A 57,671-nucleotide genomic window follows, 5' to 3' on the forward strand; every position below is an offset into this window, starting at 1 on the left:
ACGATATTAGTATCGTTAAGCTTTAAGTTATAAATTTAATCCTTTAATAATCTGTATCGGTTATTTAGGACTAGACAGATGAAACAATCTACATCTCATTATAAATTAAATAAGGAAACAGTATGAGTTGCTACAATCCCGGCAGTTTCTGTGCGAAGTCTGCTTTCACCTAATGAAACGGGTTTGTAATTATTATGTAAAGCAAGTTCAATTTCTGAAATAGAAAAATCACCTTCAGGTCCAATTAAAATTGTTGCATTGTGCTTTGGTGTTAATACATCTTTTAGATGCTTTTTATCAGTCTCTTCACAATGTGCTATAAATAATTGGTCACTATTGTTTTTCTTAATAAATTCAGAAAAAGAAGTGAGTTCATTTAATTGAGGTAATTGATATTTAAGAGATTGTTTCATTGCAGATTCTAAAATGCGATTTAATCTGTCCATTTTAATAATTTTCCGCTCAGAATGGTCGCAACGTAAAGGGGTAATTTGATCAATTCCTATTTCTGTGGCTTTTTCTAAAAACCATTCAAATCGATCAATATTTTTTGTAGGAGCCATAGCGACATGCAGATTGTAATTCCATGGCTTCTGTTTAGTTTCAATATTTAATATTTTTACCGTACAATTTTTGTCACTACTTATTATAATTTCAGAGGTAATCAGTTCTCCTTTACCATTCGTGATAAAAAGTTGATCACCGGTATTTTTACGCAAGACTTTAACAATATGTCTACTTTCTGTTTTATCAAAAGTAAAGGTCTCCGAGTCATTGGATATGTTAGCGGTGTAAAAAAGCTGCATGTTAATTATTCAAAGTTTATACTTCTAATTGCTAATATCTTTTCTATATGTTCTTCTTCTTTTGTTAATGGTGGGATCAAAATTTTTCCATAATTGGTGGATAGCTTGATTCTCTTCTAATTCTGATGATCTAATACAATCTTCGATACCTTTTTCTTTAAAAGTTCTATAGTATTCATCAAAAATAATTGCAGTTACCCCTTTGTTTTGGTAATCTGGTCTAATTCCAATTAAATAAAATAAAACTTCTTTACTGTTTTTTCTAGCATTTAAAAGATGGAATAATCCAAAGGGGAAAAGTTTACCATTTGCTTTTTGCAAGGCCTTTGCAAAACTTGGCATTACAATTGAAAAAGCGATAATTTTATCGTCTTTATCACTTACAAACTTAATGTATTCGGGATTAATAAAACTAATATACTTTTTCTTGAAATAGGCTTTTTGCTTTTCGGATATAGGAACAAAAGTAGATAACTTAGCGTAGGTGTCATTAAATAAATCAAACATCTCATCTACATAAGGCATAATTTCTTTTGTCTTGGTAAACGTAATTGATTTTAGACCATACCTTCTTTTGATCAATGCTTGGGCTTTCTGAAAAACTTCAGGATTTCTCACATTATTAAATGAAAAGATACTTTCTATAAATTCCTTCTCTTTAACATACCCTAATTGCTCAAAGTGCGATTTATAATAAGGATGACTGTACCAAGTAATCATGTTTCCTATTTGGTCAAAACCTTCACTTAGTACACCAACTTTATCGAGGTTTGAAAAACCTAATGGCCCTTCAATATATTCTAAGTTATTCTGTTTTCCAATTTCGTTAACTTTATCTAATAAAGCTTTTGTAACTTCTAAATCATCGATAACATCAAACCAACCGAACCTCATTTTTTTTAATCCTTGTTGTTTAATTTCAACGAAATTTAAAACAGCAGCAACTCTACCAACGATTTTATTATTTTTATATGCTAACAGGAAATGAACTTTGGCATTGTCTAACGCCGGATTTTTAGTTTTATCAAAGCCTTCTAATTCATCCTTAATAATAGGAGGAATCCAATAGGGATTGTTTTTGAAAATTGAAAAAGGAAACTTTACGAATTTTTTTAAATCACTTTTTGAAGTAATTTCTTTAATTGTAATCATCTATAAATAATTAAGGGCTTTTTAATTATTTCAAATCTACAAAAAAGAAATAGATAATTAATTTATAATAGCGAATACAAACTGTGAATTAAATTTTTAGAAAATAGATTTACTATTTAGATGAGCAATAACAGTTAATTAATTGCTGTTAGGGTCATAATTTTTATCGTAATTCTTGGTGTCTTTTTTCTTTTGTTTCTGATCCGCTTTTTGTTGTTTTTTGTCATCCTTCGCTTTTTTCTTCGCTTCTTTTTCTAATCGTTTTTGAGCTTTGGTTTGCTTAGGTTTTAAGGTTTTAATTTTTTTCTTACCCGCTTTTACACTTTTAACTTTTCTTTGTTTTTTGTCTTTTTTAGAAAAAATTCTGGAAAAGAAGCCACCTCCATTATTGTCTTTTGTTGCTTTCCCTTCAGAATCTAATGTGCTAAAACCATCAATATGTCTGTCTAACCTCCACGCAATACCGGCTCCAAAAAAGAAACTATCATCTCCGCGTTCATCCTTTATATAACGAAAAGCAGCGTCTACTTGCATATTCTTATTTAACAAATAAGCACTCCCTACTCCGTATTGAAAATCGTTTGGTACATTTTTTCTTAAAAAACCTTGATTCTCAGCGAATACAGAAACTTTTGGTGTTAGTGAATAAGTAGCAGTGATAATGTATGAATTTTCAGAATCATCCGTAAAGGTCTTATCCATTATAAAATTTGTAATTAAAACAAATTTATTTGTAAGATCGTTTTGTGTGAAAAGTGCAAACCTCGGACTTAAACCTCCTGGGTTTTTATGTAATTTACTAAGCAAGTTCGTGTTAAGTCCTGCATAAACACCTACCGCGGGAATAAGTCTTTTCCAATCGTAACTGTTTCTTTTTTTCCAACTTCGTATTTCCTTTGATTTGTCTGTGTATGTTGGTGAGTAGACAAGATACTTTGCTCCAACGGTAAATTTACTCAATCCTAAAGCAGATTCACTATAAATAGTAGGTTGTGTGTAGTTTCTGTCTTCTTGACCAAATGATAAGTCTAAGTTTAATTCTAATTTTTCAAAAAATTGACTCGTTCTAAAAATAAGGTCTGTACCGTATGACTTACTATTGTAGTTAATTGTTTCTGCTGTAACTTGGTCGTAGTATAAGTAATTACCTATATTTTTATAGAAGAACCCTGCTTCCACCTGGTAAACATTTTTACCAACGCTATAAGGGCTGTCTGAGAAACCTGGTCGTTTAGAATTTATGACTTCTGTATACTGTGCAGCACTTATTAGATAGCAAAAACTAAAAATAAAAACCAAGACGAATTTTCTCATGCGGGAGTGTTAAGACTAAAAATTATCAATTTATGTATTACTTAACGTATTTGTTGCTTTCAAATTGTTATTTTTGGGAACTAATTTGAAAAATCTTTTATTTAGGTTTTATTTTATGCAAGAAGCTGGTATTATGAATTTTATAAGAACACTACTCATTATTTTAGCTATTTATTATGCTCTTAAAATTATAGGAAGATATTTATTTCCTATTTTTATGAAGAAAATGATGCAAAATGTTGAGAAAAAATTTAATGAACAACAAGGAAGGACAACAACTCAAAAGCAACATGTAAAAGAGGGGGAAACAATCATTGATAAAGCCCCTAGTACAAATGCGAAAAGTAATAATGATGTTGGGGAGTATGTTGATTATGAAGATGTTGAATGATTTTTGTCTGGTGGTTAACAAAAATAATTATACAAAAATTATAAAAAGAGATAATGAATAATAAATACCTACGTTTTTTAATTGCCATTTTAGTATTTGTTATTGTATCAGTGGCTTATTTTTCTCCTATTTTAGAAGGTAAAAAAATATTTCAAAGTGACATCGCTCAGTTTAAGGGTATGTCTAAGGAAATAGTTGAGTATAGAAAAGAAAAAGATGCTGAACCTTACTGGACAAATAAGGCTTTTGGTGGCATGCCAGCATATAATGTTAGTGCATATTATCCAAACAATTATATAAAAAAAGCAGATTTATTACTACGCTTTTTACCTAGACCAGCAGACTACTTATTTTTGTATTTTTTAGGTTTTTTTGTTCTACTATATGTGCTTAAGGTCGATTGGAGGCTAGCTATTATAGGAGCTTTGGCTTTTGGCTTTTCAACTTATTTTATAAGCCTTTTTGGAGCAGGACATAATGCGAAATCACATGCCATTGCTTATATGCCAATGGTTTTAGCGGGGATTTTGTTGGTTTTTCAACGAAAGTATTTGTCTGGTTTTACACTAACGGCTCTGGCCTTAGCTTTTGAAGTAAATGCAAGTCATCCACAGATGACTTATTATTTACTCTTTATGATATTAATTTTAGGTATTGTGTATTTAGTAGATGCCATTAAGCAAAAAACAATCCCAAATTTTATTAAAAGTACTCTTATTTTGGCAGGGGCAGCAGTATTGGCTATTGGCGTTAATTCAACAAGTTTATTGGCTACGAAAGAATATGCTTCACACAGTACACGTAGTAAAAGTGAATTAACCATTACCTCAGAAGGTACCCCAAAAGAACATATATCTTCAGGATTAGATAGAGAGTATATTACGGAGTATAGCTATGGAATAGCAGAGAGCTTTAGTCTTTTAATACCAAGATTTTATGGAGGTGGAAATAGAGAGAATTTAGGTAAAGACACGGAGACCTATGCTTTTTTAAAGAATAAGTTTGGAAGGGCAGAAGCTAAGAATTTTTCAGAAAACTTCCCTGGTTATTGGGGAGAACAAACAATAATTGAAGCTCCGTTTTATATAGGAGCCGTGTTGATATTTCTTTTTGTGCTAGGGTTGTTTCTAGTAAAAGGAAATTTGAAAAAATGGTTGCTAGCGGCTACTATTTTTTCTCTTTTATTAAGTTGGGGGAAACACTTTCCTGCATTAACCAACTTTTTTATTGATTATGTACCCATGTATAATAAGTTTAGAGCGGTATCTTCTATTCAAGTAATAGCTGAGTTGGCAGTACCTTTATTAGCAATAATTACATTGAATCAGTTTTTAAAAGATGAAAATAATAAAACTAACAAATTAAAGTATCTAAAGTATGCACTTTATGGAGTTGGAGGCTTGATATTATTTTTTACGTTATTTGGTACCAGTCTTTTTAATTTTGAGAGTTTTAGAGATCCAGGTATGGCGGGAATTGAGAAGCAATTTCCTGGCTTTATGGATACTATTATTTCTGAAAGAAAATCACTTTTCTTTAATGATAGTTTACGTTCTTTAATTTTAATTTTAATATCTGGAGGACTATTATGGGCATTTTTAAAAGAGAAAATTAATAAAAATGTAGTAATTATTTCCTTTGCAGTTTTAATTTTATTCGATTTGGTCGGAGTAGATAGACGCTATGTAAATGATGATGATTTTGTTTCTAAAAAACAAGAAGAGATTCCATTTGCAGCGAATCAATTTGATAAAGAAATACTTAAAGATAAATCGTATTACAGAGTAGCCAATTTTGCAGTTAATCCGATGAATGATGGTAGTACGTCGTATTTTCATAATTCGATTGGTGGATACCATGCGGCAAAACCGCGGAGATATCAAGAGTTGTTTGAATATCAAATTGCGAAAAATAATATGCAGGTATTAAATATGTTAAATACCAAATACATTCTTTTTCAAGATCAAGACCGGGTAACAAGAATGCAAAAGAATGACGATGCTAATGGTAACGCTTGGTTTGTAGATGAGGTAGAAGTTGTTAATTCTACCAATGAAGAAATTATAGCCTTGGATAGCTTGAATACTAAAAGAAAAGCAGTTGTTAATTCTGAATTTAAGAGCATGTTGAGTCAAACTTCTTTTACAAAAGATAGCTTGGCATCAATAATATTAACTTCTTACCAGCCTAATGAATTAAAATACGATTCAAATAGCAGTAATGAGCAATTGGCCATTTTTTCAGACATGTATTATAAAGAGGGGTGGAATGCATATATTGATGGTAAATTAGCACCTTACTTTAGGGCAAATTATGTGTTAAGAGCGATGGTAATACCATCAGGTAAACATGAAATTGTTTTTAAATTTGAACCAACCGTAATCAAAACAGGAAATACCATTACTATGATTTCATATGCTCTGTTATTATTGATTCCTATTGGATGGTTTTTTATTGATAAAAAGAAAAATGTACAATCAACTACCGAGTAAAAGATACGATCATACTATTAAATTTTTACTAAAAGTATTGCCTAGTCCTGCTACAATTTTAGATCTAGGTATTAGAAATCCGTTTAGTGAAATTATGGAAGAACACGGCTATACCGTCATTAATACAAATGGTGAAGATTTAGACTTGTTACCTGAAATTGTAAAAGAGCACAACGTAGATGCAGTCACAGCATTTGAAATATTTGAACATCTCTTAGCTCCATTTAATGTGTTAAGTGCAATTGAATCTACTAAATTAATTGCTACAATACCCCTTAATCTTTGGTTTGCAAAGGCTTATCGGTCTAAAACAGATAAATGGGATCGGCATTATCATGAATTTGAAGATTGGCAATTTGATTGGTTGTTAGAAAAATCAAATTGGACTATAAAAGAAACAGAAAAATGGACGAGTCCAATTAATCAAATTGGATTTAGACCCATTTTAAGAAAGTATACACCTCGCTATTATGCAGTTTATGCCGAAAAAAATGTCAGATAATAAATTTATTTGCATGATTGTTGACGGTTCTTATCCACAAGATATTAGGGTAAGAAAAGAGGCAGAAGCATTGATTGACTTTGGTAAAAAAATAATTGTAGTTTGTCCTAGAAAAAATAAACAAGCTAAACAGGAAATTGTAAATGGTGTGCAGGTTTATAGGATAGGTTCTAACTATACTACCGTTAAAAAGGGAATTAATGATATTATTGAAAGTGTATTTAATATCAATCCTTTTTTCTTTTTTAATTTAAAGAAAATTTTCAGAAAGTATTCCATTGAATTTTTACATGTACATGATTTACCATTGGCAGGTACGGCATATGCATTTAGGAAAAAAGTTGAAAAAGGTTTGGTTTTAGATTTACACGAAAACTATCCTGAAGCCTTAAAAACTTGGTTTTCATGGAAAAAAAGTAGACTGATTAGAATAAAGAATATGTTGTTTTTTAACCCTAAGCATTGGTCTAAAAAAGAAGAAAAATACTGTAGAAAGTTTGATAAAATTGTTTGTGTAGTTGATGAAATGAAGGAGAAGTTGATAAATAATTTTCATATTGAAGAAGAAAAATTTACAGTGATATCTAATTATGAAAAGAAAAATTTTGCAGAAAATTTCAATACAGAAGTTGCACAAAATATAATTGATAAAGATTTCTTTTCTATAACATATGTTGGCGGATTTGGCCCGCATCGTGGTTTAGATACTGCGATTAGAGGAATGCAAAAGGTGCTTCATCATGTTCCAACAGCAAAGTTGTATTTAATAGGGAAAGGAAGTATAGATGTAGAAAACAAATTAAAAGAAATCGTTAAGCAACTGAAATTAGAAAATGCTGTTGAGTTTGTTGGATATAGGCCTTTTGATGAAGTGGCAACTATAATGAAAAAGTCCAACTTAAATATAATACCACATAAGGCCAACGACCATACAGATAATACGATACCTCATAAGCTATTTCAAATTATGATGAGTAAAAGCTTATTATTGGTTAGTTCATGTAAACCATTAAAACGAATCGTTGAGAAATATGATGCAGGCTTGGTTTTTGAAGCTGGAAATGCGGAAGATTTTGCATTAAAAGTTACTAATGCCGTTACAAATTATGATGCATTAAAATATAAAACTGAAAATGCGTATACTGCAGTTATGGACAAGGGTGAAAATTGGGATGAGGAAAGTTTGAAGTTACTCAAATTGTATGATAAATTAGAAATTTGAAAGTTCTTATAATAACATATTATTGGCCTCCTTCAGGTGGTTCTGGCGTACAACGTTGGTTAAAATTTGTGAAATATTTGACGCAATTTGATATCGAACCTGTGGTTTATACTGTTGATGAGCCTAACTATGCCATAGAGGATAAAACATTAGAAAATGAGGTGCCAAAGTCTGTAAAAGTTATCAAGCAACCCATAAAAGAACCCAATGATATTTTAAAACTTTTTGGTACTAAAAATAAAAAAACAAGTGCAGGGTTTTTAAGTGAAAACCCCTCGTTTTTTGGTAAAATAATGCAATATATAAGAGCTAATTATTTTATACCAGATGCTAGAAAATTTTGGGTTAAACCATCTGTTACATATTTAACTGAATATTTAATAAATAATCCAGTTGATGTTATTATTACTACAGGTCCACCACATAGTTTACATTTAATTGGCTTACAATTAAAAAATAAATTAGGATTAAAATGGATTGCTGATTTTAGAGATCCTTGGACGGATATTGATTACTTTCAAAAATTACCATTAACAATAAAAAGTAAAAAAAAGCACCATCAATTAGAAAATGAAGTGGTGAGCAAAGCAGATTGCGTGTTAGTGGTCGGTAATACGATGAAAGAGAATTTTCTTAAATTTAATAAGAATGTTCAAGTAATAACGAATGGCTACGATGGAGATCGGAATTCATCTAAAAATGAATTGGATAAAAAGTTCACTTTAGTTCATGTCGGTTTAGTAAATGCAGATAGAAATCCGAAAGTGTTATTTGAGGTTTTGTCAGAATTGATAGCTGAAAATACAAGCTTCGCAAAAGATTGTAAGTTGGTTTTTGTAGGGAAATTGGCAAATGAAGTTATAGAAAATTTGGACCAAAATAATTTAAAATCACATACAGAGATTATCGATTATTTACCGCATAAAGAAGTGATTGGTTTTCAAAGAAAAGCTCAAATTTTATTATTGCTTGTAAACGATGTGCCTAGTTCAAAAGGAATAATTACAGGTAAAATATTTGAATATTTACAATCTGAACGCCCAATTTTGGCAATTGGACCTGAAGATGGTGATTTAGCAGATATATTGAGTGAAACAAGTTCTGGTGAGGTAATTGACTTTAATGATGCATGTAAAATGAAGAGATCTATTGAAAAATTATATTCAGACTACCAGCAAAATGAATTGATTTCAGGAACTAAAAACATTGATAAGTACCATCGTAAAGCATTGACTGAACAGCTATCAATTATTATAAAACAATTGGCATCATGAAAAAGATTGTAACTATTTTAGGAGCAAGGCCACAATTTGTAAAGGCAGCGGTGTTAAGCAGAATTATTCGTGAACACGGAGAGTTCGAAGAGATAATTGTACATACTGGTCAACATTTTGATCAAAATATGAGCGATATCTTCTTTGAAGAGATGGAAATACCTAAGCCCAAATACAATTTGCATATAAATGGACTTAGTCATGCTGCAATGACAGGACAAATGTTAATTGGGGTTGAAAAAATACTGTTAGATGAAAAGCCATTGGCTGTTGTTGTTTATGGGGATACCAATTCGACATTAGCAGGTGCGTTAGCTGCTAAAAAAATGGGCATTAGCGTAATTCATGTTGAAGCTGGTTTACGATCTTTTAATATGAACATGCCTGAAGAAATTAATAGAATAGCTACAGATACTATTTCTGATTTATTACTTTGTCCAACTGATGTTGGTGTACAAAATTTAAAGAAAGAAGGTATACTTGGTTCTGAGAAAGTGGTGAAGTCAGGTGATATTATGAAAGATGCGGTAACGTATTATTCAAAAAAGGCTAATGAAAAATCGAGCATTTGTAATAAATTAATGCTCGAGGAAAATAACTTTGTATTAGCCACCATCCATAGACAAGATAATACAGTACATGTTGAAAAGCTAAAGGCTATTTTTACTGGTTTAGATGAAATTAATGTTCAATGTAAAGTGGTAATGCCATTGCATCCAAGAACAAAAAAAATAATTGAAGAAAATAATATTGAAACAAGTATTACAATTATAGAACCTGTTGGATATTTTGATATGCTCTCCTTATTAAAACACTGTAAAATGGTTGTTACTGATAGTGGTGGATTACAAAAAGAAGCTTACTTTAACAAAAAACATTGTATTATTGCTCGAGAAGAAACAGAATGGGTTGAGTTGGTACAAAATGGATTTGCAAAAACGGTTGGCAGTAATCAGTTAAAGATGATAGAAGCTTTTGATTATTTTAAATCAAAAAAATCTGACTTTTCTAAAAATCTATATGGGAAAGATGTAGGCCTGAAAATATATAACGAAATAATGAATTTAATAAAATAAGATATGCAATTACCTAAATTTTTACTCGGAGACAATACTGATTTTCCTGATGATATTTTTATCATACATACAGATTATCCTCAATTTATTATTAATTTAGTGAATGATGAAATTGAATGGCTGGAAGATGTTACTGGAGAGAATGAAGATGAGCTCACTAATGAAATAAATGATTTGATAGAACAAGCATCCTCTTTTTATGATAGAGAGATGGAAAGGTATAAAGAATAAAAAAAAAAGCTCCAATTTTAATTGGAGCTTTTATTATTAAAAAAAGGAAATTATAATCCTCCTTTCAATTCATCTTGCCACTTTGCTAATTCAGTCCATTTACCTTCCGCAGCCATTTTAGCCTGAGCTGACCATGTTTTAGGTTTATGAACTCTATAACGAGGACCTGCATTGTCTAATATCTTTTGTAATCTACTTAGCTCGGATTCTGAAAGTTGTTTAAAACTCCAAATTCCATCATCGTTTAGTAAACCTTTAATTTTTGGACCAATACCTTCTACTTTCGTTAAGTCATCTTTTATAGAATCGTCAGCTTTAGCTGGAATAATCGCTTTTGCTGGAATCACCGCTGCCGCTAGAGATGCAGTAGTAGCAGCGGCAGTTGCAGCTAGTACTCCTTTTTCTTTACGACAAGCTGCTAAATCAGCTTCTAAGCTTTTTATTTTAGAAGAATAATCAGTGGTATCATTTGTACCACCAAAGATTTTTGATAATAACCATCCTAAAATAATTCCTAATATAAACGCTGCTAATAACCATAAAAACCATGGCCAAAACATATCGGAACCATCGCATGCTGTTGTATTTATTTGTAATGCTAACATAATTTTATTTTTTAGTTGATTAATTAATTTCTAATTCCACTCTTCTGTTTTTCTCCATCCCTTCCTCTGTATCATTTGACGCAATTGGATTATTCTCACCTTCAGTACCCACAGAAATTCTTTCTACTGCGATACCCAATTTGATTAATATATTTCTAATAGTTTTAGCTCTATCTAAACCTAGTTTCATGTTATAACCAGGGTTACCTTTATTATCTGTATGACCTGTAACCGAAATTGTTTTTTCGTTGTTTTTTAATTGCTCAACGATGTTTTTTAGATAGTCGTTAATGTTTTCATTTTCCAATTTTTTGGTTGAGTTGTATGGAAAATAAATTAGGGTTTTGTTATCAACTTCTTGAATGTTTTCATTTCTAACTTTCCACTCTAAAATTGTACCCCCAAACGATGCTGTTTTTGCATCTTCTGAATCTAAAATTAATTTGCTATCAATCTCCATTCTATTCATTGCTACAGAATCAGATAGCATTAGTCTTACGGCATCAGCTCTTGCTAATCCAAGGTTTTCAAAAGAAGTAGTGTTGGTTTCATCCTTATAATAAGGACCAAGAATTCTTAAAATTTTACCTTCACCATCTGCAGATTGAATTTCCTTTTTTTTATTAAACCAAAGGTCATTTGTAACGGGTTTGTGTGAATTCCAATTGTAAACGAGTGGTCCATACTTGACTGGTTTTGTCAATGGTGGTACATTTTCTTTTGTTTCAGTTTGCACGGTGTTATCGCAGCAGAGCATGGTGTTTTTATACCATTCCCAGCCAAACCATGCCAAAATAATAAACAAAAGAATTAGCACGAATGCTAAAAATTTCTTCATTTTTTGTGGTTTTAGTTAATATTTAGTTTTGTTAAAATTAAGCAAAATAAATATAACCATATAATTTTGAATGGGATAGCTTTATTTTTTTGCTGATTCAACCAGCTCTAATTGATTGATATTTATTTTTGTAGTAAACATTCCGTAATTAAGAGTGGCAATATTTTTTTCAATTTTATCAATGGTTCCAACAGATTTACCATCTGGTAAACGTACTCTGTCATTAACCTTAAAATTATAATCAGCTTTTACTTTTTCAATTTGTTTTTTTAGCGTGTTTTTTTTCTGTCTAATTTTTTTAACCTCAACCAAGACTTCTTTTTTAACCTCCTCTAATTCCTTTTCTATTGTTTTTTTTGTTTCCGTTTCCTCCTTCTTTTGGACTTTTGTTTTTTTAATAGGTTTATGGAGCGTTACGTATTTGTTCTTCTCCATTAATATCCATTTCATAAAATCGGCTAATAATTTCTTTTTATTATTAGATTGGAAATATGTATTTGACATTTCATTTACCTTTCTGCCTATAGAAAGCATTTTCTGATTATTGTCGTATAATTCCTGAAAACTCTCAAGTTTATCTTGAATTTTCGATTCCTTTTCAGAAAGATTATCAGAATGCATTTTAGCCTTATCTTGCTCTTTTTCTAAATTTTCTGAAGTTCTTTGAAGTTTGTTGCGTTCTTTTTGAAGTTTAGAAATTGTTTTATCTAATCTAATTTTACCGCGTTCAACTTTCTTTTTTGCTCTATTTATTAAGCTGAAAGGAATGCCATTTTTTTGAGCAACTTCAAATGTAAATGAACTTCCGGCCTGACCGATAAAAAGTTTAAATAAAGGTTCCAATGTTCTTTCGTCAAATTGCATATTGGCGTTGGTTACATTTTCAAGCTCATTGGCTAAAACTTTTAAATTAGAATAGTGTGTGGTAATTACACCATAAGCGTTTTTACTGTAAAATTCTTCTAAGAAAATTTCAGCCAATGCTCCTCCTAATTCAGGGTCGCTACCAGTACCAAATTCATCAATTAAAAAAAGTGTGTTATTATCGCATTTACGCAAAAAATCACGCATATTTTTTAAACGATAACTGTAGGTACTTAATTGATTTTCTATAGATTGATTGTCGCCAATATCGGTTAGGATTGTGTCAAAAAAATAGACTTCACTACGTTCATGTACAGGTATTAAAATAGCAGACTGAATCATAACCTGTAATAAGCCGATAGTCTTTAAAGTAATACTTTTACCGCCAGCATTAGGTCCAGAAATAACAATAATTTGTTGATTCTGATTTAGTTCTAAAGTTTGCGGAATAGTACTAATGTTTTTTTTAGTGTTTGCTTCTAATAATATGGGATGATAAGCATCTCGAAATAATACTTTCTTACTATGAGAAAACTTTGGTAATAAGCCGTTGATTTTTTGAGCATATTTTGTTTTTGCAGAAACGGTATCTAGATGTGTTAGATAATACTGATATTGTTCTAAAAAACTCTTATAAGGCCTAATTTGATTGGTCAGCATTTTTAATATACGGACAATTTCTTGTTGCTCTTCGTAGATTAAATCTTGTAGCCTTCTGCTTAATCTTAGCGTGGCTTCAGGTGCTATATAAACAATACTTCCTGTTTTGGAATTACCTAATAAAGAGCCTTTTACTTTTTTTCTGTGCATGGCTTGCACTGCCAAAACTCTTTGATTATCAATAACTGATTCTCTAATATCATCTAAATAATCATTACTGGCATAATGATTAAGTGCTTTTGTAAAACTGTTACCAATTTCACCTCTTACGCTATTTATTTCTTTACGGATTGCTTTTAATTCGGCACTTGCGTTATCTGATACTTCACCAAAACGATTAATAATTTTATGAATACCTTCATGAATTTCTTTGGTATAGTCAATTTTTTGAGAATTCTTAAAAAGGGAAGGAAAGTATTCTGCAAATTTTTTAAAGAAGTTGAGTAATTCAATTGTTGTTTCTGATAAAGTAGCAATTTTTTGAAAAGCTTGTGCTTCTAAAAAACTATTCTCTACACCTAACAAATGAATTTCTTTTGTTATTTCATCAAATTGATGATTTGGTATTCTATTATCATTTTCAAAGGAACCTAAATATTCATTGGTTTGATGTAATTCATCAATTAGGGTTTCTTTCTTTTGAATAGGTACAATTTCTAATACAGCTTTTTTACCTAAGTCCGTTTGACAATAATTTGCTATATGGCTTAAGACCACATCAAACTCTAAATCTTTAAGTGTTTTATTAGTAATTTTACGCTTCAAAATTGTATTTTTGGTCAAGCAAAAGTAACTAAAATAATAGTCTTTTCTATTGAAGATATTTTCTAATTGGAATGTATGGATTTGAGTATAGCAAAAAGCTGGAAACCAATTGTAGCAAAAGAATTTGAGGCTACCTATTTTAAGGATTTAGTTTCTTTTGTGAAAACGGAATACCATCAGTTTACGTGCTACCCCAAAAGTTCAGCTATTTTTGCAGCATTTGATTATTGTTCTTTTGATGATTTAAAAGTTGTTGTAATTGGACAAGACCCGTACCATGGAGTAGGGCAGGCTAACGGTTTGTGTTTTTCAGTAAATGAAAATGTAGCAATACCGCCATCATTACAAAATATATTCAAGGAAATCGAGGCAGATTTGGGTAAGTCATCCCCAGAAAATGGAAATTTAGAACATTGGGCAAGGCAAGGAGTATTACTACTAAATGCAACGTTAACGGTAAGAGCTCATGAAGCTGGATCTCATCAAAAAAAAGGATGGGAAACTTTTACTGACACGGTAATCTCACAAATTTCTAAGAATAAAGAAAATGTAGTTTTTTTATTATGGGGAGGTTTTGCTAAAAAGAAGGCGAAACTTATAGATGATAAAAAACATACTATTTTAACCAGTGGTCATCCTTCACCATTAAGTGCCAATCGAGGTTATTGGTTCGGCAATAAACATTTTAGCAAGACGAATGAGTTTTTAAAAAGTAAAAAATTACAACCAATTGATTGGTGATTTTTTCTAGAACCTAATAATTATTTAAAGATTTAACAAGGCTTCTCAATTAATAATTGTAAATTCGCGTGCAATTAATTATTATTTAATTTAATTGTAAATGAATACTCAAAATCCGAAATTTGTTGGAGAAGGTTTAACCTACGACGACGTACTTTTAGTCCCTGCTTTTTCTGAAGTACTACCACGCGAAGTAAATATCCAAACAAAATTTACCAGAAATATTACTATAAATATACCTATTGTATCCGCTGCTATGGATACGGTTACTGAATCTGCAATGGCAATAGCTATGGCTCGTGAAGGTGGTATCGGTGTACTTCATAAAAATATGACAATACAACAACAGGCGGTTAAAGTACGTAAAGTAAAACGTGCTGAGAGCGGTATGATTATAGACCCTGTAACACTTCCTTTAACAGCAACCGTTGAAGATGCCAATAATAGTATGCGTGAGCATGGTATTGGAGGAATTCCAATTGTAGATGATAATGGTATGTTAAAAGGTATTGTTACCAATAGAGATTTACGTTTTGAGCATAAAAGTAATAAGCCTATTGTAGAGGTAATGACAAGCAAGAATTTAGTTACTGCACCTGTTGGAACTTCATTAAAAGATGCAGAAAAAATATTACAGCAATATAAGATTGAAAAATTATTAATTGTTGAAGGTGAAAAACTGGAAGGCCTTATTACATTTAGAGATATTACCAAAGTAACGCAAAAACCTATTGCGAATAAAGATAGTTTTGGTAGGTTAAGAGTAGCTGCTGCTATTGGTGTAACACCTGATGCTTTAGATAGAGCAGAGGCTCTAATAAATGCCGGAGTTGATGCTCTAATTATAGATACAGCACACGGGCATACTAAAGGTGTAGTGAATGTGCTTAAAGAAATTAAGAAAAAATTTAAAAATATTGATGTGGTAGTAGGTAATATTGCTACACCAGAAGCTGCAAAGTATTTAGTTGAGGCTGGTGCTGATGCCGTTAAAGTGGGGATTGGTCCCGGTTCAATATGTACTACAAGAGTTGTAGCAGGAGTTGGTTTTCCTCAATTTTCAGCTGTATTAGCCGTTGCTGAAGCTATTAAAGGAAGTGGAGTGCCTGTTATTGCCGATGGAGGTATTCGTTATACGGGAGATATCCCTAAGGCTGTTGCTGCCGGAGCTGACACCGTTATGTTAGGTTCTTTATTGGCTGGGACAAAAGAATCGCCAGGAGAAACAATTATTTACGAAGGAAGAAAATTTAAGTCATATCGTGGGATGGGTTCTGTTGAAGCGATGAGACAAGGAAGTAAAGACCGTTATTTTCAGGATGTTGAAGATGATATTAAAAAATTAGTACCGGAAGGTATTGTAGGTCGTGTGCCTTATAAGGGTGATCTTTACGAAAGTATTCATCAATTTATTGGAGGTTTAAGAGCTGGAATGGGCTATTGTGGAGCAAAAGACATCGAAACTTTAAAAGAAACTGGAAAATTCGTTAAAATAACGGCATCTGGTATTAATGAAAGTCACCCACATGATGTAATGATTACGAAAGAATCTCCTAACTATTCAAGAAGGTAAATAAAATAACTAGAGAATTAAAAAGGGAAAGAAATTGGGAATTAAACATAAAATTTCGTTAAATAACAAAACCTTTTGAAGTAATTTATACTTTTATTAAATAAGGCACGTTATTTTAATGCATTTAATTCCCATTCCGTAGTTTTTGGAAAATTTTACAATTTTCTAAGCTGCGGAATGTTCTTTTATAACGTGCCTATACTATAAATATCTTTGTAAAAGAGGATAATTTAAATGTTTAATTATTCCACAATATACACTTTTTTTATATAATCTAACTTCGGAAAAGTTGATTTCAAGTACGAATTTCCCGATTTTTGAATTGAATCTTGCCTTCTTCCAGGTTTTTCGCCATAGCCATTATAAATTTCCTTAACGACATCCATTCCATCAATAACTTTTGCAATTACAGGAAAACCAGTAACGTCACTATACGATAAAGAGTCAAGTCTATCATTATTCTTTAAGTTGATAAATAATTGGGTATCTCTAGTTCTTTTGCCCCCTCGGGCAAATGCTATGGTACCTTCTTCATTACTTTTCTTAACAGTTTCATCTGCAATTTTATAAGTACTCCAAGCTTTATTTAAATCGGCATTATCATGAATTCCAAACTGAACCACAAAATTGGGTACAACTCTATAGAACGCAATATCAGTATAAAAATCACTAGAAATTAGTTGGTATAATCTATCAACAGCTAAAGGAGACCATTCGCGATGTGCTTCAATGACAAAATTGCCTTTTGTAGTTTCGAAACGAGCTTTAAATACTACCGGAGCTTCTGTTTTAAGCCACTTTTCTTTGATTATTTTCTTGCTACAAGAACTTGTAATAATTATAAGGAAAACTAAAAATGAATACGTAAATAATTTCATTAGCGATTATAAATGGTTTTAGTTAATTCGATTTATGCGGAATTTCTTACACACAAACTTATCGAAAATCTCTGAAAAAACTAAAAAATAGCTAACTTTATGTTTTATGGGGTATTACTTGTTTTGATTATTTGGTAGTTTCATCAACAACTATGGCTAATTTATTACCGAACGGACTAATAGCTAATCTAGTAATACCTTTTAGTCCATAGGAAGATAATGAAGCAAACTCGACCCAGGTTTTGTCAACACCAGGTTTTAATTTGTATAATGTATCACCTTTACCCATAATCATTGTGCCATCTGGTGTCCATGCCAAATCTTGAGCACCTTCTAAGGGATCAGCAAGATATTTTTTTTCACTAGTTATAGGGCTAATAGAATAAATTTCAGGATCTTCATGCTCTAAACTAATAATACTCAATAAGTCTGTATTTGGAATTTTTAAGATAGACCTACCAATATTTTTATCAATTGGATATTTAATTTTATACTTTAAATTAGAAACTTCTAAAGATGAGGGATCTCCTATTACAAAGGAAACTAACATTTTTTTAGAAATCCATGCATGGTAACCAACCGGTAGGTTTTCTATAAGTACTTCTTGTTTCTTACCATTAAATTTATACTTCCACAAAAGTTGCTCGCCATCTTGGTCTAATCTAACTGCTGTAAAATAATTTTTATCAAAAGTCTGAATGGGAGAGTATTCATTGGCTTCCGTGTTTGTTAACCATACGTTTACATTATTTTTAATATCGTAAAGTGCAATGTCAGTTTGCTCGTTTCTTGTAGAGGCATATAATACACCAGAACCGTCATTTAAAAATGAAGGTTGGTTGTCGTAGCCCTTATTGTCAGATATGTTAATAGGATTGTCGATAACAAGAATACTATCTCCTTGAATAAAATCAAATAGATAGATATCTGTATCGGTTTGACTAAAACCGAAAGAAGTAACTGTTAGTAATAAACAAAGTATTTTTATTTTCATATTCATTTCATATCTATTGTATCGCTTTTCAATTTTGTATTAAAAAGGAAGTACAAGATCATTAATTTTTAAATAAGTTGTTTAGTTTAGAAATATGGGTTTCAACAAATATAGATATTATTTGAATTGAATTGTAATTCAATATTATTATTTTTATGTCAATTCTATATAATACTTGCTTACTGATAAGTATAGATACAATAACTCTGCCAAAAAAATAATGGTAAACAAGCAAAAAATATTGCTAAGCATTAATTGTAATAAACTTTAATGTTTTATAATGAGGCCTGTTTTTTAATTATCTAAATAGATTAACTTAATTTAAAGCATTCATTAAAATCTAAAAAGCCATTTTAATATTGCTATTAAAATGGCTTTCAGATTGGTTGGTTGATTGCTTTTTTGGTTATCATAAAATAACCTAGGTTTTTAGTTGGTTGGTTTAAAACGTATTTAAAACATCTTTTTAATTAATACCTTTGCAGGTACATTTTCCTTTATAACGTCGTAGTCTGTCAATTTATTTTGAATGCTATTAATTAATTTTTTTGAAACTGTTTTTTTTCTATTCCATTTGGTTAGTGATAACCATGTTTTTACATCTTCTACTTTTAACTGATAACGTTCTGAAAAATGAGTAATTAATTTATCGTTTTCTAAAGGATTTTCAAAATGCTTTAGCTGTTTGTTAATTACCTTTATCATTCTTTTAATAGCTTCTGGTTCCTCTTTTAGTATATTGTTACGTACAGCTATTACAAAACAAGGCCAAGGAGTTTCTAGGCTATCTAATCTTCTGAAAGTGCCATTATCTACATAAGGCTTTGTCATAAAATGCTCCCACATAAAATAGTCGGCTGATCCATCAGACAATGCATTAACACCACCGTTTAAATTTTTAACAAGCACATATTTTAATTGATCAACGTTAAACCCTTGTTTTACGGCGTTTACTTTTGCCATAAGTTGAGATCCTGAACCAGGTCTGCTTATAGCAATTTTAGCATTTTTTAGCTCTTGTACGGAATTGAATTTTGAACTTTCTGCAACATGAATACCCCACAACAAAGGAGAATCGACATATGTTTTTACAATTTTACTAGGATTACCCGCAATTATGTCTTTTATAATACCTTCTGTCAATATAACGGCAGCATCAATACTTCCAACGCGTAATGCAGAACACATGGCACCTGTACCTCCTGGAAATTCTTTCCATTGTAGGTCAATATGCTTGTCTTTAAACTTATTGTTTTCAATGGCCATATGCCAAGGTAAATTGAAGTGTTCTGGTACACCTCCAATGGTTATTTTTTTCATGCTGCAACTAGCTTTTCTAAAGTGTATTTTATTAACTTTTCTATAGTTTTATGTGTATCCTTACTGAAGGTCCCATTTGCTCTATTTGCAATTATAGCATTCATAGAAAGTGCCTCATGACCTAATAGTTTTGCTAAACCATAAATGGCAGAAGTTTCCATTTCAAGATTCGTAATTTTTAAACCATTGAAACTGAAATTGTCAATTTTAGAGTTCAATTTAGCGTCTTGTAAAGCTAATCTAAGCACTCGTCCTTGAGGGCCGTAAAATCCATTTGCAGTTGCAGTAAAGCCACTAAAAGTATCATTACTTGATAAAAGGGCTTCTAATACAGCACTTCCTTTAACAATATACGGTCTAGCTTTTCTATTGTTCCAATCTGTATGTTTTATAAAAGCATTTTCAATATCACTTTCAAGTATCTGTTCACAGGCATATGAATGTAATGTTCCATCCATACCCAGCCCATACTTTGATAAAACAAAACGGTCTATAGGTATATCCTTTTGCAAAGAACCGGAAGTACCAATTCGTACAATTGAAAGTTTTTTATGCTCTGGTTTTATCATTCTAGTGTCTAGATTAATATTGACCAATGCATCCAATTCATTCATTACGATGTCAATATTATCAGGTCCAATACCTGTTGAGATTACCGTAAGTTTTTTACCTTTTAAAATCCCTGTTATGGTTTTAAATTCTCTTTTTTGCGTTTCAAAGATGATGCTATCAAAATGATTGGCAACCTTTGCTACTCTATCCTGATCACCAACAAGAATAATAGTGTCTGCTATATGTTCGGGTTTTAAGTTTAGATGATATACACTACCATCTTTATTTAAAATTAGTTCAGATTCGGGAATACGTTTTGTGTTCAATGTTTGAAATTTTAGGTATTAGAATATATGATTTTAAAAATTACAGCTTGTTGTGCGGTGTAAACCATTTTATCCTCCTACGCGTTTAACAGCGAAGCCTTTTTCTTTTAAAAGCTCCATAATTTTATCTCTAAGATCGCCTTGGATAATAATTTTATCATCTTTAAAGCTACCACCAACGCTAAATTTTGTTTTTATTTCTTTGGCTAATTTTTTAAAATCAGACGTTGCTCCAGTGTACCCTTCTAAAATTGTTATGGGTTTCCCTTTACGTTTTTCATATTTACAAATAATAGGATCGTCTTGTAACCAAATAGTACTTTTTTCTTTTGGCTTTTCTTCCTTTTCAGGCTTATGTTCTGGAAATAAATTTTTTAATTGATCTTGTAAATCCATTGTGTTAAAATAGGAGATTTTGGATATTAAGCTTTAGAATTATTGGCTTTGAATAGTTACTTTTTTATTAAGCCTAATTCTATTAGTCGTTCCGTTAAAAACTCACCTGCAGTAATATCATCATATAATTTTGGATGTTCACTATCAATACAGTTTTCTAAACAATTAAGTGGCATTTCGCTAATTGGGTGCATAAAGAAAGGAATAGAATAACGTGATGTTCCCCAATTTTCTCTAGGTGGGTTTACAACTCTATGAATAGTAGATTTTAACCTATTGTTAGAATGACGAGAAAGCATATCGCCAACGTTAATAACTACTTCGTCAGGTTGTGCAATAGCATCTAACCATTCACCTTTATGATTTTGTACTTGTAAACCTCTACCTTGAGCACCCATTAATAAGGTAATTAAATTGATGTCACCATGGGCTGCTGCTCTTACAGCATCTTTCGGTTCACTCGTAATTGGCGGATAATGAATTGGTCTTAAAATACTGTTACCATTTTTTATATAATTGTCAAAATAATGTTCATCTAAATCTAAAAATAGAGCAAGTGCTCTTAAAACATAAACACCCGTTTTTTCTAACATTTGATACGTTTCTTTACCTACTTTATTAAATTCAGGTAATTCTTTAACCGTTACATTATCAGGATATTCCGCTTTTAATTTATCATCATCTTCTACGTATTGACCAAAATGCCAAAATTCTTTTAAATCGCCTTCTTTTTTACCTTTTGCACTTTCTTTTCCAAAGGAAACATAACCGCGTTGTCCGCCAATGCCTTCTATTTCATAGTTGTGTTTGGTTTCTAGAGGAAGAGCGAAGAATTTTTTTATTTCACTATATAAATTATCAACCAAATTATCGCTTAAAAAATGCCCCTTTAATGCTACAAAGCCAATGTCTTCATAGGCTTTGCCAATCTCGTTAACGAATTTTTGTTTTCTTTTAGGGTCATCAGATAGAAAATCAGATAAATCTACACTTGGTATATTTTGCATGCTAAATTCTTTTAGTAGTAGTAAAATTAAAGAAAAATTATCATTTCGCCTTTTTATACAGCGGAATTAAATAAGAAAGCGTGTAATTAAAGCTGAATCCAGAGTTGTTTAAAAAGACACGATTAAAGCCTGGAATAAATAAGTTTTTAAAATTATCAGGTTGTTTTGAAGTAAACATTTTTTTACCACTAAAGCTAAATCCCATAAATAAATTATTGAATAGTTCAGCTTTAACACCTAATACAATTTCACCCCAATGTCCATTTAAACCATCAAATTTTTGTCCGTTTTGAACAATACTAACCTCATCATAAAAAGGGTCGTTATTTATTGTATATGAATTTAGGGTTTGACTGAATGTGCTAAAACCGTAACGAAAACCAACATAGATCATGTTTTCCATGTCTAACCAGTTTTCATAGGCATTGTAATCAATACCTAATTTGATGTAGGAACCGTTTGTGGTGAAATTAATAAAATCTTCGTCCGTTGTATTTTCTATATAGCCTAGTTCTGCCGCTATAAAATATTTTTTTGAAATGCGATAATCTCCTACAATTTCAAATCCTTTTCTAGCATCGTCTAATACAGTGTGTATGGGGTTGTATAAATCTATCCCAATACGTAAACCATATTTATTTAAATAAACAGAATCTTTCTTTGTTGACCCGATACCTTGTGAAAAAGAAATCGTGAAATAGAGTAAGAACAATATGTTAATGCAGTATCGTAACATGTGCTTCGGTTTCATCTTCTATTTCTGTTTGTGATAGTAACAAACTTTTTATCCATTTATCAGAATCATTAAAGTTTCTGCTAATAGTGACATTGTTAAATATGGATTTATAGCCACATGAACGCCCAACAAATACTTCTTCAGTTGTGTAACTTACAAGTATCGTATCTCTATTAAATAGTAAGTCATCTTTACTGTTAGCAGTTAAAACAATCTTGGTTTGATTATCATAAACATTTAATGGAATACCAACAGAGTCAATTTGAACAGTATCTAAACTTTTACCAATACCATCTATGTCTATTATTTCAATAGCTAAATTATTTACAGATTTTTCGTTTTCAGAATCATCAAAATCATAAAAGACAACAATTAAATTAGGTGTAATTGGGTCAATACAAACTTCATCGCGTTCGCAACTATTCAACATTACAATTGTTGAAATAATTAAGAATAAAATGGTTATATTTTTTCTCATTTGGTCTCTAAACATGCTTTTACAAAAGCCACAAATAAAGGATGTGGATTTAACACTGTACTTTTATATTCAGGATGGTATTGTACACCTACAAAATAAGGATGATTAGGAAGTTCAATAGTTTCGACAAGTTTGGTTTCTGGATTAATTCCAGAAATTTTCATGCCTGCCTTGGTGAATTTCTCCAAATAATCATTATTAAATTCATAGCGATGTCTGTGACGTTCGCTAATCATTTCTGTGTTATAAGCCTCGTATACTTTTGTTCCTTTTTCCAATTTACAATCCCATGCCCCTAAACGCATAGTGCCTCCCATGTCAGAAATATTTTTCTGTTCTTCCATTAAATTAATAACAGGGTGAGGTGTTTTCTTATCCATTTCAGTAGAATTAGCATCCTCTAATCCTAATACATTTCTAGCAAACTCAATAACTGCCATTTGCATACCTAAACAGATGCCTAAAAATGGAATGTTATTCTCTCTAATATATTGTATTGCTTTTATTTTACCTTCAACACCTCTTACACCAAAACCAGGAGCTACCAATACACCATCTAAACCTTTTAATTTGCTTTCCGCATTTTCAACAGTTAGACTTTCGGAATGTATCCAGTGTAGATTTACGTTAATTTCTTGAGAAGAACCCGCATGAATAAAAGCTTCTGATATTGACTTGTAGGCATCTTGTAATTCAACATATTTACCTACTAAACCAATTTCTACAGTATGTTTTGGGTTTTTATGTTTACGTAAAAACTCATTCCATTCCGTTAAATTAGGCTTTGGACTGGTTTCTAATTTTAATTTTTTAAGAACTACTTGATCTAAACCTTCTTTATACATTAAATTAGGAACATCATAAATAGTATTTACGTCAATAGATTCAATAACATCTTCTTGTTGTACATTGCAAAAAAGAGCTAACTTTCTTTTGATATCATCACCAATAGGATGCTCTGTTCTACATACCAAAACATCAGGATTTACACCGCTTTGCATTAACATTTTTACGGAATGCTGTGTAGGTTTTGTCTTCAATTCTCCGGCTGCGGCTAAATAAGGAATTAATGTTAAATGAATAACCACTGCATTTTCTCGTCCCAATTCCCATTCTAATTGCCTAACGGCCTCTATATAAGGTAACGACTCAATGTCACCTACGGTACCACCAATCTCAGTAATGATGATGTCATAATCTCCAGTATTACCTAAAAGTCGAATTCTTCTTTTAATCTCATCAGTAATATGTGGTATAACCTGTACGGTTTTACCTAAAAAATCTCCTCTTCGTTCTTTATCAATAACTGATTGATATATTCTACCAGTGGTAACATTATTTGCCTGTGAAGTAGGTATGTTTAAAAACCTTTCGTAATGCCCTAAATCTAAGTCAGTTTCTGCACCATCATTAGTTACATAGCACTCACCATGTTCATAAGGATTTAATGTGCCTGGATCAATGTTAATGTACGGATCCAATTTCTGTATGGTCACAGAGTAACCTCTAACTTGTAATAATTTAGCTAAAGATGCTGCAATAATGCCTTTGCCAAGAGATGAAGTTACGCCTCCGGTTACGAAAACATATTTGGTATTTTTCATGCGTTAATATTTAATGTTTTTAAGAGTTCGCATGCGGTTCGCCATTTGACTTTCTCGCAGAAGATGAGATATTGAACATGCTCGTTTCATATACTATTTGGTTTGGTCAAAAGTACAAACTCTAAATGTAATGACAAATGAAAATTGTTGGAATGTTCTAAAATGTAATTTGACCGTATAGGTTTTGGAGGAAGTGAGACTTAAAATGTTTTGAGAGTTGATTTTTTTACTTGATATTTTTTGTTATTTTAGTCAAAATGTTGTATCTAAAAACATTAACGAAAAGGTTATCGTAACTTCATAAATAACATGACATCTGTCATATTATTTGGCGTGCCCATTATATAATTTTACAGTGTAATAAGAAGTAATAATATAATTAATTAAAAATCTATACTTATGAATATTTCGCACATCGAACATATCGGCATAGCGGTCGATAACTTAGAAGAATCAATTAAATATTATGAAGGTGTTTTAGGCATGAAATGCTATAGCATAGAAGAAGTAATTGATCAGAAAGTGAAAACAGCGTTTTTTTTAGTAGGTAATACAAAAATAGAATTACTTGAAAGCACATCGCCTGATGGTCCAATTGGTAAATTTATAGAGAAAAAAGGTCAAGGTATACACCATATAGCTTTTGCTGTTGATGATGCTACAAAAGCACTTCAAACTGCAGAAGAAAGAGGTGTACGATTAATTGATAAAGTGTCTCGTAAAGGAGCAGAAGGTTTAAATATCGGCTTTTTACATCCAAAATCAACACTTGGAGTGCTTACAGAACTTTGTTCAAAACAATAAATAAAAAAAATAATATTTATATAAAAATGGCAAATCAAGATAAAATTAACGAATTAATCGAAAAAAGAGCCAAAGCGAGATTAGGCGGTGGTGAAAAGCGAATTGATTCTCAACATGCTAAAGGAAAATTAACAGCACGTGAACGTATTGATATACTACTAGATGATGATAGTTTTGAAGAATTTGATATGTTTGTTACGCACCGTACAAAATCTTTCGGATTAGATAAACAAATTTATCTTTCTGATGGTGTTGTAACAGGTCATGGCACAATTGATGGCAGAATTGTTTATATTTTTGCTCAAGATTTTACAGTATTTGGAGGTTCACTTTCCGAAACATATGCTCTTAAAATATGTAAAGTAATGGATATGGCCATGAAAATTGGTGTACCCGTTATCGGATTAAATGATAGTGGTGGAGCTCGTATTCAAGAAGGAGTGAGATCATTAGCTGGGTATGCTGAAATTTTCCAAAGAAATATTATGGCATCTGGAGTCATTCCTCAAATTTCTTCAATCTTAGGCCCTTGTGCTGGTGGAGCTGTTTACTCACCTGCATTAACAGATTTTACGATAATGACAGATCAAACAAGTTATATGTTTGTTACCGGACCAAAAGTAGTTAAAACAGTTACAGGAGAGGTTGTTACTGCTGAACAATTAGGTGGTGCAACTATACATTCTACAAAATCTGGGGTTTCTCACTTCCTTGCAGAATCTGATGAAGAGAATCTGTTATTGATCAGAAAGTTAATGAGCTACCTTCCTTCAAATAATTTGGAAGATCCACCAAGTATAGTTACTTCTGATCCTATTGATCGGTTAGATGATATATTAAATGAGATGATGCCCGAAAATCCTAATGAACCTTACGATATCGTAGATGTTATTTCTACCATTGTAGATAATGGAGAATTTACGGAAGTCCACAGAAGTTATGCTAGAAATATAGTAGTAGGCTTTGCCAGGTTTAACGGTCATCCTGTTGGAATTGTAGCGAATCAACCTAAGTTTTTTGCTGGTGTGTTAGACACTGAAGCTTCAAGAAAAGCAGCGAGGTTTGTACGTTTTTGTGATGCTTTTAATATCCCTATTGTAACACTGGTTGATGTACCAGGCTTCTTACCAGGAACAGGTCAAGAGTATAATGGAATAATTCTTCATGGAGCAAAATTATTATTCGCTTATGGAGAAGCTACAGTACCAAAAATTACCATTACACTACGTAAATCTTATGGTGGTGCACATGATGTAATGAGCTGTAAACAGTTAAGGGGTGATTTAAACTACGCATGGCCAACTGCAGAAATTGCGGTAATGGGTGCTAAAGGTGCGGTCGAAGTTCTAGAAGGTTCTGCAATTAGAAAAATTGATGATGCTGATGAGAAACAAGAATATATCGATAAAAAAGAAGATGAATATGCTGCTAAGTTTGCAAATCCTTATGTAGCTGCTAAATATGGTTTTATTGATGATGTTATTGAACCTAGAAATACGCGTTTTAGAATAATTAGAGGTTTGGAATTACTAGCTAACAAAAAAGAAGTAAACCCACCTAAGAAACATTCAAACATACCATTATAATGATAAATCTACCATTACAAATAGATACAATAAGCGAAGGATACATTATCCTAGCAACAGGCTTGTTTATAGTTTTTAGTTCATTGATTTTGTTAACTGTTTTTTTTAAATTAGGAGTTCCTGCATTACTAAATGCATATAAAGCATTGAAAGGCTTAGGTAAAAAGGAAGAGAAAAAAGAAACATCAGTTGTAATTAAAAGTGAAAAAGATTTTACAGGTGAAACTGCCGCTGCAATTGCAACGGCACTGCACATGTACTTGAATGAGCAGCACGACAATGAAAATGCAGTATTAACCATTAAACAAGCTAGAAAATTATACTCACCATGGAGTTCTAAAATATATGGTACTCACCAGAAATTATAATTGATTCTGGATGGTTTATAAATTAATTTTCATAATGAATTCCTTAATATAAATAATAATGAAAAATTTTAAGTTTAAAATATACGACAATAGTTACAGTGTTAAAATTGTTTCCCATGAAGATAATCTAATAAATTTAGAGGTCAATGGTACTTCTTATGAAGTTGAAATGAAGGCTGAAGTTAAAAAATCAAAAACGCCAGTATTGGTTCGTTCTGCGGCTAAAGCTCCTGCAACTCCTGTAAAAGTAAATCCGGGTTCATCAAAAACAAAAATTTTAGCTCCAATACCTGGTATTGTAGTTTCTATTGACGTTAAAGTTGGTGATGTTATAAAAGTAAATGACAGATTGCTAGTATTAGATGCCATGAAAATGGAAAATCAAATAGCAGCGGAAAAAGCGGGTACAGTAACTGCTGTTCTTATTAAGCCTGGTCAGCAGGTATTACAGAGTGAAGTATTAATAGAATTATCATAATTTATAAACCTTAAGGTTTATAAATTTAAACGTAGAAAAATGAAGAAAGTATTAATAATATTCGGAGTGTTGTCACTTCTCATCTTTATCAGACCGGTTTTAGGTTTGAATACAACAACTAAAGACACTAATTCACAAGGTATCGAACAGCTTGAAAATGTCGAAAACGAAAGTTTTGTGAGTGAAGCGTTTGAAGGTATAAAGCAATTTTATAATTATACAGGTTTTGCAAATGTCACAGGTGGACATTTAGTCATGATAATTATTGGTATTGTATTTATTTATTTAGGAATAAAATTTGATTACGAACCTTTACTTTTAATACCTATTGGTGCTGGTGTAATTATAGGTAATATTCCTTTTGTAGCAGGTAATATGACAGGTATCTATGAAAGTGGATCTGTGTTGAACTTTTTATATTTTGGAGTTGTAAAAGGTATTTACCCACCATTGATATTTTTAGGGATTGGTGCCATGACAGATTTCTCATCTCTAATAGCAAATCCAAAATTAATGTTATTGGGTGCAGCAGCACAAATTGGGGTTTTTGCAACATTTATGGGAGCTCTTTACTTAGGTTTTAAATTACCTGAAGCAGGTGCAATTGGAATCATTGGTGGAGCCGATGGCCCTACTGCAATTTTCCTTTCCTCTAAATTAGCTAATGGTGTTAATATATTAGCAGATGGTACAACGGTTAAAAATTTAATTGGCCCAATAGCAATTGCAGCTTATTCTTATATGGCTTTAGTACCAGTTATTCAACCACCTATTATGAGATTGTTAATCTCTAAAAAAGATAGAAAAATTAGAATGAAACCACCAAGAGCGGTTTCTCAAAAGGAAAAAATGATCTTTCCAGTTGCAGCTTTAATATTAACTACTTTTATTTCTCCTAGTTCGTTACCATTATTAGGTATGCTTTTCTTTGGTAATTTATTAAAAGAATCTGGTAGAACTGAAAGATTAGCAGATACTGCAAGAACTAAAATGATTGATATTGTAACTATATTATTAGGAGTTACGGTAGGAGCATCTACTCAGGCAGATATTTTTATCACAAGTGATTCCTTATTAATTTTCGGATTAGGTGCATTATCATTTGTAATTGCAACTATGGGAGGTTTGTTTTTTGCTAAATTGATGAACCTTTTCCTAAAAGGTGACAATAAAATAAATCCATTAATTGGAGCCGCAGGTGTTTCTGCTGTACCAGATAGTGCAAGGGTAGTGCATGCGGAAGCTTTAAAATCAGATCCTCATAATTACTTATTGATGCATGCTATGGCACCAAATGTTGCCGGTGTAATTGGTTCTGCAATTGCTGCGGGTATCCTATTAAGTTTTTTATCATAATAAATTATTCAAACTAAAATAACAAGAAAATGAACATACCAAATAAAATGTCAGCAGCAGAAGCTGTAAAACATATAAAGTCAGGAGATAGAGTATTAATTCAAGGAGGTTCTGCTACACCGCAAGAATTGATTAAGGCAATGGTTGCCAGAGCACCTGAATTGAAAAACGTAGAATTAGTACATTTACATACAGAAGGTGAATGTGGCTATGTGGCTCCAGAATTGAGTGAAAGTTTCCATACGAATGCCTTTTTTATTGGTGGAAATGTTAGAAAAATGGTGGGTAAAACCGTAGACTATATTCCAATTTTTTTAAGTGATATACCAAGTTTATTTCGCGAAGGTTATATGGACTTAGATGTGGTAATGGTAAACGTTTCACCTCCAGACAAACATGGGTTTTGTTCATTAGGAGTTTCTGTAGATATTGTAATTGCTGCTATTGAAAAAACTAAAAAAGTTATTGCACAAATAAACCCACGTATGCCACGTACTTTTGGCGATGCTTTAGTGCACATAAAAAACTTTGATGCTTGTGTAGAAATAGTTGAAGAACTTCATGAAATGAAATTAGTCACTCCTTCGGAAGCAGAAATACAAATTGGGAAAAATGTGGCTGGTATTATTGAAGATGGAGCCACCCTTCAAATGGGTATTGGTGCTATTCCTAATGCAGTTTTAAGCTTTTTAACCAATCATAAAAATTTAGGTGTACATACTGAAATGTTTGCTGAAGGTATTATTGATTTAGTAGAAAAAGGTGTTGTAAACGGTTCTCAGAAAAAAGTAAATCCATTTAAGATTGTTTCTGGATTTGCAATGGGAACACGCAGGTTGTATGATTTTATGGATGATAATCCTGAAATAGAAATGAAAGATATTGCTTATGTAAATGATACCGCAATTATCCGTCAAAACCCAAGAGCAACTGCCATTAACTCTGCTATTGAAATAGATTTTACAGGTCAAGTTTGTGCTGATTCTATCGGTACAAGAATGTTCTCTGGTGTTGGTGGTCAAATGGACTTTATGCGAGGATCAGCATTGTCTGAAGGTGGTAAGCCAATTATTGCTATTACATCTGAAACTTTGAAAGGAGTTTCTAAAATTGTACCGATGTTAAAATATGGTGCTGGTGTAGTTACCACTAGGGCTCATGCGAGATATGTAGCTACAGAATATGGTGTTGCATTTTTGTTTGGAAAAACATTAAAACAACGTGCTCAAGCATTACGCGATATTGCACATCCTAATCATAGAGAAGAATTAGATAAAGCTATTTTTGAGAGATTCGGAAGTAGTTTAATGATAAAATAAATATATTAAATTGCTGATGTTTTATAATCATTGGTAATTCAATTCTATCTTAATTAATATAAAATATTATGAACGATACAAATAAAAAGCTTTTTTCAGACTTTAAGCCTGCTACAAAACAGGAGTGGTTAGAGAAAGTAAATATAGATTTAAAAGGAGCTGATTTTAATAGAAAGCTTGTTTGGAAAAATTTAAGTAAAATAAATTTCCAGCCTTTATATCTTGCAGAAGATAAAATAGAATTTTTAAACAATACGGGCAAAAATTCACAATCATTAATAAATTATAGAAAAATTATTGTTGATTCTGCAGAAAAGGCTAACCAATTGGCTTTAAAAGCAGTTGAGGAAGGAATGACTGGGTTGCTTTTTGAAATAAGTGAAAATATTTCTGTTAGTACCCTGTTAGAAGGAATTAATTTTAAAGAAACAGTAGTTTCATTTAATTTAAAATCGAATACATTAAATTCTGCTAAAGACTTTATTGCCTACGTAAAAAAAATAGATATTTCTCCAAGTGATGTGAAAGGTTATTTTAATACGGCTTTAATTTCAGATTATGTTACTAGTGGTGAATTGTATTTAACGCAGTTTGCAATCAATGCAGAATTGATAAAAATTACTGCGGATTTTCCAAACTATAAAGCGGTAACTATTTCGGCCAATGAATATTTAAATACAGGAGCAAATCAAGTTCAAGAGGTAGCATACACTTTAAGCTCATTGGTTTTCATTATTGAAAATCTGTTGGAAAAAGGAATGGAGGTACAAGCAATTTTTGATAATCTTAATTTCCGTTTCGCTATTGGGGCTGAATATTTTATAGAGATTGGAAAGTTTAGAGCTTTTAACCATCTATTGAGTGAAATTGCTAATAAATATGGTGTAACGAAATTTTCAAGCACGTTGGTTGCTAAAACATCTATTTGGAATAAGTCAGTTACCGATGCTCATACCAATTTGTTACGAGCAACAACTGAAGCCATGTCAGCTATATTAGGTAATGTAGATGGTGTTGTAATTGATGCATATGATAAAGAATTTAATAATCCTTCAGATTTTTCAAGTAGAATTGCTGGTAATATTTCAACAATTTTAAAAGAAGAATCTTATTTTGGAAAGGTTTCAAACCCAGTAGATGGTTCTTATTATATAGAAGAAGTTAGTACCAAAATTGCTAAAAAAGCCTTAGAGCTTTTCTTAGCAATTGAGACTAATGGTGGTTATTATGAATCGTTTGAAAGCGAATTAATTCAACAACAAATTGCTGAAATTCGTCAAGAAAAAATAAAACTACTTAATCAAAGAAGACTTATTCTTGTTGGTGTTAACAAATATCCAAACTTAATGGAAACTGTGAGTGCTGATATTTTAGGAGGTACTGATGAAGAGGTTTCTTCTAAGATTTTAAAACCTAGAAGAGCTTCTTTAGAAATTGAAGCGATTAGAAAAGTAACTGAAGAATTAGTTAAACAAACGAATAAACGACCAATTGTTGAACTTTCAAGTTTTGGTAATTTAACAATGCGTAAGGCTAGAGCCGCTTTTGCTTATGACTTTATTGGCGTAAGTGGATTTGAAGTAAGACAAGAAAAAAGTTATAAAGACGCATTAGAGGCAGCAGAAGAAAGTGCAAAATCTGATTCAAATGTTGTTGTTATTTGTAGTTCAGATCAAGATTATGATGAAAGTGCCCTTAATTTTGTTAAGGCGTTCCGAGCATTAAATAAAGATAAAGTACTCTTATTAGCGGGTAATCCTACAAATATAATCGATGAATTAACTGAATCTGGACTAGACGGATGTATCCATATGAAAACGGATATTATTTCTACTATTTCTAAAGTTCAAAATATTATTCAGAAAACAATTAAATCCATAAAAGCATGAAACCAGATTTTTCAGATTTAACAATAAATAAAGCAGTTAAGAAAAAAACTGCTTCTTCGGAGAATCAAGAGGTTTGGAATACTCCTGAAGGAATACCTGTAAAAAAAGAATTTACAGAAGAAGATATAAAAAATGCTGAGCACTTAAAATTTGTTGCAGGTATACCTCCGTTTTTAGGAGGGCCTTATAGTGCAATGTACGCTATGCGTCCATGGACCATACGTCAATATGCTGGTTTTTCAACTGCAGAGGAATCTAATGCTTTTTATAGAAGAAACTTAGCGGCAGGTCAAAAAGGACTTTCTGTAGCATTTGATTTAGCCACACACCGTGGTTACGATTCAGATCACCCTCGTGTAACTGGAGATGTTGGTAAGGCTGGGGTTGCTATAGATTCAATTTTAGATATGGAAATTTTGTTCGATCAAATTCCATTAGATAAAATGTCTGTTTCTATGACTATGAACGGTGCTGTATTACCGATTATGGCTTTTTATATAGCTGCGGCAAAAAAACAAGGAGTTTCTTTAGATCATCTTTCTGGTACGATACAAAATGATATTTTGAAAGAGTTTATGGTGCGTAATACATACATTTATCCACCATTACCATCAATGAAAATTATTGGAGATATTTTTGATTATACTACTCAAAAGATGCCGAAATTTAATTCAATTTCAATTAGTGGTTACCATATGCAGGAAGCAGGGGCAACGGCTGATATTGAATTGGCTTACACCTTGGCAGATGGTATGGAATATATTAGAACAGGGCTAGCATCTGGTCTTAAAATTGATGAATTTGCTCCAAGATTATCATTTTTCTGGGCGGTAGGTATGAATCACTTTATGGAAATTGCAAAAATGCGTGCGGGACGTATGCTTTGGGCAAAAATCATAAAATCTTTTAATCCGAAAAACCCAAAATCAATGGCATTGCGTACGCATAGCCAGACATCAGGTTGGAGTTTAAGTGAGCAAGATCCATATAATAACGTGGCCAGAACTTGTGTTGAAGCAATGGCTGCTGCATTGGGAGGTACTCAATCTTTACATACGAATGCTTTAGATGAAGCTATTGCTTTACCTACTGATTTCTCTGCAAGGATTGCACGTAATACACAAATCTTTATTCAAGACGAAACGCAAATCACAAAATCAGTTGACCCTTGGGCAGGTTCTTATTATGTAGAATTCCTAACACAAGAAATTGCAAAAAAAGCTTGGAAACTGATAGAGGAGGTTGAAGAGTTGGGTGGTATGGCAAAAGCCATTGAAACCGGTGTGCCTAAAATGAGAATTGAAGAAGCATCTGCACGAAAACAAGCACGTTTAGATTCTGGACAAGATATTTTAGTGGGTGTAAATAAATTCAAAACAAAAGAGAAATCAAATATAGAAATTTTAGAAGTTGATAATACCGTTGTTAGAGATTCTCAAATTGCACGATTGAAAAAATTAAAAGCGAATAGAGACCAATCTGTTGTCGATGCTAATTTAGCTGCATTGTCAGCCTGTGCTGAAACAGGTAAAGGTAATTTATTAGAATTGGCAGTTGAAGCTGCTGAAAATTTTGCCACGTTAGGTGAAATTTCTGATGCTTTAGAAGTTCATTTTGGTCGCCATAAAGCCAATACTCAATTAATAAGTGGTGTATATAGTAAAGAAGTAGATAACGATAGTGTTTTTGCGAAAGCTCAAAAATTAACGGATAAATTTGCTGAAATTGAAGGTCGTAGACCAAGGGTAATGATTGCCAAAATGGGACAAGATGGCCATGATAGAGGTGCAAAAGTTGTTGCTTCTAGTTTTGCTGATTTAGGTTTTGATGTTGATATGGGGTCATTATTTCAAACGCCTGAAGAAGTGGCTAAGCAAGCTGTAGAAAATGATGTTCACTTTGTTGGGGCTTCAAGTTTAGCGGCTGGTCATAAAACTTTAATTCCTCAATTAATTGGAGAATTAGAAAAGTTAGGAAGACCTGATATTATGGTGTTCGCGGGTGGAGTAATTCCTGCACAAGATTATGACTATTTACTAGAACGAAAAGTAGCTGCCATATTTGGACCAGGTACTGTAATTTCTGAGTCAGCCATTACTATTATGGAGAAATATTTAGAACAAGATTAGTACTAATTATATTTAAAAAACCCAGCATTTATTTCTAATTGCTGGGTTTTTTGTTTGAAGTAATTAGGTATATTAAATCTTACGCCATACTGATTTGGCTGTAGCACAAACTTTATCGCTACCTTTAATCTTTATAGTATGTATAAAAGAATTTTCATTTCCATCTTCTTTGGTTAATGATATAATAACGTCACCATATTTGGCTTCTGCAATAAAGCGACCGTCTATTTCATGTAAATAATAATTATCTACAATATGTTCTGGTATAGATTCAATAACCCATTGTAAATACCTAATGTTATTTACATGTTTATTCATATCAGTATCAAATCTATTCACTTTAAATGTTTCGAAAGGGATATCATTGTCCGTAATTAGAGGTGGTATTTTAAGCTTTATATCTCTATTAAAAGAGACTTCACTATTATAGGACCATTTTTGTTTTATATCCTCATAAATAGGAAATGGTTTTCGTTTTTCAACATCAAAGAAAAGCCATAATCCTTTAGCTCTACCAATGATGTTTTGTTGTTCATCAAAAATAATATTTTCTCTATACCCCTTAATTAAAGAGTAGCTAGATAACCAAGTTCTTATTGTAATTTTTTCTTTATAATTTGGATATCGATCCATTTGAAAAGCTCCAGAAACTAAGACCCAACCAATATTATTAGAAATGAGATCGTATAAGCTATGATTTATGGAATAGCAATGGTCAGCAGCAGTCTCTTCTAACAATGCTAACATTGTGGTGGGTGAAGCTAAACCCAATTTGTTCATTTCAAAATATCTAAGCTCAAATTGCTTGTCAAAATAATAATCAGACGTTGTCATTATAAATTTTTATAAGTAGTGAGCAAATTATATTTCTAAAAAGAAGCCTTAAACTTTTTAATTATGTTTTCGGCAGCCTTTACTGGTGATATTTCTGAAGAAATAACTTTTTCTTCTAAACCAGTAAGCTCCTTCGAAATGTCTTTAGAACCATAGAATAATTCTTTTAAAGAATCATTTATGTTATTATACATCCATTGTATTTTTTGACGGTTTCTGTTTTTAACAAAATAACCGTTGTCATAAACTAATTTTTTATAATTTCCAATTTCATCCCATACCCATTCGATACCTGTATTTTTTATAGCAGAAACAGTACTTACTAAAGGGCTCCATCCAGATTCTGATAATGGAAAAATATGTAAAGCATTTTGATATTGTCTTTTGGCCATTTGGCTCATTTTAACATTATCACCATCAGCCTTATTAATAACCAACATGTCAGCCATTTCCATAATACCTTTTTTGATGCCTTGTAGTTCGTCACCAGCACCAGCTAGCATCAATAATAAAAAGAAATCAGTCATGCTATGCACGGCGGTTTCTGATTGTCCAACACCTACCGTTTCAACAAGTATAACATCATAACCAGCAGCTTCACATAGAAACATTGTTTCTCCCGTTTTGTTGGCTACGCCACCTAAAGTATCACCTGAGGCGGAAGGTCTAATATAGGCTTCGTCCAAATTGGCTAAATCTTCCATACGGGTTTTATCACCCAAAATACTTCCCTTTGAACGTTGGCTACTTGGGTCAATTGATAAAATGGCAACTTTATGGCCTTTAGAAATTAAGAGTTTACCAAAGGCTTCAATAAATGTACTTTTACCAACACCGGGTACACCGGTTATGCCAATTCTAATAGAATTACCGGAGTTTGGCAAAATCGATTGGATAATCTCTTTTGCGAGTTTTTTATCACTGGTTAAATTACTTTCAATAATTGTGATTGCTCGTGATAAAAGAACTCGATCTCCAGCAAGTACTCCATTAATATATTCGGCGGCATTTAGTCTGTTTTTTGACTTGTAATTCTTCATGAATTATGTGGTTTTTGATCAATAATTATGGGCTATCAAAAATATCACATATATGATAAAAAAGCGAATATATTGGCGTCTTTATTTTTCTGTTTTAGGGTCGTTTTACTTCTGAAAGAAAATAAGGATTAAGAAAGAGTAGCGGTGTTTTTTATAGAAATACTATCCGCAAAAAAATTATACACCTACGGCTTTAAATTGCAGGTGAATTAAGAATTGTGTCCTTTGTTTAGTTTTTAAAATATTGTTTAACGACCATCCTGTAAGGCAAATACTTTCTTTAAAACGTCAGTGGTACGTGAAGCAGCGTTGGTTCTAATTTCTTTTTCTTCAACAGCAATCATAGTATAAACTCCAGTTAATGCTTCTTGAGTAACATAATTTGTCAAATCTGGATTAACCTTTTTTACAAAAGGTATAGTGTTGTACTTGCCAATTAAATTTGCCCATATTTTATCAGCACCTACTTTATCAAAAGACGTTTTTATAACAGGTTCAAATTTGGCGTATAATGCATCTGCCGTACCTGTTTTTAAAAATTCGGTTGCGGCATTATCTTCACCTAATAAAATATTTTTGGCATCCGTAAATGTTATTCCTTTTACGGCATCTACAAATATAGGAGTTGCTTCACTTACAGCATCTTCAGCAGCTCGGTTCAATATTTTTATTCCTTCGTCGGCTAGTTTACTAAGTCCAATATCTCTTAGAGCTTTATCTACCTTTTGCAATTCATCAGGTAAACCTATTTTGACTAAACTATTACCATAAAAACCATTTTCTAAGGTTAATTTTTGAACCTGCTCGTCTATTCCTTTATCTAAAGCTTGTTTTAACCCACTAGCAATATCAGTATTGCTTAAAGTGCCACTCGGTAGTGTATTAACTACTTGTTGCAATTCAGCACAAGAGCTTAATGAAATAAAAAGAATAAAGAAAATTGATTTAAAATAAAGCTTAGACATAATATATTTTTAGGCCACAAATTTATTCTTTTTTGAATTGGAAAGAAGAAATAGCGGGTACTATTTTATTGTTAAAATTAAATAAGGCTTGATTTTCCCATGGAGAACCGTCTGTAGCCTCATTTCCATTATAGGAAATAAGTTCGCCACCCCAATAGCAAATGCCCTTACCGTTCTTTGTTGAAATAATGAATTCTTTTATCTTGCCCATAAAATCTTGCTGACCTTGAAAGGTTGCAGGATATTGTGGTAAAATTTGCTCTGAATTACCTATAATATTATTTGTAAAGTCATTCCAATCGAATGTAAAGGGATAGGCCGTTTCAGCAAAAAGAATTTCTTTCTGATACTTTTCGCTTAATTCTGAGAGTGTTGTCTTAACTTTTTCTAAGTCTTTTCCATGCCAAATAGGATAATATGATAGACCTATATAGTCATAATCAACAGTTTTTAATTGATCAAAAAACCAATCAGAATTATCAATACCTGCGAAATGAATCATAATTTTAGTTTCTTTAGAAAGGTCTCTTACCGCCTTTGTACCTGTGTTTAATATTTCTAAAAACTGATTTTTATTTGAATTAATATCTCCGTAGGGTAGCAGTAGGCCAGAGTTTATTTCATTGCCTATTTGAATGATGTCAGGTTTAATACCTACTATAATTTTTTGTGTATACCTGTAGATGCTATCTTTTAGAACTGAAAAAGAAAGGTTTTGCCATTTACTGGGAGGAATTTGTTTTCCAGAATCTGCCCAAGTATCAGAATAATGCACGGATAACCATACTTTTAATCCTAAATTATGAAGTCGGTCAGCAAATAATTTAACCTCTTTAAAACTAGAATGGTCATTTACTGGATGATTCCAAATTCTAAGCCTAACGGTATTAACACCATTGTTTTTCAAAATTGAAATAACATCTTCTGGACTCCCTTTTGTATTGTAAAAGGTAATATTTTTAGATTCAATTTCGGGTAAAGAAGATAGGTCTGTGGCACTAATATAGTCCTTGTCTAAAGATTGAATATATTCTTCTGGAGTACTGTTTGAACAAGATGTTAAAAAGATAACGAGAATTATAATGAGATACCTCATTCCTTTTTACTGAATAAGCTATTCATATGATTTAAGCTTGCACTTACATCAAAGTATAAGCCTTCAATAAGAAACTCATTTTCTTTTAATGTCAGATAATCAAAATGATCAATAAGACTTTGTTTACCACCAAATTCATAGCCTAAAAGGCTTAATAAGCTGTATTCATGAGTTGGACTAATAACATAATATGCAGTTTCTTTTGAATGTCCATCACCTGAACTAAGCATAGCATCTGTAATAATTCTCATTTTTGTGTAGTCTTTTATGAGGCTAATAGAATCTTTGATTTGCTTATCAGCGTAGATTTTATAATTAATTGCATTTAAGTTAAAAGGATTATGCTTTAAAACAGAATCAGAATATTTAATAATGTTTTTTAAGTCTACAGCTTCGTAATTTTTCTTTCTTAACGTAATTCTTAAACTATCATTATAATCAGACCTTGTATAAGGTGAATAGCTTTTTTGATAAATAAAACCATAATACAAATGCCTTTTTTCTTTTAAGGTCATCGTAGTATCTGCATTACTGAATTTTTCTAATAATTTCGGGTAAAAAAGAGACGAATTGTTTTGACTAATATTCTTTTTAATCTGATCGTAATTGGGCTTTTTAATACTTATATTTTGGGAAAAACCAACATTAAAACAAAATATTAAAATAATGGACAGCAATATTTTTTTCATTCAATTTTAATTTTAAGACCACTGAAATTTTTCAACAAACATCGCCTCAAGGTCTCGAAATATATATCCCTCAAACCAATTTCAGAACAATGTGTATAAACTCCTATTCGAAACGAATTTAATTATTTTTAATAGAACGACCAAAATTTTAAATTATTACTGAATTTTAGATTAGATTTGGCCTTTTAAATATGGAGTCTTCAATGCAACAAATAACAAACACAATTTTAATGGTTCGTCCTGTAAAATTTAGGATGAATGAACAAACTGCGGTCAACAATTATTTTCAAGAAGATTTAAAACTTAAAAATAATGAAATTAACAATAAAGCTCAACAGGAGTTTGATGCTTTTGTTGCAAAATTAAGGTCCGTTGGGGTAACTGTTATTGTTGTGCAAGATCTTGAAAGTCAAGATACTCCAGATTCAATTTTCCCGAACAATTGGGTTTCTTTTCATGAAAATGGAGATGTTGCAATTTATCCTATGTTTGCTGAAAATAGACGACCAGAACGACGAGAAGATATTTTTGATGAGATTGAAAATCATGGATATTTAATAAATAACATAGTAGATTATACGACAGCAGAAGAAGAAAATATTTTCTTAGAGGGGACGGGGAGTTTAGCCTTAGATAGAAAAAATAGAAAAGCCTATTGTGCTTTATCTCCAAGAGCAGTTGAAGAGCTAATTATTGAATTCTGTGAAGATTTTGAATATACACCAGTTATTTTTACAGCTTATCAAACTGTTAAAAATGAACGCTTACCTATTTATCACACCAATGTTATGATGTGTTTGGCGGAAACATTTGCTATTATTTGTTTAGATTGTATTGATGATAAAAAAGAACGTAAGAATGTTCTTAAACATTTAAAGGAAGATGGATTGGAAGTTATTGTAATCACAGAAGAACAAGTGGCCCGTTTTGCAGGTAATATGTTACAGGTTAAAAGTAAAGATGAAAAGAGGTATTTAGTAATGAGTGAAGCGGCTCACAGCTCGTTAACCAAAGATCAAATTACTAAAATTAATAAGCATTGTAATATTGTGTCAAGTCCAATAGATACTATAGAAACATGTGGAGGTGGAAGTGCAAGGTGTATGATGGCAGAGGTGTTTTTACCAAAAGGAGATTAAAGTGTTGCTAATTATTCTACCCTAACACTATCTGGAACTAGTATGGTATAATTCCCTTTATTTCGTATCACGTCTCTAACAATAGAGGAGGAGATATACGATGTTTTTGCTGAAGTCAGTAAGAAAACAGTTTCAACTGGTGATAAATCTCTATTGGTATGAGCAATGGCTTTTTCAAATTCAAAATCGGCTGGATTTCGTAATCCACGTAAAATAAAGTCAGCATCTATTTCTTTACAAAAATCAACCGTTAACCCTTTATAGGTAACCACTTTTACTTTCGGAAAATTTTTAAAAGTTTCTTCAATAAATTGTTTTCTCTTTTTTAATGAAAACATATATTTCTTTTCGGCATTGATACCAATGGCAACAACGACTTCATCAAAAACTTTAACACCACGTTTAATAATGTCATAATGGCCTAAGGTTAAGGGATCGAAAGATCCTGGAAATAATGCTCGTTTCATAAAATTAAATATCAAATTTCAAGCAGCAAATTACAAATAATATCCAAATTACAAGGTTTAAAGCATTCAAATACGAAGTTTATATGTTTGTCTATTGTTGAAGCATTGGAATTTATTTATTGATCTTTACCTTTATACTCCACTCATATTCAAATTTAGAAACAGAATCACCTTGTTCGTCAATACCTTCAGCTACCATTGTTAATGTTACACCTTCGTTAGTTGCAATAGTTTTATCAATGGCCGTTTTTACAAGTCCACCATCCTTACAAATAAAATTTATTCTTCCAGTTGCCTTTTTAGTAAAAGTTCCTGTCTGCTTGGTAACAAGCATTGATATTTTTTTGCCACTTTCATCAATTTGCTTCATCACTAAAATACCAGTTGCTAATTCAGATGCCATGCCTTGAGTTGCCCAATACAATGATTTAAAAGGATTTTGATTTATCCACTTGTGCTTTACTGTGGCGATGGCTTCATTATCATCTATAGATTTGACCCTTACGCCAGAAATATATGCAGAGGGAAGCTTAAATAATAAGAATTTATTTAAGTTTTTGACGGTGAATTTTGACATGTAAGTTATTTTAATGCAATATAGTGAAATTATAAATTTAAACAATTTCAATAGATTAATTAAATGCAAAATGTTTTAAAAGCGTTGTCTAACAGCGTGTTACGTGAGTTTTTAATCTCTTTGATTTCAGTTGTATCGCCAACACATATGTTAAATAAATGTTAAAATATAGTACTAAGTATTGCACAGTACTATCTTTTATACATATATTTGCATAAGAAAGTATTATATACAATTTGATTATGCTAACACAAAACGAAAAAAATACAGGATTTTTAATTCACTTATCAGCTTTTTTAAGCTTTGTTTTTCCATTCGGTAGTATTATTGGCCCTGTAATTATGTGGTCAATTAGTAAAGATAAAAGCGAGTATTTAGATGAAAATGGAATAGCAGCAGTGAATTTTAATTTAAGTTATACCCTGTACTTATTTATTTTGGGAATGATACTATTTCCTTTCGCCTTTGGAAGTTTCTTTAATTATTTGAGGCGAATTGATGATTTTGATCATTTAAATAATTTTCATTTTAATTTTCATTTTGATAATCTTTTTGGAATTCTAAGTATAGGAAGCATAATAGCGATAGTAGCCTTTTTAAGATATATATTAATTGTTGTGGCCGCTATAAAAGCCAATAGAGGAGAGGTATATAATTATCCACTGACTATAAATTTCATTAAACGGGATAAAATCAAATAACACAAACAAACCAAAACTAAATATAATGATACAAATTTTAACAACATTACTCATTTTTATGATTAATTTTATTGTAATAGTAATGGGTAATTAAACGGACACATAATGAAGATAGAAAATACAAAAGCACAAATGCGAAAAGGCGTTTTAGAATTTTGCATCCTATCCATTTTACAGGATGGGGATGCTTATACTAGCGAGATTTTATCGAGCCTAAAAGATGCAAAATTGCTTGTGGTTGAAGGTACAATTTACCCGCTTTTAACGAGACTTAAAAACGCAGGTTTACTCAGTTATCGTTGGGAAGAATCAACATCTGGTCCGCCAAGAAAATATTACGGACTAACAGAAACTGGCACATTATTTTTAAAAGAACTAACTACAACTTGGGCGGAACTTGTCTTAGCTGTAAAAACAGTAACTACAAAAAAATCAACAAAAAAATGAACAAGACAATAAATATAAATTTAGGAGGAATCTTTTTTCATATTGATGAAGAGGCTTATCAAAAATTGAGAAGATATTTAGATGCTATCCGTCGTTCATTAAGTGACGACCCACAAGGTAGAGACGAAATTATCAATGATATTGAGTCCCGTATAAGTGAATTGCTTTCAGAGCGAGTTAAAGATCCGAGACAAGTCATAAGCGAAGTTGATATTGATGAGGTAATTGCAGTTATGGGGCAACCAGAAGATTATATGATAGATGAGGAATTGTTTACTGATGATTCTGGTAAAAATTACAGTAGTAAATCGACTAAGAAAAAACTATTTAGAGATGGAGATGATAAGTTTATCGGAGGTGTAGCCTCTGGTATGGCTCATTATTTTGATGTCGATGCTATATGGATTAGAATAGGTTGGTTGGTAGCTACTTTTGGACTTGGGTTTGGACCTTTGGTTTACATCATTCTATGGATTTTATTACCTGAAGCGAAAACTACAGCAGATAAATTACAAATGGAAGGTGAACCTGTTAATATCACTAACATTGAAAAGAAAATTAGAGCTGAATTTGAAGATGTTTCAGAGAGTGTAAAAGGTGCTGCTAGTGAAGTTTCTGACGCTGTAAAGGGAGCTTATAATAATGTGTCTGGTGCTGTAAAAAAAAAAGACGTAAGAAGAGGAAACTCTAGAACTAGGTCTGGCCTTCAGGATGTTATCGATACATTAGGTAGGGTGTTGGCTGGTATTTTTTTAGTATTAGGGAAGTTTATTGGTGTCATCGTTATTGTAGTTTCTGTAATTTCTTTAATTGCATTAGTGATAAGCTTATTTACCGCAGGTACGGTCGATTTTATGGGAATGGATTCCTTTTTTGATGATGATTTTCAGATGCTAAGCGGTACAGGAGTTCCTATATGGTTAGTTTCATTATTGATTTTGATTTTAATTGGAATTCCTATTTTTATGCTGTTTGTTTTAGGATTGTTTATCCTTTCTAATAAAACTAAAATATTGAGTAGACCCACAAAATTAGTGTTTCTTGGAATTTGGATTGTTGCTCTTCTATCTGCAATTTTCTTCGGAATAAAACAAGGTGCAGAATTTGCAAACGAAGGCTCTTCAATAGAGAAAAACGAATTATCTATGATGTCATCAGATACCTTAACCATAAAAATGGTTGATAATGAAGATCTGTCTAATAACAATAATTTTAACCATAAAATCTATTTCAAAAAAGTATTAGATGCTAATGATCAAATAAAATTTTACTCTAATGATGTAAATATTTCAATTAGAAAATCAGATAGCACAGAAGCATATACTAAAATTTACAGAAGAGCAAATGGTAGAACTCGGTTAATTGCCAGAGAAAATGCAGAACGTATTGAGTATAATTATCAGCAGTCTGGAAACAATTTAGTGTTTGATAGCTATTTTTTAACAGATAGTAGAAATACATTTAGAAATCAAGATTTAAAAATCAACTTATATATTCCCGAAAATAAAGTAGTTTATTTTGAAGAGTCATCTCGCGTATTTTTAAGAAATATTAAGACTGTTAACAATATGTATAGTAGAGATATGGCTAAGCACTATTTTAAAATGACAGATGAAGGATTAGAATGTTTAGATTGCCCTCCTCCAAAATCTGAGAATAATGATAATGATGATGATGATGATGAAACTGAAAAAGACGGTGTTAATATCAAATTAAATGATGATAGCCTAAAGGTTGAAATCAATGATAATGGTGAAAAAGCTGAAATTAATATTGATGAAAACGGAGTTGTTATAAAATAATAACAGTTTATCGTACTTAAAATACAATTCAGTAACTTAAAATTGTGTTCATCATTCATTTGACGGATTTTTGAGTAAATTAATTAAAATTAACAAACTAAAAAACATGAAAAATATATTAAAATTAACGACAGTAATCGTATTGTTTTTGACGACCAGCTGCATGCTAGATGGTGTTAAGGGAAATAGAAATGTGATTACCCAAGAAAGAACAATTACCTCAGATTTTGATGCCATTTCTGTGAGTAATGGTATAGAAGTACGCTTGACAATGAGTGATAATACTTCTTTATCAGTGGAGGCAGATGAAAATTTGCACGACTTAATTATTACAGAAGTAGAAGACGGCGTTTTACGTATCTATTCTGAAAAAAATATATGGAGTGCAAAGTCTAAAAAAGTGTATTTAACCGCCAAAGATATTATTAAGATTAAAGCAACTAGCGGGGCAAATATATATTCTGAAAATACAATATCAGCAGATGAGTTTGATGTTCGAACTTCAAGTGGAGCAAATGTGAAATTAATGTTGGATGTTTCTGATTTAATTTGTAATGCGAGTAGTGGCTCTGGAGCAAGTTTAAAAGGTGCTACAGGTAGTTTTTCTGCAAACGCATCAAGTGGAAGTAATATTAGAGCTAATGATTTAATTACAAAAACGTGTAACGCTGATGTTTCTAGTGGAGCTAATGTGTCAGTTAACGTAACAGAAAGTATTGATGCCAATGCAAGTAGTGGTGGAGGTATTAGATACTCAGGTAATCCAGAAAATGTTCAGAAAAATAGTTCTTCTGGTGGCAGCATAAGAGGATAAAAAGAAAACATAGACCTAAATATTTCTATAATTATGGTACAAAAAAAAGAGTCTGTTTTATTAAACAGACTCTTTTTTATTTTTTAATATAGATAGTGACCTATTAGTTTTCTAAAGCAGCCAAATATCTTTCAGCATCTAAAGCAGCCATACAACCTGTACCTGCAGCAGTTATTGCTTGTCTATATTCTTTGTCTTGTACATCACCAGCAGCAAAAACACCTGGTAATTTTGTTTTAGTAGATTTTCCTTTAGTTATCAAATAACCAGTTTCATCCATATCTAAAACGCCATTAAATAATTCAGTATTTGGTTTATGCCCAATTGCAATAAAAACACCAGTTACAGCAATTTCGTGTTTTTCACCTGTTTTATTGTTTACAACACGAACTCCTTCAACAACTTGATCTCCTAATACTTCATCTAATTCTGTAAAATACAACACTTCTAAATTTTCAGTGTTAGCCACTCTATGTTGCATAGCTTTTGACGCTCTCATTTCATCACGACGAACCAAAAGAGTTACCTTTTTACACAGTTTAGACAAGTAAGTAGCTTCTTCTGCAGCAGTATCTCCACCACCAACAACAATAACATCTTGGCCTTTGTAAAAGAATCCATCACATGTAGCACATGCAGAAACACCACCACCTTTTAATCTTTCTTCGCTAGGTAAACCTAGATATTTTGCAGTAGCACCCGTTGAGATTATGACACTTTCCGCTTCTATTTCTTTTGAACCATCAATGGTTACTTTATGAATACCACCAACTTTATCACTAAACGCTACTTTGGTAGCCAGTCCGAATCTTACTTCTGTATCAAAACGCTCGGCTTGTTTTTTAAAATCTTCCATCATTTGGGTACCATCAACACCTTCAGGGTAGCCAGGGTAATTATCAACTTCAGTAGTTGTTGTTAATTGTCCACCAGGTTCTAAACCGGTATACATTACTGGTTTTAAATCTGCTCTTGCGGCGTATATAGCTGCAGCATAACCTGCTGGGCCCGATCCAATAATAAGGCATTTTATTTTTTCTATATTTTCTGACATTATATTATGTTTTAGAAAAGCAAATTTAGAATATTTTTACCGCTAATCAAGTTAGTTCTTATCATTTTTTATAATCTATTAATAAGCTAAACTTATAGTATTATCTTAGGTTTAAGGCTATATATTAAATACTTAGTATTAAGGCAATGCGTTTGTCATAATTAATAGCGTTAAATTTTAAGTGGTTTGAGTCAAATTATGTAAAATTTTGTCAATAAATTTGCAGGTATATTGACTATATACATGTATAACTTAAAATTTATAAATAGATGAGAAAATTATTGTTTACCACTATTTTAATAGCTGGTTTTGTTTGTCAAACCAAGGCACAAGAAATTTCAAAGCATGCATTGGGGTTTCGATTAGGAGATAATGATGGTTTTGGTGGTGAAATTTCTTATCAAACAAAATTAAGTGCTATAAATAGATTAGAAATAGATTTAGGTTTGAGAAATACGAAATACCGAAATGCTTGGAAACTATCAGGTATTTATCAATGGGTATGGAATATTGATGGCGGTTTTAACTGGTATGCAGGATTCGGAGCAGGTATTGGTACTTGGAATCATAAAGACAAATATAAAGAAGACTATGATGATGGACTTTTTATTAACGCTGATGGAAATATTGGAATAGAATATAACTTTGATATTCCTTTATTAGTGTCAATTGATTTTAGACCTGAATTTGGAATTGTGAATACTTATGGTGATAATTTAGATGTTGATTTGGCTTTAAGTTTAAGATATCAGTTATAAAAAATTAGGGTCAATTATTTTTAATTGACCCTAATTTTTAAGAATGTGTTTTCATGGATGCCTTCCGTTTTTGTAATTGCTTTTCTATATCTTTAATTGTTGCATCAGTAGCAGCTTCCCAACTGTTTTCATCAGAAGTTGCAAAAATTAAAGGTCCAGGTAAGCTTAATCTTATATCACATATTTTACCCTTTCCTGTAGGGTCATTTTCTAATTTGTAAGATACATCTGCTTTAATAATCCAATCATATTTTTTTTCTAATTTTTCTAAACGTTCTGTAACAAACGTTTCCATCGTCTCACTTGTTGGCATTTTTACGAATTGAATAATTATTTCCATATTAGTTTATTTTTAATTAATAATAGTTAAATTTAATACACTATTCTTAGATAAAAAAATTATCGTGTTATTATAATTTAAAAAATGAAATCGTTTTCCTTTTTTACTATCGTTCTATTATGTATTACCATTTTGGCAATTGATGTTTTAGCATTTCTTGGATTGCAACCTATGCTAACTTTAATTAATTCCCCATTAATTAAAACTGCTATTGATATTTCTTTTTGGTTATTCTCTTTGGGATTGATTATTTCAATCTTAATTTTAAAAATTAAAATGGACTCCATACATCCAGGAAGAAAACAGCTTTTAATTTCAAGTTTATACGGTTTAACAGTATCTTCTTTTATTCCAAAATTAATTTTTGTTGTGGTCATTGCTATACTATATTTTACAAATCAATTAGTGCCAAATTCTAAATGGTTCATTATTGTGCTAGCATTGCTTTCCGGATTTTTACCATTTTTTGTAATTGTGTATGCCATTTTTAAAGCAGCTTATAGATTCAAAGTATATGATGTTGATGTAGCATTTGATTATTTGCCTGAAGATTTTATAGGTTTTAAAATTGTTCAAATTTCTGACGTTCACATTGGTAGTTTTAATTATCGATATAAAATTTTAGAAAGGGCAGTGGAACTCATTAATGAATGTAAGCCTGATCTTATTTTTTTTACTGGAGATATGGTTAATAATTATGCGTGGGAACTCAATGGTTGGTCTAAGATTTTTGAAAAACTAGAGGCTAAACAAGGAAAATTTGCCGTTTTAGGTAATCATGATTATGGCGATTATAGTCAATGGAAAAGACCAAAAGACAAAAAAAATAATTTTGAATCCATAAAATATTTCTTTAAAAAAATAGATTTCAATTTATTATTAAATAATGCTGTAATTATTAAACGAAACTCTAGTGAAGTTGCTATTGTTGGGGTCGAGAATTGGGGTTATCCACCTTTTAAGCAATATGGTAATTTAGATAAAGCGTTAAAGGGAATGGAATCTGTTCCGTTTAAAATATTATTATCTCATGACCCTTCACATTGGCCAGCAGAAGTTATTGATAAAACCAATATTGCGTTAACGCTTTCAGGGCATACACACGGTATGCAAGCTGGATTTAATTTAAAAAACAAAAAATGGAGCCCGATACAATATAAATATAAACACTGGGCAGGGCTTTACAAACAAAACAACCAATATTTATATGTTAATAGAGGCTTGGGGTGGCTAGGTTTTCCGGGTAGAATTGGAATGAGGCCTGAAATTACGGTCCTTACATTGAGTAGAGCCCCCAAAAAGCAGGGGTGAAATTTCCCCCAATTAGGGTTTGTTTAAACATCTTCTTTTTGTGCATTTTTGTAATGCATATAAATCAAAAATTAATACTACTAAAATAATCAATTATGAAATTAGAAAACACAAACAACCTTCGAAATATGAAATTGTTAGCCTTACTTTTTATAATGATAAGCTCTTTTTCTTTTGCTCAAATAGATAAATCATATATTGATGTTAGCGGACAAGTTGAGTATTCAAGAGAGGTAGATAAATATTCAGCTACCATTATTGTATCTGAAGACTTAGCCTATAATAGTTATGATGAGAATACAAGTTTTGAAAAAATAAAAAGTGACTATTTTGATAAATTGAAAAGTAATAATGTTGATGTGTCAAAATTGAAGGAAGATGCCTTGGCCTATACAGCCATGGGATATAGAAAAAAAGGAATGGTGTATCAATTTGAAACTACTTCTCAATCAAAGTTTATTGAATTGCTTTCGACAGGTTTTTCAGGTGTTAATATTAATGAAAAATATGTATATTATAAACCATTAACTTCTCAGCAAGTTGAAGACTTATCAAAGAAAGCCATTGAAGATGCCAAGACTAGAGCTGAACTGATTGCGAAAAGTGCAGGAAAAAAAATTGGAACTATACTTACCTTAAATAATTATAGAGAAGAAAGTAAAAGAGCGTTTTATAGCACTAGAGATCTTACAGATCATATTTTTTCAGTAAACGTTAGATACGAGTTACAATAATATTACTAAAAAGTGATAGCCGAATAATTAGATTTAATCGGCTATTTTTATTTAAAACTATTCTTTTCCCAATCTTTAATTAATTCTATTTGCTCAGAGGTTAAAACGTCACCTTGCGGAGGCATAGAGCCATCTTCAACGCGTCCTATTAAGTCTCTATTGAGAACTGCATCTTTAACGTTTTCTAAGGTAACTAATGCCATTGGAGCTCCATTTTTTTGAGGGTCTGAATGACAGCTATTACATTTACTGTCAATTAAATTTTTAATGTTTGTTGTGTAGGTAATGTTATTTATAGGTTCGTCAACTGGGTCATCATCTTTTGAAGTACATGAGGTAAACGTTAAAATAAAAATTGTAATAAAAATTAAATTTTTCATCATGAAATTGTTTTAATGATAGTCCCTGAATTATAAGTAAACTTATTTTTTAAAATATTATTTGATTTTACAAGCAGATTTATAAAATGAAATGTTTTTATGGTTTCGTATTTCAGACTTAATTTTTCGGAATATTTCCAGTTAATTTTAAAAATGGATTCAAATTGCTGTTTTGTTTGAGAACTATTAAAGTCTATTACTTTAAATTTGTAAGATGTAGTAGCAAAATATATTTTGGATTAAAAAATAAATATGGAAACAAAAAGATATTGCTTTTCTTGCGATTTAAAAGATGACTCTAAATTAATTGCGGAATACAAGGAATACCATGCGGCAGGAAATATATGGCCAGAAATCACGAAAAGTATTAAAGATGCCGGTATTGTCGATATGCAAATTTACGTTACGGGAAATCGTATGTTTATGATTATGGAAGTTGATAAAACGTTTAGCTTTGAAAGAAAAACAGAGATGGACGCCAATAATCCTAAAGTACAAGAATGGGAAAAGTTGATGTGGAACTATCAACAAGCATTACCTTGGGCAAAAGAGGGAGAAAAATGGATAGCGTTAGATAGCATTTTTAAGCTCTAATTATTTACAGACTATTTGTTGTGGAAAATTATAAAAGAGAAGTTATATTGATTTTAAAGTTTTATAATAAAACACATACATGCTAACCCATCCTATGTTAACTAAAGAGATACATCACCATTTCATATTTCACAAGCCTTACGGTTATTTAAGTCAATTTGTAAATAACCAAAACAAAAGGAAAAATAAACGTTTAATAGGTGAACTTCATGATTTTCCTGAGGGAGTAATGGCAATAGGTCGTTTGGACGAAAACTCTGAAGGTTTATTGTTATTAACTACTGACGGTAAGAAGAGTGAACATATCCGTAGTAAAAAGGTTGAAAAGGAGTACTATGCATTAGTAGATGGTGTTATTAATGATGATGCCATTGAAGCACTACAAAAAGGGATAATAATAGGAGTAAATGGAGAAGAATATACAACGAAACCATGTAGAGCATTTCACGTACACTCGTTAACAGAATATCCTATTGAAGATAGAAAAGTAAGAGATGAACGACATGGTCCTAAAAGCTGGGTAGGTATAGTGTTAACAGAAGGTAAATTTAGACAAGTACGCAAGATGACTGCGGCGGTAGGGTTTCCAACATTACGATTAGTGCGGGTTAGAATAGGTAATGTAAAACTTGAATTACCCGCCGGTGTAGTAAAGGAAGTTGATGATTTTGATGCTTAAAAAAAGTATGACATTTTTTATTACCACAACGATTTAAAATTCAACGACGTTGGTAATGTCTTCAATTAAAAAAAGTCTAAAATCAAATGATTTTGGTTTTTTTAATAGGCCGGGGCGAGAGGATTATTCGCTTCGCTCATGATCCTGAAGAGGATTCGTAGCTAAAGAAAACATTTATTCGCTTTGCTCATATTTTTTTTGTTTTATTCAAGTCTCTGAGCAAGCTCAAACTTGTAAAAACAAAAAAACTTTTCATGTTCATGAAAAGTTTTCTTTTGTCGGGGCGAGAGGATTATTCGCTTTGCTCATGATCCTTAATGGGCTTTGTTGCTTATTAAAAGCCAAATTGCTAACGCAATTTACTGTCTTTTATCATTTGTCCACTTACATTCAACTTTGTTGATGACGTGTTCAAATAAAAAAAGCCTAAAAAATTGTAAAATTTTTTAGGCTTTTAATAGTCGGGGCGAGAGGATTCGAACCTCCGATCTCTGGTCCCCCAGACCAGCACTTTAACCGGACTAAGCTACGCCCCGAATTTTATATTATTATCTTCTAAAAATCTTTTAGCACCTCTTTTTTTTATTTTTCTTTCAATAGTAACAGCCTCATTTCTAGATAAAACTTCAAATTTGTAAACCAATTTCCAAGGTATACCATTTTTAGTAGATTTCACTTGTCCTTTATTATGTCTAATTATTCTTTCTTCAAAATTATTAGTTTGGCCTATATAAAATCTATTCTACAACGAACTAAACATTATATATACTTCAAATGCTACCAACTTTTATTTAATTTTTTATTAAAAATTATTTATATACATTGAACCTCCGATCTCCACGCTCACGGCGTGGCACTTTAATCATGCCTTAGGCTTGATAGACCGGACTAAGTCCTGTCACGCCAATGGCGTGGTACGCCCCGAAATGGGTTGGCTAAAATAAAAATATTATCCAACATCATCGTCATCTAAATGCTCTAAAATTTCTATGCCATGCTGTAAAACTATTGAATTTGGTATGGTTATGTTTTCTCCTTTGTCTGTTTTCATAAAAAGAAAGAATCCTGAAATATCCGTTACCGTTCCAACCCAATCATAATCTTTGTCAATAATTCTAATTCTATGGCCAATTCTTACGGGATGATTAAAAAATAAAATCACGCTTGCGGTGAGGTTTGAAAGAATTGACCATTGGGCGATAAAACCAACTCCCAAAACGGCCAAAATTGAAGATATAAAAACGGTAAAATCCCTAAAGTCAACACCCCATATTATCGCTATAAAAACACCTAACAGAATATATAATATTAAATAATGAAGGTTTAAAATAATCTTTCTTCTATTTAAATCTATAGATTTTAAAATGGTAAATTTCTTAATGGCTAGTTTAATTAATTGACCAATAATTAATAAAGAAACAATTAAACCTATTGTTAATAGAATTTGATACTTATGGTTAATAATCATTAGATTTAATATAAATAGAATTAAGTTGCAAAATTAATACTTTAGCGGTAAATTTATCTACTTTAACCCTCCGTTTTTACTAATAAAATAAATAAAAAAACTTTTAACTAACCTAACCATGGCCGAAATCAGTAACAAAAAAAAATATGTTTTAAAAAATAATTATTTAACCTTAACTGTTAAAAAAAATGGTGCCGAAATGGTTAGTTTAAAAAAGGATAATACTGAATATGTTTGGCAAGCAAATACTCAATTTTGGGCAAGACATGCTCCTATTCTATTTCCGATTGTGGGAAGATTAATTGACAATGAATATCTGTATAAGGGTCAACATTATAGTATGAACCAGCACGGTTTTGCTAGAGATAGTGATTTTGAAGTAATTGATAAAACAGATAATAGTATTTGTTTAGAATTATCTAGTACTGAAAAATTGAAAAAAATATACCCCTTTAACTTTAAACTACAAGTTGCCTATACCTTAGAAGATAGGTCATTACGAACAGAATATACAATAATAAATCCATCCAAAAATGATGATTTATATTTCTCAATTGGTGCTCATCCTGCGTTTAATTGTCCTTTTGAAAAAGGGCACTCAAGAAATGAATATCAATTGATTTTTGATAAACAACTAGCTCCGGAATCAGATGTAATAGAAGATGGCTTACGTTGTACTAAAACATCAAAAGTATTTGAGGAAAAAGGTTTGTTAACGATACACAATTCGCTTTTTGACAATGACGCTATAATTTTTAATCCTAACCCATTTTCTAAAGTAACGTTTGTACATAAACCTTCTCAAAAAGCCTATATGAGTGTTTCATTTACGAATTATCCATATTTAGGAATTTGGTCTTCAAATCAAGATGCTCCATTTGTTTGTATAGAACCATGGCATGGAATTACTGATCATAAAGATCACAATAAAGAATTACCTCAAAAAGAAGGTGTTATTAAGCTTGTAGCTAATGAGAAATTTAGTTGTGAATTTACAGTTGAGGTGCTATAGTGTTGAAATTAATTACTTTAAATTTTAATAATGGTAGTGTGAAATTCAGAAATAAGGATTATTTTGCTAATATTTTTATTAGTGAATTCTAATATTAAAAACCATTCGTCGACACTTTCAGGTTAATCACCTATAGTAAAAGTGCAATTAACCAATGATTATTTTTAAATAATGGATTAGGATTACTTTTATAGTCTAATTAGACTAAAATAAGTGGTAAAATGAAAAATTTGAAAGTATTATTAATCGAAGATGATTTAATAGAAGTAATGAAATTTAAGCGAGCTATTTCTTCGCTGGATCTAAATCATCAAGTAATTGAAGCCAATAATGGTGAAGATGCCTTAAAGATTTTAGAAGAAAAAGACAATATTCCCGACATAATCTTGTTAGACTTAAACATGCCTAAAATTAACGGAATAGAATTTCTATCTATACTTAAAAAGGATAGTACTCTAAAATATGTACCAACTGTTATTCTTACAACCTCAAGCAATCAACGAGATTTATTGGCATGTTACGAAATTGGAATTGCCGGTTATGTGCTAAAACCTTTAAAGTATGAAGAATACGTTGTTAAAATTGAAAAATTATTAGCGTATTGGAGTATTAATGAATTAAAAAAAATATAAATGAAAGGAATTGTTTTTACTGAGTTTTTAGATTTAGTTGAAGATAAATTTGGACTAGAAATGGTTGATAAAATAATCAATGAATCCGATTTAGAATCAAATGGAGCTTATACGGCTGTTGGAACCTATAGTTTTTCTGAAATGTTACAACTGTTACAACACCTTAGTAAAAACACCGGTATTTCTATAGATGACTTATTATTGGTTTATGCTGAACACTTTTTTGCCGTATTAGCTGATAGTTATCCTGGACTTATTGAAAAATATAATGACCCTATAGAAATGTTAGCATCAATTGAAAATCATATTCATATTGAAGTTAGAAAAATATATCCGGATGCTGAACTTCCTACTTTTGAAATTTTAGAAAGAACAGACAATTCCTTAATTATGATTTATAAGTCTAGCCGAGCTATGCATTATTTTGGATTAGGTTTAATGAATAAAACTTTTGAGCATTTTAATTCTTCTGCCACTATTGATTTAGAAAAAATAAAAGAAGATGGTACTGAAGTTAAGTTTACAATTCATAAAAATTAATGAGTCAGGATCAGGTAGACATATTAAAACGAGCATTAGCTAGAGAGAAATCTGCAAGAAAACAAGCTGAAAAAATATTAGAGCACAAAGCAACCGAACTCTTCGAAGTCAATCAGAAGTTAAAAAAATCTAATATAGGTTTAGAAAAATTACTTTTAAGAACGGATTCGCAATTGCAAGGTGTTTTTGAAAATATTGTAGATGCTTATGTTATTATTGATCTATCTGGAAACATTCTTAAGATGAATGATGCCGCTGTATCCTTACTGGGGTTTAAACATGCTAAAGAAAATTTTAACCTCATGAAAATGGTTCACTTTAGTGAATTAAAAAGAGTTCAAGAGTCATTTAAAAATCTTTTTGACGAAGGATCTATAACAGACTTTAATGTTAATCTAATAACAAAAGATAAACAATCAAAAATTGTTCATATCAATGCGAGTATAATTTATGACGAAGGAGTTCCGGTGGCTGCCCAAGGTATTGTTAGAGACATTACCAAAGAAAAAGCACATGAAGAACAACTAATTGCATCAGAAAGTAGATTATCTACACTTATTCTTAATTTAGATAGTGGTGTCGTACTTGAGGATGAAAATCGAAACATTGTACTTACTAATAATAAATTTACTGAGCTTTTTAATATTGATAGTGCCCCAAGTGAATTAATAGGACAGGATTGTTTAGCATCTTCAAAGCAGAATAGTGTTTTATTTAAAAATCCGGAAGGTTTTTTAAATAGAATGCGAGAAATCGATGCAAAAAAGGAGACGGTAATTGGTGATGAGTTGGAAATGGTTAATGATAAAATTTTAGAACGAAATTATATACCAATAGTTCAAGGAGAGCAATTGAAGGGGTATTTATGGACTTTTAAAGATGTTACTCTCAACAGAACTTATAGGAAAAGTTTAGAGGTTGAAAAACAAAAATACTATAGCATAATTTCTAATATGAATTTAGGCTTGATAGAGGTAGATCTTAATGATAGAATTTTGATGGTAAATCAAAGTTTGGTTAATATGACGGGCTATTCTGAAAAAGAACTAATAGGTATAAAAGGAAAGGACATTCTTCCTTTAAAAAAGGATGAAGGTATATTAAAGGAAAAGTTACGCGAAAGGAAGCAAGGAAAAACAGAGTCTTATGAATTGAGAATAAAAACTAAGGCAGGAGAAATTAGACATTGGTTGGTAAGTGGTGCACCTAATTATAACATTAAAGGTGAAATCATAGGTTCAATAGGTATCAACTTTGATATTACCGAAATTAAAAACCTTCAGCTTCAAAAGGAAAGTTTACTTAAAAAGTTGGAGAAAAGTAATGACGAACTACATGAATATGCTCATATCGTTTCACACGATTTAAAATCACCTTTACGCAGTATTTACGCACTAACAACTTGGCTTAAAGAAGATAATAAAGATAAACTAGACGCTACGAGCGTACAAAATTTTGATCTCATAGAGTCCACTTTAGAGAAAATGGAACAGTTAATTACTGATATCCTAAAATATTCAAGTATTGGTTCTGATGAACATGATAAGGTACATGTAGATATTGATACACTAATAAAAGACTTATTAGAAATTAGTTATACACCAGATCATATCAAAATAAATGTTCAAAATGAATTGCCAATTATTTTGGGTAATAAGACAAAGCTTCAGCAGTTATTTCAAAACCTTATAAGCAATGCCGTAAAATTTATAGATAAAGAGGAAGGCTTTATAGATATATGTTTTGAAGAACTTGAAAATCACTATCAATTTTCAGTTAAAGATAACGGAATGGGGATTGATGAAAAATTCCATGATAAAATATTTAAAATATTCCATTCACTAAATAAACGAAAAGATTCTACGGGTATAGGATTATCTATTGTTAAAAAAATTGTTGAATTACACGAGGGTGAAATTTGGTTAGAAAGTCAACCTAACGTAGGTACAACTTTTTACTTCACGTTAAAAAAATAAAAATGAAAATAGTTCAATTACAAAAAAATAAAGGTAAAAATTGGATGTACATATCCCCAGAGCAAAAATTAACCAATCCGTTAGTTCTTGTTTTTGGAAATAGATTTCTATTAGAAGACTCTGAGATCTACAGTGAAATTAAAACAATATTTCCTGACGGACACATTGTTTTTGGTTCAACATGTGCAGATATAATAGGTGACACAGTTGATGAGGAAAGTATCTCAATTACAGCAATGGAATTTGAAAAAAGCCAATTTTTAATTAAGACAAGTAATATTATAAATACAGAGTTAGATAGTTTTAAAACCGGAAATAATCTTATTAAACAATTACCTTCAGAAGGTTTAAAATTTATTTATGTTATTTCAGAAGGTAGTTTTGTTAATGGAAGCGAATTAACAAAAGGTATGAATGCTGCTACTGATAATAACATATTAATAACAGGTGGTTTATGCGGTGATGCAGCACGTTTTGAAAAAACACTTGCCTCATATAATGAAGCTCCGAAAGAAGGAGAAATAGTAGCTATTGGTTTTTATGGTGAAACATTAGAAGTTACATTCTCTATTTATGGAGGTTGGACACCTTTTGGACCAGAACGTATTGTTACAAAATCAGAGGCAAATGTGTTATTTGAACTAGATAACCAACCCGCACTAGATTTATATAAAAAATATTTAGGAGAAAAGTCGAAAGAGTTACCAGGATCCGCTTTATTGTATCCGTTAAATGTAAAATCTAATGATGAAAAACAATCTATTGTTAGAAGTATATTAAATATTGATGAAGATAATAATGCTGTAATTTTAGCTGGAGATATTCCAGAAAACTCTAAAGTGCAATTGATGATGACACATGTTGATAATATTGCAAATGCATCTGAAAGAGCAGCG

Annotated in this window: 59 protein-coding genes and 1 tRNA gene (1 of these 60 running past the window's edge); 32 read left to right on the forward strand and 28 right to left on the reverse strand. The window is 31.3% G+C overall.

What is annotated here, in order from left to right; all coding sequences use genetic code 11:
• Window positions 1-98: 98 nt before the first annotated feature.
• The 3 genes from JBL43_RS13930 to JBL43_RS13940 all read right to left on the reverse strand — a co-directional run bounded on the left by JBL43_RS13930 (window position 99) and on the right by JBL43_RS13940 (window position 3,272).
• Window positions 99-806 (reverse strand): 16S rRNA (uracil(1498)-N(3))-methyltransferase, encoded by a 708-nt coding sequence (locus JBL43_RS13930; RefSeq protein WP_198842027.1) that lies wholly within the window; start codon window positions 804-806, stop codon window positions 99-101.
• Window positions 807-830: 24 nt separating this feature from the next.
• Window positions 831-1,958 (reverse strand): GTP cyclohydrolase, encoded by a 1,128-nt coding sequence (locus JBL43_RS13935; protein WP_198842028.1) that lies wholly within the window; start codon window positions 1,956-1,958, stop codon window positions 831-833.
• Between the two features lie 138 nt (window positions 1,959-2,096).
• Window positions 2,097-3,272 carry a transporter gene (locus JBL43_RS13940; protein WP_198842029.1) on the reverse strand — a complete coding sequence of 392 codons (1,176 nt, stop codon included), beginning with the start codon at window positions 3,270-3,272 and terminating at the stop codon, window positions 2,097-2,099.
• 133 nt (window positions 3,273-3,405) lie between these two features.
• On the opposite strand from JBL43_RS13940, the gene JBL43_RS13945 reads away from it, so the two are divergent.
• The 7 genes from JBL43_RS13945 to JBL43_RS13975 are packed head-to-tail and all read left to right on the forward strand — an operon-like array spanning window position 3,406 to window position 10,460.
• On the forward strand, window positions 3,406-3,663 hold the full coding sequence (locus JBL43_RS13945) for a DUF4834 family protein (protein WP_198842030.1): 258 nt from the start codon (window positions 3,406-3,408) through the stop codon (window positions 3,661-3,663).
• Window positions 3,664-3,716: 53 nt separating this feature from the next.
• Complete coding sequence (locus tag JBL43_RS13950) at window positions 3,717-6,155, forward strand: YfhO family protein (RefSeq protein WP_198842031.1); 2,439 nt, start codon at window positions 3,717-3,719, stop codon at window positions 6,153-6,155.
• Window positions 6,133-6,657 carry a class I SAM-dependent methyltransferase gene (locus tag JBL43_RS13955; protein ID WP_198842032.1) on the forward strand — a complete coding sequence of 175 codons (525 nt, stop codon included), beginning with the start codon at window positions 6,133-6,135 and terminating at the stop codon, window positions 6,655-6,657. Before JBL43_RS13950 ends, JBL43_RS13955 begins: the two co-directional genes overlap by 23 nt.
• Window positions 6,647-7,879 carry a glycosyltransferase gene (locus JBL43_RS13960; protein ID WP_198842033.1) on the forward strand — a complete coding sequence of 411 codons (1,233 nt, stop codon included), beginning with the start codon at window positions 6,647-6,649 and terminating at the stop codon, window positions 7,877-7,879. The genes JBL43_RS13955 and JBL43_RS13960 overlap by 11 nt, the downstream gene beginning before the upstream one ends.
• Window positions 7,876-9,153 (forward strand): glycosyltransferase family 4 protein, encoded by a 1,278-nt coding sequence (locus tag JBL43_RS13965; RefSeq protein ID WP_198842034.1) that lies wholly within the window; start codon window positions 7,876-7,878, stop codon window positions 9,151-9,153. The genes JBL43_RS13960 and JBL43_RS13965 overlap by 4 nt, the downstream gene beginning before the upstream one ends.
• On the forward strand, window positions 9,150-10,229 hold the full coding sequence (gene wecB, locus JBL43_RS13970) for a non-hydrolyzing UDP-N-acetylglucosamine 2-epimerase (protein ID WP_198842035.1): 1,080 nt from the start codon (window positions 9,150-9,152) through the stop codon (window positions 10,227-10,229). Before JBL43_RS13965 ends, wecB begins: the two co-directional genes overlap by 4 nt.
• A 3-nt stretch (window positions 10,230-10,232) precedes the next feature.
• Window positions 10,233-10,460 (forward strand): DUF8828 family protein, encoded by a 228-nt coding sequence (locus JBL43_RS13975; RefSeq protein WP_138950821.1) that lies wholly within the window; start codon window positions 10,233-10,235, stop codon window positions 10,458-10,460.
• Between the two features lie 50 nt (window positions 10,461-10,510).
• On the opposite strand, the gene JBL43_RS13980 is transcribed toward JBL43_RS13975, so the two are convergent.
• From JBL43_RS13980 to JBL43_RS13990, 3 genes are all read right to left on the reverse strand, one after another.
• Window positions 10,511-11,065, reverse strand: a complete 555-nt coding sequence (locus JBL43_RS13980) for a helix-hairpin-helix domain-containing protein (RefSeq protein ID WP_198842036.1) — start codon at window positions 11,063-11,065, stop codon at window positions 10,511-10,513.
• A 19-nt stretch (window positions 11,066-11,084) separates the two neighbouring features.
• The gene (locus JBL43_RS13985; RefSeq protein WP_198842037.1) at window positions 11,085-11,903 is read right to left on the reverse strand and encodes an OmpA family protein; all 819 of its coding nucleotides are present in this window, start codon (window positions 11,901-11,903) and stop codon (window positions 11,085-11,087) included.
• A gap of 81 nt (window positions 11,904-11,984) precedes the next feature.
• Window positions 11,985-14,192, reverse strand: coding sequence for an endonuclease MutS2 (locus JBL43_RS13990; protein WP_198842038.1), 2,208 nt, complete (start codon window positions 14,190-14,192; stop codon window positions 11,985-11,987).
• A gap of 75 nt (window positions 14,193-14,267) precedes the next feature.
• Here JBL43_RS13990 and JBL43_RS13995 point away from each other — a divergent pair, with 75 nt between their 5' ends.
• Window positions 14,268-14,933, forward strand: coding sequence for a uracil-DNA glycosylase (locus tag JBL43_RS13995; RefSeq protein WP_198842039.1), 666 nt, complete (start codon window positions 14,268-14,270; stop codon window positions 14,931-14,933).
• Between the two features lie 100 nt (window positions 14,934-15,033).
• Window positions 15,034-16,506 (forward strand): IMP dehydrogenase, encoded by a 1,473-nt coding sequence (gene guaB / locus JBL43_RS14000; RefSeq protein WP_198842040.1) that lies wholly within the window; start codon window positions 15,034-15,036, stop codon window positions 16,504-16,506.
• A gap of 242 nt (window positions 16,507-16,748) precedes the next feature.
• Here guaB and JBL43_RS14005 read toward each other — a convergent pair whose 3' ends face one another.
• The 9 genes from JBL43_RS14005 to pyrG all read right to left on the reverse strand — a co-directional run bounded on the left by JBL43_RS14005 (window position 16,749) and on the right by pyrG (window position 24,797).
• Window positions 16,749-17,384: a peptidylprolyl isomerase gene (locus JBL43_RS14005; protein WP_198842041.1), complete on the reverse strand. Its 636-nt coding sequence runs from the start codon at window positions 17,382-17,384 to the stop codon at window positions 16,749-16,751.
• A 127-nt stretch (window positions 17,385-17,511) separates the two neighbouring features.
• Entirely contained in the window at window positions 17,512-18,378 is an 867-nt protein-coding gene (locus JBL43_RS14010; RefSeq protein ID WP_198842042.1) for a TolB family protein, read from the reverse strand.
• Between the two features lie 453 nt (window positions 18,379-18,831).
• The gene (locus tag JBL43_RS14015; protein ID WP_198842043.1) at window positions 18,832-19,698 is read right to left on the reverse strand and encodes a substrate-binding domain-containing protein; all 867 of its coding nucleotides are present in this window, start codon (window positions 19,696-19,698) and stop codon (window positions 18,832-18,834) included.
• Window positions 19,695-20,576, reverse strand: a complete 882-nt coding sequence (locus JBL43_RS14020) for a nucleoside phosphorylase (protein WP_233098788.1) — start codon at window positions 20,574-20,576, stop codon at window positions 19,695-19,697. Before JBL43_RS14020 ends, JBL43_RS14015 begins: the two co-directional genes overlap by 4 nt.
• Window positions 20,577-20,645: 69 nt before the next feature.
• Window positions 20,646-20,972 carry a translation initiation factor gene (locus tag JBL43_RS14025; RefSeq protein WP_117879279.1) on the reverse strand — a complete coding sequence of 109 codons (327 nt, stop codon included), beginning with the start codon at window positions 20,970-20,972 and terminating at the stop codon, window positions 20,646-20,648.
• Window positions 20,973-21,028: 56 nt separating this feature from the next.
• Window positions 21,029-21,979: an isopenicillin N synthase family dioxygenase gene (locus JBL43_RS14030; protein ID WP_198842044.1), complete on the reverse strand. Its 951-nt coding sequence runs from the start codon at window positions 21,977-21,979 to the stop codon at window positions 21,029-21,031.
• Between the two features lie 40 nt (window positions 21,980-22,019).
• Window positions 22,020-22,730, reverse strand: a complete 711-nt coding sequence (locus JBL43_RS14035) for a DUF6048 family protein (RefSeq protein ID WP_233098789.1) — start codon at window positions 22,728-22,730, stop codon at window positions 22,020-22,022.
• Window positions 22,696-23,193 carry a DUF6452 family protein gene (locus JBL43_RS14040; protein ID WP_198842045.1) on the reverse strand — a complete coding sequence of 166 codons (498 nt, stop codon included), beginning with the start codon at window positions 23,191-23,193 and terminating at the stop codon, window positions 22,696-22,698. The genes JBL43_RS14035 and JBL43_RS14040 overlap by 35 nt, the downstream gene beginning before the upstream one ends.
• A complete protein-coding gene (gene pyrG, locus JBL43_RS14045; protein ID WP_198842046.1) occupies window positions 23,190-24,797 on the reverse strand; it encodes a CTP synthase in 1,608 nt (535 codons plus the stop codon). The genes JBL43_RS14040 and pyrG overlap by 4 nt, the downstream gene beginning before the upstream one ends.
• Window positions 24,798-25,196: 399 nt before the next feature.
• On the opposite strand from pyrG, the gene mce reads away from it, so the two are divergent.
• The 8 genes from mce to scpA all read left to right on the forward strand — a co-directional run bounded on the left by mce (window position 25,197) and on the right by scpA (window position 34,726).
• The gene (gene mce / locus JBL43_RS14050; protein ID WP_117879274.1) at window positions 25,197-25,601 is read left to right on the forward strand and encodes a methylmalonyl-CoA epimerase; all 405 of its coding nucleotides are present in this window, start codon (window positions 25,197-25,199) and stop codon (window positions 25,599-25,601) included.
• 26 nt (window positions 25,602-25,627) lie between these two features.
• A complete protein-coding gene (locus JBL43_RS14055) occupies window positions 25,628-27,187 on the forward strand; it encodes an acyl-CoA carboxylase subunit beta (RefSeq protein WP_198842047.1) in 1,560 nt (519 codons plus the stop codon).
• A complete protein-coding gene (locus JBL43_RS14060) occupies window positions 27,187-27,555 on the forward strand; it encodes an OadG family protein (RefSeq protein ID WP_198842048.1) in 369 nt (122 codons plus the stop codon). Before JBL43_RS14055 ends, JBL43_RS14060 begins: the two co-directional genes overlap by 1 nt.
• Window positions 27,556-27,613: 58 nt before the next feature.
• Complete coding sequence (locus tag JBL43_RS14065) at window positions 27,614-28,033, forward strand: biotin/lipoyl-containing protein (protein WP_198842049.1); 420 nt, start codon at window positions 27,614-27,616, stop codon at window positions 28,031-28,033.
• 39 nt (window positions 28,034-28,072) lie between these two features.
• Entirely contained in the window at window positions 28,073-29,389 is a 1,317-nt protein-coding gene (locus tag JBL43_RS14070) for a sodium ion-translocating decarboxylase subunit beta (RefSeq protein WP_198842050.1), read from the forward strand.
• Window positions 29,390-29,418: 29 nt separating this feature from the next.
• Window positions 29,419-30,708 carry an acetyl-CoA hydrolase/transferase family protein gene (locus JBL43_RS14075; RefSeq protein ID WP_198842051.1) on the forward strand — a complete coding sequence of 430 codons (1,290 nt, stop codon included), beginning with the start codon at window positions 29,419-29,421 and terminating at the stop codon, window positions 30,706-30,708.
• A 68-nt stretch (window positions 30,709-30,776) separates the two neighbouring features.
• Window positions 30,777-32,597 (forward strand): methylmalonyl-CoA mutase family protein, encoded by a 1,821-nt coding sequence (locus JBL43_RS14080; RefSeq protein WP_198842052.1) that lies wholly within the window; start codon window positions 30,777-30,779, stop codon window positions 32,595-32,597.
• A complete protein-coding gene (gene scpA, locus JBL43_RS14085) occupies window positions 32,594-34,726 on the forward strand; it encodes a methylmalonyl-CoA mutase (RefSeq protein WP_198842053.1) in 2,133 nt (710 codons plus the stop codon). The genes JBL43_RS14080 and scpA overlap by 4 nt, the downstream gene beginning before the upstream one ends.
• Before the next feature lie 72 nt (window positions 34,727-34,798).
• Here scpA and JBL43_RS14090 read toward each other — a convergent pair whose 3' ends face one another.
• The 5 genes from JBL43_RS14090 to JBL43_RS14110 all read right to left on the reverse strand — a co-directional run bounded on the left by JBL43_RS14090 (window position 34,799) and on the right by JBL43_RS14110 (window position 39,350).
• Window positions 34,799-35,560 (reverse strand): acyl-[acyl-carrier-protein] thioesterase, encoded by a 762-nt coding sequence (locus JBL43_RS14090; RefSeq protein ID WP_198842054.1) that lies wholly within the window; start codon window positions 35,558-35,560, stop codon window positions 34,799-34,801.
• 35 nt (window positions 35,561-35,595) lie between these two features.
• A complete protein-coding gene (gene meaB / locus JBL43_RS14095; protein WP_198842055.1) occupies window positions 35,596-36,600 on the reverse strand; it encodes a methylmalonyl Co-A mutase-associated GTPase MeaB in 1,005 nt (334 codons plus the stop codon).
• A 248-nt stretch (window positions 36,601-36,848) separates the two neighbouring features.
• Window positions 36,849-37,565: a DUF4197 domain-containing protein gene (locus JBL43_RS14100; RefSeq protein ID WP_198842056.1), complete on the reverse strand. Its 717-nt coding sequence runs from the start codon at window positions 37,563-37,565 to the stop codon at window positions 36,849-36,851.
• 22 nt (window positions 37,566-37,587) lie between these two features.
• Window positions 37,588-38,661 carry a glycoside hydrolase family 53 protein gene (locus tag JBL43_RS14105; RefSeq protein WP_198842057.1) on the reverse strand — a complete coding sequence of 358 codons (1,074 nt, stop codon included), beginning with the start codon at window positions 38,659-38,661 and terminating at the stop codon, window positions 37,588-37,590.
• The gene (locus tag JBL43_RS14110; RefSeq protein WP_198842058.1) at window positions 38,658-39,350 is read right to left on the reverse strand and encodes a DUF4919 domain-containing protein; all 693 of its coding nucleotides are present in this window, start codon (window positions 39,348-39,350) and stop codon (window positions 38,658-38,660) included. The genes JBL43_RS14105 and JBL43_RS14110 overlap by 4 nt, the downstream gene beginning before the upstream one ends.
• A gap of 203 nt (window positions 39,351-39,553) precedes the next feature.
• Between JBL43_RS14110 and ctlX the strand changes: the two genes are divergently transcribed.
• Window positions 39,554-40,489, forward strand: a complete 936-nt coding sequence (gene ctlX / locus JBL43_RS14115; protein WP_198842059.1) for a citrulline utilization hydrolase CtlX — start codon at window positions 39,554-39,556, stop codon at window positions 40,487-40,489.
• An 11-nt stretch (window positions 40,490-40,500) separates the two neighbouring features.
• Here the strand turns inward: ctlX and coaD are convergent, their stop codons facing one another.
• Together coaD and JBL43_RS14125 are read right to left on the reverse strand one after the other, a co-directional pair.
• Window positions 40,501-40,956: a pantetheine-phosphate adenylyltransferase gene (gene coaD / locus JBL43_RS14120; protein ID WP_198842060.1), complete on the reverse strand. Its 456-nt coding sequence runs from the start codon at window positions 40,954-40,956 to the stop codon at window positions 40,501-40,503.
• 112 nt (window positions 40,957-41,068) lie between these two features.
• Entirely contained in the window at window positions 41,069-41,533 is a 465-nt protein-coding gene (locus tag JBL43_RS14125; protein WP_198842061.1) for a DUF4442 domain-containing protein, read from the reverse strand.
• Window positions 41,534-41,775: 242 nt separating this feature from the next.
• On the opposite strand from JBL43_RS14125, the gene JBL43_RS14130 reads away from it, so the two are divergent.
• The 4 genes from JBL43_RS14130 (at window position 41,776) to JBL43_RS14145 (ending at window position 45,297) form a co-directional block, all read left to right on the forward strand.
• Window positions 41,776-42,234, forward strand: coding sequence for a DUF4870 domain-containing protein (locus JBL43_RS14130; protein ID WP_198842062.1), 459 nt, complete (start codon window positions 41,776-41,778; stop codon window positions 42,232-42,234).
• A 105-nt stretch (window positions 42,235-42,339) separates the two neighbouring features.
• Entirely contained in the window at window positions 42,340-42,681 is a 342-nt protein-coding gene (locus tag JBL43_RS14135) for a PadR family transcriptional regulator (protein ID WP_117879258.1), read from the forward strand.
• Window positions 42,678-44,483, forward strand: coding sequence for a PspC domain-containing protein (locus tag JBL43_RS14140; protein WP_198842063.1), 1,806 nt, complete (start codon window positions 42,678-42,680; stop codon window positions 44,481-44,483). The genes JBL43_RS14135 and JBL43_RS14140 overlap by 4 nt, the downstream gene beginning before the upstream one ends.
• 106 nt (window positions 44,484-44,589) lie before the next feature.
• The gene (locus tag JBL43_RS14145; protein ID WP_198842064.1) at window positions 44,590-45,297 is read left to right on the forward strand and encodes a head GIN domain-containing protein; all 708 of its coding nucleotides are present in this window, start codon (window positions 44,590-44,592) and stop codon (window positions 45,295-45,297) included.
• 103 nt (window positions 45,298-45,400) lie between these two features.
• Here JBL43_RS14145 and trxB read toward each other — a convergent pair whose 3' ends face one another.
• Window positions 45,401-46,351, reverse strand: a complete 951-nt coding sequence (gene trxB, locus JBL43_RS14150) for a thioredoxin-disulfide reductase (protein ID WP_198842065.1) — start codon at window positions 46,349-46,351, stop codon at window positions 45,401-45,403.
• 269 nt (window positions 46,352-46,620) lie between these two features.
• Here trxB and JBL43_RS14155 point away from each other — a divergent pair, with 269 nt between their 5' ends.
• Window positions 46,621-47,109, forward strand: coding sequence for a hypothetical protein (locus tag JBL43_RS14155; protein ID WP_198842066.1), 489 nt, complete (start codon window positions 46,621-46,623; stop codon window positions 47,107-47,109).
• 37 nt (window positions 47,110-47,146) lie between these two features.
• On the opposite strand, the gene hpf is transcribed toward JBL43_RS14155, so the two are convergent.
• A complete protein-coding gene (gene hpf / locus JBL43_RS14160; protein ID WP_198842067.1) occupies window positions 47,147-47,449 on the reverse strand; it encodes a ribosome hibernation-promoting factor, HPF/YfiA family in 303 nt (100 codons plus the stop codon).
• An 84-nt stretch (window positions 47,450-47,533) separates the two neighbouring features.
• Here hpf and JBL43_RS14165 point away from each other — a divergent pair, with 84 nt between their 5' ends.
• Window positions 47,534-48,760: a metallophosphoesterase gene (locus JBL43_RS14165; RefSeq protein ID WP_198842068.1), complete on the forward strand. Its 1,227-nt coding sequence runs from the start codon at window positions 47,534-47,536 to the stop codon at window positions 48,758-48,760.
• 95 nt (window positions 48,761-48,855) lie between these two features.
• The gene (locus JBL43_RS14170; protein ID WP_198842069.1) at window positions 48,856-49,494 is read left to right on the forward strand and encodes an SIMPL domain-containing protein; all 639 of its coding nucleotides are present in this window, start codon (window positions 48,856-48,858) and stop codon (window positions 49,492-49,494) included.
• 47 nt (window positions 49,495-49,541) lie between these two features.
• On the opposite strand, the gene JBL43_RS14175 is transcribed toward JBL43_RS14170, so the two are convergent.
• A complete protein-coding gene (locus JBL43_RS14175; protein ID WP_198842070.1) occupies window positions 49,542-49,877 on the reverse strand; it encodes a c-type cytochrome in 336 nt (111 codons plus the stop codon).
• A gap of 249 nt (window positions 49,878-50,126) precedes the next feature.
• Here JBL43_RS14175 and JBL43_RS14180 point away from each other — a divergent pair, with 249 nt between their 5' ends.
• Together JBL43_RS14180 and JBL43_RS14185 are read left to right on the forward strand one after the other, a co-directional pair.
• A complete protein-coding gene (locus JBL43_RS14180) occupies window positions 50,127-50,468 on the forward strand; it encodes an L-rhamnose mutarotase (protein ID WP_198842071.1) in 342 nt (113 codons plus the stop codon).
• 79 nt (window positions 50,469-50,547) lie between these two features.
• Window positions 50,548-51,147: a pseudouridine synthase gene (locus JBL43_RS14185; protein ID WP_233098790.1), complete on the forward strand. Its 600-nt coding sequence runs from the start codon at window positions 50,548-50,550 to the stop codon at window positions 51,145-51,147.
• A 461-nt stretch (window positions 51,148-51,608) separates the two neighbouring features.
• On the opposite strand, the gene JBL43_RS14190 is transcribed toward JBL43_RS14185, so the two are convergent.
• The 3 genes from JBL43_RS14190 to JBL43_RS14200 all read right to left on the reverse strand — a co-directional run bounded on the left by JBL43_RS14190 (window position 51,609) and on the right by JBL43_RS14200 (window position 52,615).
• Window positions 51,609-51,683, reverse strand: a tRNA-Pro gene (locus tag JBL43_RS14190).
• Window positions 51,674-51,877: a GIY-YIG nuclease family protein gene (locus JBL43_RS14195; RefSeq protein WP_198842201.1), complete on the reverse strand. Its 204-nt coding sequence runs from the start codon at window positions 51,875-51,877 to the stop codon at window positions 51,674-51,676. The genes JBL43_RS14190 and JBL43_RS14195 overlap by 10 nt, the downstream gene beginning before the upstream one ends.
• 219 nt (window positions 51,878-52,096) lie before the next feature.
• On the reverse strand, window positions 52,097-52,615 hold the full coding sequence (locus JBL43_RS14200) for a mechanosensitive ion channel domain-containing protein (protein WP_198842072.1): 519 nt from the start codon (window positions 52,613-52,615) through the stop codon (window positions 52,097-52,099).
• Window positions 52,616-52,733: 118 nt separating this feature from the next.
• On the opposite strand from JBL43_RS14200, the gene JBL43_RS14205 reads away from it, so the two are divergent.
• From JBL43_RS14205 to JBL43_RS14225, 5 genes are all read left to right on the forward strand, one after another.
• The gene (locus tag JBL43_RS14205) at window positions 52,734-53,627 is read left to right on the forward strand and encodes an aldose 1-epimerase family protein (RefSeq protein WP_198842073.1); all 894 of its coding nucleotides are present in this window, start codon (window positions 52,734-52,736) and stop codon (window positions 53,625-53,627) included.
• 221 nt (window positions 53,628-53,848) lie between these two features.
• Entirely contained in the window at window positions 53,849-54,259 is a 411-nt protein-coding gene (locus JBL43_RS14210) for a response regulator (protein ID WP_198842074.1), read from the forward strand.
• On the forward strand, window positions 54,260-54,799 hold the full coding sequence (locus JBL43_RS14215; RefSeq protein ID WP_198842075.1) for a heme NO-binding domain-containing protein: 540 nt from the start codon (window positions 54,260-54,262) through the stop codon (window positions 54,797-54,799). It abuts the gene before it with no gap.
• The gene (locus tag JBL43_RS14220; RefSeq protein WP_198842076.1) at window positions 54,799-56,775 is read left to right on the forward strand and encodes a PAS domain S-box protein; all 1,977 of its coding nucleotides are present in this window, start codon (window positions 54,799-54,801) and stop codon (window positions 56,773-56,775) included. The genes JBL43_RS14215 and JBL43_RS14220 overlap by 1 nt, the downstream gene beginning before the upstream one ends.
• Window positions 56,776-56,777: 2 nt before the next feature.
• Window positions 56,778-57,671, forward strand: partial view of an FIST signal transduction protein gene (locus JBL43_RS14225; RefSeq protein WP_198842077.1) — the 5' portion only. Its footprint extends 240 nt past the window's final position; 894 of the gene's 1,134 nt are visible here — the first part of the coding sequence; its start codon is at window positions 56,778-56,780; the stop codon falls past the right edge of the window.

Source organism: Aureibaculum flavum (assembly GCF_016406085.1).
Classification (GTDB): Bacteria; Bacteroidota; Bacteroidia; order Flavobacteriales; family Flavobacteriaceae; genus Aureibaculum; species Aureibaculum flavum.

Excerpts from the sequence above, each read along its gene's own strand:
- JBL43_RS14075 (WP_198842051.1), top strand. The coding sequence starts at position 29,419 with ATGAACATACCAAATAAAATGTCAGCAGCAGAAGCTGTAAAACATATA.
- JBL43_RS14130 (WP_198842062.1), top strand. The coding sequence starts at position 41,776 with ATGCTAACACAAAACGAAAAAAATACAGGATTTTTAATTCACTTATCA.
- JBL43_RS14135 (WP_117879258.1), top strand. The coding sequence starts at position 42,340 with ATGAAGATAGAAAATACAAAAGCACAAATGCGAAAAGGCGTTTTAGAA.
- JBL43_RS14155 (WP_198842066.1), top strand. The coding sequence starts at position 46,621 with ATGAGAAAATTATTGTTTACCACTATTTTAATAGCTGGTTTTGTTTGT.
- trxB (WP_198842065.1), bottom strand. The coding sequence starts at position 46,351 with ATGTCAGAAAATATAGAAAAAATAAAATGCCTTATTATTGGATCGGGC.
- JBL43_RS13950 (WP_198842031.1), top strand. The coding sequence starts at position 3,717 with ATGAATAATAAATACCTACGTTTTTTAATTGCCATTTTAGTATTTGTT.
- ctlX (WP_198842059.1), top strand. The coding sequence starts at position 39,554 with ATGCAACAAATAACAAACACAATTTTAATGGTTCGTCCTGTAAAATTT.
- coaD (WP_198842060.1), bottom strand. The coding sequence starts at position 40,956 with ATGAAACGAGCATTATTTCCAGGATCTTTCGATCCCTTAACCTTAGGC.
- JBL43_RS14055 (WP_198842047.1), top strand. The coding sequence starts at position 25,628 with ATGGCAAATCAAGATAAAATTAACGAATTAATCGAAAAAAGAGCCAAA.
- JBL43_RS14180 (WP_198842071.1), top strand. The coding sequence starts at position 50,127 with ATGGAAACAAAAAGATATTGCTTTTCTTGCGATTTAAAAGATGACTCT.
- mce (WP_117879274.1), top strand. The coding sequence starts at position 25,197 with ATGAATATTTCGCACATCGAACATATCGGCATAGCGGTCGATAACTTA.
- meaB (WP_198842055.1), bottom strand. The coding sequence starts at position 36,600 with ATGAAGAATTACAAGTCAAAAAACAGACTAAATGCCGCCGAATATATT.
- JBL43_RS13980 (WP_198842036.1), bottom strand. The coding sequence starts at position 11,065 with ATGTTAGCATTACAAATAAATACAACAGCATGCGATGGTTCCGATATG.
- JBL43_RS14110 (WP_198842058.1), bottom strand. The coding sequence starts at position 39,350 with ATGAAAAAAATATTGCTGTCCATTATTTTAATATTTTGTTTTAATGTT.
- JBL43_RS13930 (WP_198842027.1), bottom strand. The coding sequence starts at position 806 with ATGCAGCTTTTTTACACCGCTAACATATCCAATGACTCGGAGACCTTT.
- JBL43_RS14105 (WP_198842057.1), bottom strand. The coding sequence starts at position 38,661 with ATGAGGTATCTCATTATAATTCTCGTTATCTTTTTAACATCTTGTTCA.
- wecB (WP_198842035.1), top strand. The coding sequence starts at position 9,150 with ATGAAAAAGATTGTAACTATTTTAGGAGCAAGGCCACAATTTGTAAAG.
- hpf (WP_198842067.1), bottom strand. The coding sequence starts at position 47,449 with ATGGAAATAATTATTCAATTCGTAAAAATGCCAACAAGTGAGACGATG.
- JBL43_RS14220 (WP_198842076.1), top strand. The coding sequence starts at position 54,799 with ATGAGTCAGGATCAGGTAGACATATTAAAACGAGCATTAGCTAGAGAG.
- JBL43_RS13945 (WP_198842030.1), top strand. The coding sequence starts at position 3,406 with ATGAATTTTATAAGAACACTACTCATTATTTTAGCTATTTATTATGCT.
- JBL43_RS13960 (WP_198842033.1), top strand. The coding sequence starts at position 6,647 with ATGTCAGATAATAAATTTATTTGCATGATTGTTGACGGTTCTTATCCA.
- JBL43_RS14140 (WP_198842063.1), top strand. The coding sequence starts at position 42,678 with ATGAACAAGACAATAAATATAAATTTAGGAGGAATCTTTTTTCATATT.
- pyrG (WP_198842046.1), bottom strand. The coding sequence starts at position 24,797 with ATGAAAAATACCAAATATGTTTTCGTAACCGGAGGCGTAACTTCATCT.
- JBL43_RS14070 (WP_198842050.1), top strand. The coding sequence starts at position 28,073 with ATGAAGAAAGTATTAATAATATTCGGAGTGTTGTCACTTCTCATCTTT.
- JBL43_RS14175 (WP_198842070.1), bottom strand. The coding sequence starts at position 49,877 with ATGATGAAAAATTTAATTTTTATTACAATTTTTATTTTAACGTTTACC.
- JBL43_RS14010 (WP_198842042.1), bottom strand. The coding sequence starts at position 18,378 with ATGAAAATAAAAATACTTTGTTTATTACTAACAGTTACTTCTTTCGGT.
- scpA (WP_198842053.1), top strand. The coding sequence starts at position 32,594 with ATGAAACCAGATTTTTCAGATTTAACAATAAATAAAGCAGTTAAGAAA.
- JBL43_RS14065 (WP_198842049.1), top strand. The coding sequence starts at position 27,614 with ATGAAAAATTTTAAGTTTAAAATATACGACAATAGTTACAGTGTTAAA.
- JBL43_RS14210 (WP_198842074.1), top strand. The coding sequence starts at position 53,849 with ATGAAAAATTTGAAAGTATTATTAATCGAAGATGATTTAATAGAAGTA.
- JBL43_RS14030 (WP_198842044.1), bottom strand. The coding sequence starts at position 21,979 with ATGCAAAATATACCAAGTGTAGATTTATCTGATTTTCTATCTGATGAC.
- JBL43_RS14005 (WP_198842041.1), bottom strand. The coding sequence starts at position 17,384 with ATGAAATTATTTACGTATTCATTTTTAGTTTTCCTTATAATTATTACA.
- JBL43_RS13935 (WP_198842028.1), bottom strand. The coding sequence starts at position 1,958 with ATGATTACAATTAAAGAAATTACTTCAAAAAGTGATTTAAAAAAATTC.
- guaB (WP_198842040.1), top strand. The coding sequence starts at position 15,034 with ATGAATACTCAAAATCCGAAATTTGTTGGAGAAGGTTTAACCTACGAC.
- JBL43_RS14200 (WP_198842072.1), bottom strand. The coding sequence starts at position 52,615 with ATGATTATTAACCATAAGTATCAAATTCTATTAACAATAGGTTTAATT.
- JBL43_RS14100 (WP_198842056.1), bottom strand. The coding sequence starts at position 37,565 with ATGTCTAAGCTTTATTTTAAATCAATTTTCTTTATTCTTTTTATTTCA.
- JBL43_RS14035 (WP_233098789.1), bottom strand. The coding sequence starts at position 22,730 with ATGAAACCGAAGCACATGTTACGATACTGCATTAACATATTGTTCTTA.
- JBL43_RS14080 (WP_198842052.1), top strand. The coding sequence starts at position 30,777 with ATGAACGATACAAATAAAAAGCTTTTTTCAGACTTTAAGCCTGCTACA.
- JBL43_RS14015 (WP_198842043.1), bottom strand. The coding sequence starts at position 19,698 with ATGAAAAAAATAACCATTGGAGGTGTACCAGAACACTTCAATTTACCT.
- JBL43_RS14205 (WP_198842073.1), top strand. The coding sequence starts at position 52,734 with ATGGCCGAAATCAGTAACAAAAAAAAATATGTTTTAAAAAATAATTAT.
- JBL43_RS14125 (WP_198842061.1), bottom strand. The coding sequence starts at position 41,533 with ATGTCAAAATTCACCGTCAAAAACTTAAATAAATTCTTATTATTTAAG.
- JBL43_RS13995 (WP_198842039.1), top strand. The coding sequence starts at position 14,268 with ATGGATTTGAGTATAGCAAAAAGCTGGAAACCAATTGTAGCAAAAGAA.
- JBL43_RS14215 (WP_198842075.1), top strand. The coding sequence starts at position 54,260 with ATGAAAGGAATTGTTTTTACTGAGTTTTTAGATTTAGTTGAAGATAAA.
- JBL43_RS14165 (WP_198842068.1), top strand. The coding sequence starts at position 47,534 with ATGAAATCGTTTTCCTTTTTTACTATCGTTCTATTATGTATTACCATT.
- JBL43_RS13985 (WP_198842037.1), bottom strand. The coding sequence starts at position 11,903 with ATGAAGAAATTTTTAGCATTCGTGCTAATTCTTTTGTTTATTATTTTG.
- JBL43_RS14040 (WP_198842045.1), bottom strand. The coding sequence starts at position 23,193 with ATGAGAAAAAATATAACCATTTTATTCTTAATTATTTCAACAATTGTA.
- JBL43_RS14185 (WP_233098790.1), top strand. The coding sequence starts at position 50,548 with ATGCTAACCCATCCTATGTTAACTAAAGAGATACATCACCATTTCATA.
- JBL43_RS13940 (WP_198842029.1), bottom strand. The coding sequence starts at position 3,272 with ATGAGAAAATTCGTCTTGGTTTTTATTTTTAGTTTTTGCTATCTAATA.
- JBL43_RS14170 (WP_198842069.1), top strand. The coding sequence starts at position 48,856 with ATGAAATTAGAAAACACAAACAACCTTCGAAATATGAAATTGTTAGCC.
- JBL43_RS14025 (WP_117879279.1), bottom strand. The coding sequence starts at position 20,972 with ATGGATTTACAAGATCAATTAAAAAATTTATTTCCAGAACATAAGCCT.
- JBL43_RS14090 (WP_198842054.1), bottom strand. The coding sequence starts at position 35,560 with ATGACAACGTCTGATTATTATTTTGACAAGCAATTTGAGCTTAGATAT.
- JBL43_RS14060 (WP_198842048.1), top strand. The coding sequence starts at position 27,187 with ATGATAAATCTACCATTACAAATAGATACAATAAGCGAAGGATACATT.
- JBL43_RS13955 (WP_198842032.1), top strand. The coding sequence starts at position 6,133 with ATGTACAATCAACTACCGAGTAAAAGATACGATCATACTATTAAATTT.
- JBL43_RS13975 (WP_138950821.1), top strand. The coding sequence starts at position 10,233 with ATGCAATTACCTAAATTTTTACTCGGAGACAATACTGATTTTCCTGAT.
- JBL43_RS14145 (WP_198842064.1), top strand. The coding sequence starts at position 44,590 with ATGAAAAATATATTAAAATTAACGACAGTAATCGTATTGTTTTTGACG.